Source organism: Arenibacter catalasegens (genome assembly GCF_002909235.1).
GTDB classification, from domain to species: domain Bacteria; phylum Bacteroidota; class Bacteroidia; order Flavobacteriales; family Flavobacteriaceae; genus Arenibacter; species Arenibacter catalasegens.
This window is the reverse complement of sequence record NZ_PHQQ01000024.1, coordinates 57,672-105,575: the sequence shown is the minus strand read 5'-3', so window position 1 is coordinate 105,575 and position 47,904 is coordinate 57,672. Positions and strand designations below refer to the sequence as shown.

At 38.4% G+C, this 47,904-nt stretch carries 44 protein-coding genes; 29 read left to right on the top strand and 15 right to left on the bottom strand.

Annotation, left to right across the window (positions count from 1 at the left end; genetic code table 11):
* Positions 1 to 246: 246 nt before the first annotated feature.
* Together CWD90_RS17475 and CWD90_RS17470 are read left to right on the top strand one after the other, a co-directional pair.
* Positions 247 to 915: a uracil-DNA glycosylase gene (locus tag CWD90_RS17475; protein ID WP_103477349.1), complete on the top strand. Its 669-nt coding sequence runs from the start codon at positions 247 to 249 to the stop codon at positions 913 to 915.
* 216 nt (positions 916 to 1,131) lie between these two features.
* Positions 1,132 to 1,548 (top strand): response regulator, encoded by a 417-nt coding sequence (locus CWD90_RS17470; RefSeq protein ID WP_103477348.1) that lies wholly within the window; start codon positions 1,132 to 1,134, stop codon positions 1,546 to 1,548.
* Positions 1,549 to 1,593: 45 nt separating this feature from the next.
* Here the strand turns inward: CWD90_RS17470 and CWD90_RS17465 are convergent, their stop codons facing one another.
* The 6 genes from CWD90_RS17465 to CWD90_RS17440 all read right to left on the bottom strand — a co-directional run bounded on the left by CWD90_RS17465 (position 1,594) and on the right by CWD90_RS17440 (position 6,516).
* Positions 1,594 to 2,442 carry a substrate-binding domain-containing protein gene (locus CWD90_RS17465; RefSeq protein WP_103477347.1) on the bottom strand — a complete coding sequence of 283 codons (849 nt, stop codon included), beginning with the start codon at positions 2,440 to 2,442 and terminating at the stop codon, positions 1,594 to 1,596.
* 131 nt (positions 2,443 to 2,573) lie between these two features.
* Positions 2,574 to 3,443: a nucleoside phosphorylase gene (locus CWD90_RS17460; RefSeq protein ID WP_103477346.1), complete on the bottom strand. Its 870-nt coding sequence runs from the start codon at positions 3,441 to 3,443 to the stop codon at positions 2,574 to 2,576.
* Between the two features lies 1 nt (position 3,444).
* Positions 3,445 to 4,377 (bottom strand): DUF1835 domain-containing protein, encoded by a 933-nt coding sequence (locus CWD90_RS17455; RefSeq protein WP_103477345.1) that lies wholly within the window; start codon positions 4,375 to 4,377, stop codon positions 3,445 to 3,447.
* Between the two features lie 73 nt (positions 4,378 to 4,450).
* Positions 4,451 to 4,780: a translation initiation factor gene (locus CWD90_RS17450; protein ID WP_103477344.1), complete on the bottom strand. Its 330-nt coding sequence runs from the start codon at positions 4,778 to 4,780 to the stop codon at positions 4,451 to 4,453.
* Positions 4,781 to 4,892: 112 nt separating this feature from the next.
* Complete coding sequence (locus CWD90_RS17445) at positions 4,893 to 5,498, bottom strand: DinB family protein (protein WP_103477343.1); 606 nt, start codon at positions 5,496 to 5,498, stop codon at positions 4,893 to 4,895.
* A gap of 70 nt (positions 5,499 to 5,568) precedes the next feature.
* A complete protein-coding gene (locus tag CWD90_RS17440) occupies positions 5,569 to 6,516 on the bottom strand; it encodes an isopenicillin N synthase family dioxygenase (protein ID WP_103477361.1) in 948 nt (315 codons plus the stop codon).
* Positions 6,517 to 6,644: 128 nt separating this feature from the next.
* Here CWD90_RS17440 and CWD90_RS17435 point away from each other — a divergent pair, with 128 nt between their 5' ends.
* The 14 genes from CWD90_RS17435 (at position 6,645) to CWD90_RS17370 (ending at position 20,256) form a co-directional block, all read left to right on the top strand.
* On the top strand, positions 6,645 to 8,621 hold the full coding sequence (locus CWD90_RS17435) for an alpha-ketoacid dehydrogenase subunit alpha/beta (RefSeq protein WP_103477342.1): 1,977 nt from the start codon (positions 6,645 to 6,647) through the stop codon (positions 8,619 to 8,621).
* 35 nt (positions 8,622 to 8,656) lie between these two features.
* A complete protein-coding gene (locus CWD90_RS17430; protein ID WP_103477360.1) occupies positions 8,657 to 9,748 on the top strand; it encodes a sensor histidine kinase in 1,092 nt (363 codons plus the stop codon).
* A gap of 4 nt (positions 9,749 to 9,752) precedes the next feature.
* Entirely contained in the window at positions 9,753 to 11,087 is a 1,335-nt protein-coding gene (locus CWD90_RS17425) for a sigma-54-dependent transcriptional regulator (RefSeq protein WP_103477341.1), read from the top strand.
* 360 nt (positions 11,088 to 11,447) lie between these two features.
* On the top strand, positions 11,448 to 12,731 hold the full coding sequence (locus CWD90_RS17420; protein ID WP_103477340.1) for a Glu/Leu/Phe/Val family dehydrogenase: 1,284 nt from the start codon (positions 11,448 to 11,450) through the stop codon (positions 12,729 to 12,731).
* A gap of 22 nt (positions 12,732 to 12,753) precedes the next feature.
* Positions 12,754 to 13,173 carry a GreA/GreB family elongation factor gene (locus tag CWD90_RS17415; RefSeq protein WP_103477339.1) on the top strand — a complete coding sequence of 140 codons (420 nt, stop codon included), beginning with the start codon at positions 12,754 to 12,756 and terminating at the stop codon, positions 13,171 to 13,173.
* Between the two features lie 2 nt (positions 13,174 to 13,175).
* The gene (locus CWD90_RS17410) at positions 13,176 to 13,553 is read left to right on the top strand and encodes a hypothetical protein (protein ID WP_103477338.1); all 378 of its coding nucleotides are present in this window, start codon (positions 13,176 to 13,178) and stop codon (positions 13,551 to 13,553) included.
* Between the two features lie 350 nt (positions 13,554 to 13,903).
* Complete coding sequence (locus CWD90_RS17405; protein WP_103477359.1) at positions 13,904 to 14,398, top strand: lipocalin family protein; 495 nt, start codon at positions 13,904 to 13,906, stop codon at positions 14,396 to 14,398.
* 129 nt (positions 14,399 to 14,527) lie between these two features.
* A complete protein-coding gene (locus CWD90_RS17400) occupies positions 14,528 to 15,223 on the top strand; it encodes an OmpA family protein (RefSeq protein WP_103477337.1) in 696 nt (231 codons plus the stop codon).
* A 72-nt stretch (positions 15,224 to 15,295) separates the two neighbouring features.
* The gene (locus tag CWD90_RS17395; protein ID WP_103477336.1) at positions 15,296 to 16,420 is read left to right on the top strand and encodes an NAD(P)/FAD-dependent oxidoreductase; all 1,125 of its coding nucleotides are present in this window, start codon (positions 15,296 to 15,298) and stop codon (positions 16,418 to 16,420) included.
* Positions 16,417 to 17,121 carry a methyltransferase domain-containing protein gene (locus CWD90_RS17390; RefSeq protein ID WP_239986553.1) on the top strand — a complete coding sequence of 235 codons (705 nt, stop codon included), beginning with the start codon at positions 16,417 to 16,419 and terminating at the stop codon, positions 17,119 to 17,121. Before CWD90_RS17395 ends, CWD90_RS17390 begins: the two co-directional genes overlap by 4 nt.
* Before the next feature lie 13 nt (positions 17,122 to 17,134).
* Positions 17,135 to 18,190 (top strand): type III polyketide synthase, encoded by a 1,056-nt coding sequence (locus CWD90_RS17385; protein ID WP_103477334.1) that lies wholly within the window; start codon positions 17,135 to 17,137, stop codon positions 18,188 to 18,190.
* Positions 18,191 to 18,271: 81 nt separating this feature from the next.
* Entirely contained in the window at positions 18,272 to 18,712 is a 441-nt protein-coding gene (locus tag CWD90_RS17380; protein WP_103477333.1) for a 3-hydroxyacyl-ACP dehydratase FabZ family protein, read from the top strand.
* 6 nt (positions 18,713 to 18,718) lie between these two features.
* Entirely contained in the window at positions 18,719 to 19,996 is a 1,278-nt protein-coding gene (locus CWD90_RS17375; protein ID WP_103477332.1) for a beta-ketoacyl-[acyl-carrier-protein] synthase family protein, read from the top strand.
* Between the two features lie 2 nt (positions 19,997 to 19,998).
* Positions 19,999 to 20,256, top strand: coding sequence for an acyl carrier protein (locus CWD90_RS17370; RefSeq protein ID WP_103477331.1), 258 nt, complete (start codon positions 19,999 to 20,001; stop codon positions 20,254 to 20,256).
* A gap of 123 nt (positions 20,257 to 20,379) precedes the next feature.
* Here CWD90_RS17370 and CWD90_RS17365 read toward each other — a convergent pair whose 3' ends face one another.
* Positions 20,380 to 21,333, bottom strand: a complete 954-nt coding sequence (locus CWD90_RS17365) for a TerC family protein (protein WP_103477330.1) — start codon at positions 21,331 to 21,333, stop codon at positions 20,380 to 20,382.
* A 232-nt stretch (positions 21,334 to 21,565) separates the two neighbouring features.
* Between CWD90_RS17365 and CWD90_RS17360 the strand changes: the two genes are divergently transcribed.
* On the top strand, positions 21,566 to 21,913 hold the full coding sequence (locus CWD90_RS17360) for a hypothetical protein (RefSeq protein WP_103477329.1): 348 nt from the start codon (positions 21,566 to 21,568) through the stop codon (positions 21,911 to 21,913).
* Between the two features lie 101 nt (positions 21,914 to 22,014).
* Here CWD90_RS17360 and CWD90_RS17355 read toward each other — a convergent pair whose 3' ends face one another.
* Both CWD90_RS17355 and CWD90_RS17350 read right to left on the bottom strand, forming a co-directional pair.
* Positions 22,015 to 22,317, bottom strand: coding sequence for an HPF/RaiA family ribosome-associated protein (locus CWD90_RS17355; RefSeq protein WP_103477328.1), 303 nt, complete (start codon positions 22,315 to 22,317; stop codon positions 22,015 to 22,017).
* Positions 22,318 to 22,424: 107 nt separating this feature from the next.
* Positions 22,425 to 23,975: a M20/M25/M40 family metallo-hydrolase gene (locus CWD90_RS17350; protein WP_103477327.1), complete on the bottom strand. Its 1,551-nt coding sequence runs from the start codon at positions 23,973 to 23,975 to the stop codon at positions 22,425 to 22,427.
* A gap of 171 nt (positions 23,976 to 24,146) precedes the next feature.
* Here CWD90_RS17350 and CWD90_RS17345 point away from each other — a divergent pair, with 171 nt between their 5' ends.
* From CWD90_RS17345 to CWD90_RS17330, 4 genes are all read left to right on the top strand, one after another.
* Positions 24,147 to 25,505 (top strand): DEAD/DEAH box helicase, encoded by a 1,359-nt coding sequence (locus CWD90_RS17345; protein WP_103477358.1) that lies wholly within the window; start codon positions 24,147 to 24,149, stop codon positions 25,503 to 25,505.
* Positions 25,506 to 25,558: 53 nt separating this feature from the next.
* Entirely contained in the window at positions 25,559 to 25,771 is a 213-nt protein-coding gene (locus CWD90_RS17340) for a VF530 family protein (protein WP_103477326.1), read from the top strand.
* A 200-nt stretch (positions 25,772 to 25,971) separates the two neighbouring features.
* Complete coding sequence (gene lpxD / locus CWD90_RS17335; RefSeq protein ID WP_103477325.1) at positions 25,972 to 26,964, top strand: UDP-3-O-(3-hydroxymyristoyl)glucosamine N-acyltransferase; 993 nt, start codon at positions 25,972 to 25,974, stop codon at positions 26,962 to 26,964.
* 182 nt (positions 26,965 to 27,146) lie between these two features.
* Positions 27,147 to 28,706 (top strand): DEAD/DEAH box helicase, encoded by a 1,560-nt coding sequence (locus tag CWD90_RS17330; protein ID WP_103477324.1) that lies wholly within the window; start codon positions 27,147 to 27,149, stop codon positions 28,704 to 28,706.
* 163 nt (positions 28,707 to 28,869) lie between these two features.
* Here CWD90_RS17330 and CWD90_RS17325 read toward each other — a convergent pair whose 3' ends face one another.
* The 4 genes from CWD90_RS17325 to CWD90_RS17310 form a co-directional block, all read right to left on the bottom strand.
* On the bottom strand, positions 28,870 to 30,342 hold the full coding sequence (locus CWD90_RS17325) for a c-type cytochrome (protein WP_103477323.1): 1,473 nt from the start codon (positions 30,340 to 30,342) through the stop codon (positions 28,870 to 28,872).
* 235 nt (positions 30,343 to 30,577) lie between these two features.
* The gene (locus CWD90_RS17320; protein ID WP_317045733.1) at positions 30,578 to 31,072 is read right to left on the bottom strand and encodes a TMEM175 family protein; all 495 of its coding nucleotides are present in this window, start codon (positions 31,070 to 31,072) and stop codon (positions 30,578 to 30,580) included.
* A gap of 21 nt (positions 31,073 to 31,093) precedes the next feature.
* The gene (locus CWD90_RS17315; RefSeq protein WP_103477322.1) at positions 31,094 to 31,963 is read right to left on the bottom strand and encodes a pirin family protein; all 870 of its coding nucleotides are present in this window, start codon (positions 31,961 to 31,963) and stop codon (positions 31,094 to 31,096) included.
* A 65-nt stretch (positions 31,964 to 32,028) separates the two neighbouring features.
* On the bottom strand, positions 32,029 to 32,742 hold the full coding sequence (locus tag CWD90_RS17310; protein ID WP_103477321.1) for a pirin family protein: 714 nt from the start codon (positions 32,740 to 32,742) through the stop codon (positions 32,029 to 32,031).
* A 392-nt stretch (positions 32,743 to 33,134) separates the two neighbouring features.
* On the opposite strand from CWD90_RS17310, the gene CWD90_RS17305 reads away from it, so the two are divergent.
* The 4 genes from CWD90_RS17305 (at position 33,135) to CWD90_RS17290 (ending at position 38,121) form a co-directional block, all read left to right on the top strand.
* Complete coding sequence (locus CWD90_RS17305; RefSeq protein ID WP_103477320.1) at positions 33,135 to 33,695, top strand: LemA family protein; 561 nt, start codon at positions 33,135 to 33,137, stop codon at positions 33,693 to 33,695.
* Complete coding sequence (locus tag CWD90_RS17300) at positions 33,695 to 35,389, top strand: DUF2207 domain-containing protein (RefSeq protein ID WP_103477319.1); 1,695 nt, start codon at positions 33,695 to 33,697, stop codon at positions 35,387 to 35,389. Before CWD90_RS17305 ends, CWD90_RS17300 begins: the two co-directional genes overlap by 1 nt.
* 222 nt (positions 35,390 to 35,611) lie before the next feature.
* Positions 35,612 to 36,550 carry an EamA family transporter gene (locus tag CWD90_RS17295; protein ID WP_103477318.1) on the top strand — a complete coding sequence of 313 codons (939 nt, stop codon included), beginning with the start codon at positions 35,612 to 35,614 and terminating at the stop codon, positions 36,548 to 36,550.
* 1,151 nt (positions 36,551 to 37,701) lie between these two features.
* On the top strand, positions 37,702 to 38,121 hold the full coding sequence (locus CWD90_RS17290) for an OsmC family protein (RefSeq protein ID WP_103477317.1): 420 nt from the start codon (positions 37,702 to 37,704) through the stop codon (positions 38,119 to 38,121).
* Between the two features lie 102 nt (positions 38,122 to 38,223).
* On the opposite strand, the gene CWD90_RS17285 is transcribed toward CWD90_RS17290, so the two are convergent.
* A complete protein-coding gene (locus CWD90_RS17285; protein ID WP_103477316.1) occupies positions 38,224 to 41,082 on the bottom strand; it encodes a TonB-dependent receptor in 2,859 nt (952 codons plus the stop codon).
* A 487-nt stretch (positions 41,083 to 41,569) separates the two neighbouring features.
* Between CWD90_RS17285 and CWD90_RS17280 the strand changes: the two genes are divergently transcribed.
* The 3 genes from CWD90_RS17280 (at position 41,570) to CWD90_RS17270 (ending at position 44,308) form a co-directional block, all read left to right on the top strand.
* Positions 41,570 to 42,025 (top strand): cold-shock protein, encoded by a 456-nt coding sequence (locus CWD90_RS17280; RefSeq protein WP_103477315.1) that lies wholly within the window; start codon positions 41,570 to 41,572, stop codon positions 42,023 to 42,025.
* A 412-nt stretch (positions 42,026 to 42,437) separates the two neighbouring features.
* Positions 42,438 to 43,721, top strand: a complete 1,284-nt coding sequence (locus CWD90_RS17275; RefSeq protein WP_103477314.1) for a serine hydrolase domain-containing protein — start codon at positions 42,438 to 42,440, stop codon at positions 43,719 to 43,721.
* 158 nt (positions 43,722 to 43,879) lie between these two features.
* A complete protein-coding gene (locus CWD90_RS17270; RefSeq protein ID WP_103477313.1) occupies positions 43,880 to 44,308 on the top strand; it encodes an FKBP-type peptidyl-prolyl cis-trans isomerase in 429 nt (142 codons plus the stop codon).
* A 162-nt stretch (positions 44,309 to 44,470) separates the two neighbouring features.
* On the opposite strand, the gene CWD90_RS17265 is transcribed toward CWD90_RS17270, so the two are convergent.
* On the bottom strand, positions 44,471 to 46,759 hold the full coding sequence (locus CWD90_RS17265) for a type IA DNA topoisomerase (RefSeq protein WP_103477312.1): 2,289 nt from the start codon (positions 46,757 to 46,759) through the stop codon (positions 44,471 to 44,473).
* Between the two features lie 252 nt (positions 46,760 to 47,011).
* Between CWD90_RS17265 and CWD90_RS17260 the strand changes: the two genes are divergently transcribed.
* Positions 47,012 to 47,707, top strand: a complete 696-nt coding sequence (locus tag CWD90_RS17260) for a 3-keto-disaccharide hydrolase (RefSeq protein ID WP_103477311.1) — start codon at positions 47,012 to 47,014, stop codon at positions 47,705 to 47,707.
* Positions 47,708 to 47,904 lie beyond the last annotated feature (197 nt).

Here is a 47,904-nt window from a genome sequence, read left to right as displayed (position 1 = left end):
CCTTTAACGCCTCAATGGCCACTTTGGCCTTGAACGATGCACTGAATTTTCTTCTTGATCTCTTCATATTTGACAGGGTTAAATTACAACTTAACTTGCTGTCCTAAAATTGGGGAGTATTATAATAGATGAAAATTGTCTATAATTTAGCCTATTTTTGATATTATTCCTTATGAAAACTTACTAAATGAGGCCTGATGCATGGAAACATGTAATGAACGATAATCCTTTAAATTATTATAGAACGTGATATTTAACTTGCATGATAGTTGGGACACTCTTATGTTGACAGAATTTGATAAGCCTTATTTTAAATCCCTTATCAATTTTGTTGAACAGGAGTATAGGGAGAATACCTGTTACCCACTGGAGCGCGATATTTTTGCAGCATTTGATCATTGTCACCTAATCGATACCAAAGTTATCATTATAGGTCAGGATCCATATCATGGACCTGGACAGGCCAATGGACTTTGTTTTTCTGTAAATGATGGTGTGGCACACCCGCCTTCCCTGGCTAATATTTTTAAGGAGATCGATATGGATTTGGGAACCTCGTACCCTAAAAGCGGGAATTTAGAGCGTTGGGCGAATCAAGGAGTTTTATTGCTCAATGCAACCCTGACGGTTAGGGAGCATGAAGCGGCTAGTCACCAAAACCAAGGATGGGAGATTTTTACAGATACCTTGATCCATAACCTATCAGAAGCCATGGAGGGCCTTATATTTTTGTTATGGGGCGGTTTTGCCAAAAAGAAAGCAAAATTGATCGATGCCCAAAAGCATCATATTTTAACTTCTGGACATCCATCACCTTTGAGTGCCAATAGGGGATATTGGTTTGGTAACAAGCATTTTAGTAAAACGAACAAAATATTAACGGATAAAGGAGAACTGCCAATTAACTGGAAATAGGCGTTTTATGGGTTATTTGTTTTTAAATATGGTATTTAGTGAACTAACACTACTTAAAACACCAGTATTTCAAAAATGATGTAACAAATGAATAATTATATGATTTTTTTATCCAAAACAGGTAATGAAGTATGAACTAAATCTATATTTGTACTTTTTGTTAAATATTTTTACAAAATTTACAAAAGCACTTTTGATTTAAACATTTAAAAATTAATGAATTCTACTAGATTAAAATGGGTATTATTGGTTGATGACGACGGAACAACCAATATGCTAAATAAACTTTTTTTAAAAAAGCTTATTCCGGATTTAGAAATAGATACTGTTACGGACGGACATAGAGCCTTGGATTTCATTGAGAAAAATATTAATGATATAGACGAAGGTAGTTTCCTGTTGATTCTAGATATCGAAATGCCAGTAATGAATGGATGGCAATTTTTGGAGGCCTTTAATATTCTATTTAGAGAGGAAGAAAAGGAAAAGATTGTTGTAGCTGTATTAACCGCTAATGGAAGTGAAGAGGTGACGTATAAAGCATTGTCCAATTCCCGAGTTAAAGAGTGCCTTCATAAGCCATTGTCCGATATAAACTTTAGAAGTATAATTCAATCTTATTTTTACGACTAGAAGTTAGTCATGGAGTAAAGCCTGAAAAGCTGCAGCAACCAAAATTCACGAGTAAATAATCGCTGTACTAGGAATAATCTTATCAATAAGTTTTAGGTCTTTTAAGGTGTGTTGTACCAATTGCAGGTCTTGCTTGTCCATATTTTGTTGTCCCCATTCCGTTAAGGATAACCAATGTTGAATATCTTCCAACTGCTGCTGGTAGGTATTGGCCAAAGTACGATCTATACTAGGTATTCGTTTAAAATCAGAGGTATACACATTAATGATCTCTAGAATATGTGCCAAGGCTCCAGAATTTTCGGATATGAACTTATCGGTGGCAGCAATCACAAAACAGGGCCACGGAGTTGGACAATCGGTAATTCTTCTAAATATTCCTTGGTCCACCAACGGTTTTGTGGTAAATCTTTCCCACATAAAATAATCGGCCTTACCTTCTGTTAAAGAGGCTACCGCGCCATCTAGGTTATTGACCACATCAAATTTCAAATCTTTGGTGTCCCAGTCTTCTTTTTGTGCATTAACATAAGCCATTAAATGGCTGCCACTGCCATACCTACTTATGGCCGCTGTTTTACTTTTTAAATCTTCCAGTGTATTGTAGTCACTTTTTTCGGCAACATGGATGCCCCATAGAAGTGGTGTAGCTATGTATTTTTGAACTATTTTTGAGGGATTGCCCTCTGTAATACTCTTCACGATCCCTTCCGTCAGGATAATGGCCAAATCGGTTTCATTGTCCTGTAATAATTGTGCCATTTTACCGGTTCCTTCTGGGATATCCTTCCATTGCAAGTTAATTCCCCTAGCTTCAAAAGCTCCTTCTTCGATAGCCAACTGCCATGGAAAATTAAAGTGTTCGGGAACACCAATAATATTTACATTTTTCAAATCACTGTTCTTTTAAATGGTTTGTTAATCTAATATTAATTTTAATGAGCAATAGTTGACTTCATCCATATTTGAAATTGAAAGGTGTAAAACACTGACAAACAATAATGTAATAGAAATGGACTATTACATTATCCAGCTATCTTTTTCAAGGCAAAATTAATTAATTCGGAGATGGCCAGATCTGGTTTTAAAGAAAACTTACCGTTGGGCCTATTTGCAAGTATACAGTTTAAGGAAACGGCCCTATGGCCCAGTAATTTTGACAAACCGTATATCCCTGAGGTTTCCATTTCCAAATTCGTGATCCGTTTATTCTCAAAATAAAAACTGGCTAATTTAGTATTCATTTCATCATCTTCCAATTTTAGGCGTAATCTACGGCCTTGTGGTCCATAGAAACCAACATTCGTAGCCGTAAACCCGAGTTGGATTTTGTCCGATAAAAATTTTTCGGCCAAGGAGCTATCATAGGTAACAACATAGGGAGTTGACTTATCCTTAAGCCAATTCATGTGCGCTATAAATGCTTGCTGTATCTGTGGGTGCTGAATATGGGTGCTGTCGTAAAAATGCAATAGACTGTCTAGACCAATAGCATATTCGCTCAATAGAAATGAATCTACAGGTATATCGGGCTGAATGGCACCAGAAGTACCAATTCGGATAATATCCAATTGCCTTCTCTCCTTTTTTATGGTCCTGGTGTTAAAATCTATGTTTGCTAAGGCATCCAACTCATTTAGAACAATATCTATATTGTCGGTGCCTATGCCGGTAGATGTGACGGTAATACGCTTATTGTTTAGCCATCCCGTATGGGAAAGGAATTCGCGCTTGCCTTTTCTTATATCGATCTTATCAAAATATTGGGAAACACGCGCAACCCTGTCTGGGTCACCAACGGTAATTACAGTATCTGCTAGGTCTTGCGGTAATAAGTTAAGGTGGTATACGCTTTTGTCTGCGTTAAGGATTAGCTCTGATGAACCAAATTTCATTTTATAATTTTAATATGCGGTCCGTCTCAGAGTTATACAGAAAATTATATTTTAAGGCACCGCCCAGATAAGCATCATTTTCTTGTATACAGGAATAATAGCTAGTTTTTCCTTCTAGTATTTCCATACCCTTCTTTGACAATTTAACAGGATTGAAATTGGTGAAAAGTGGTTTTAGTTTAGTTATCACCCGGTCGTATTGGGTATCGCCAAAACCATAACGGCCTTGATTTGTTAAAACGGTATTCAGTAATGCTACCTTGGATTTAGGTTTGGTACTACGGGCTAGACGTAAAACATTATTCTCTACTTCATTAAGGCCATTTCTAATGCTTGGGAATCGCAATAAATGGGCTTCGATAGCCCCTGAAAGGTGAGAGAATTGAAAACTGGAAAAGTCTTTTAAATTCTCCAATCTAATTGGGTTGTCGCTGCAATACAATTGCCAAACATAGTCGGCATATTCTATATCGTCCTGAGTTAAAAGGGTACGATTGGTAAATAATTTGCGTAATTGTTCGTCATCCAATTCCCCAAGCCCTGACAGATTTTCAAAATTTTCATCCTCGTCACAGGATACCAGGGAAATTTCGGCATATGGCCTGTGGGTTTTTAGCCAACTGATTACGGCCAACATATTTATTTGATCAAAAAGATCATAATCGAACCAAAGGACTATGCGGTCTTCCTGTTTGTGATTACACAAAGTTCTATATTCCTTTAAAGTTTTATCAATAAACCAAGACTTCGATACCTTATAATTTTTGTTTAAAAATTCAAACCTAGTTTTCCAAAAGGATTCGCTCCCAACATTGGTTTCGGTCTTACCTTCGCATAGCATTTCGCGCCAGGTAATAATATCCCCGTCCAACTTCAAGGATTTTAATTTTTCGGTGAACATGTCACCGTTTGTAATGTGTAATTGGGAACTCATTGTAGTGGTGGTTTAGGTTGTGGCTAATAAATGTAGTGTTTTATCTGATATTCAAAAAATAATTAACAAAAATCTAACCTCCAACGCGTTTTACCTTAAAACCTTTCTCTTGTAATATTTTCATTATTTTATCCCTATAATCGCCTTGTATGATTATAGAATCGTCCTTAAAGCTTCCGCCAACGCTGAGCTTGGTTTTAAGTTCTTTAGCTAATTGTTTAAAATCCTTATCGGCGCCTGTATAGCCCTCCAAGATGGTAATAGGTTTTCCTTTCCTTTTCTCATACTTACAAATAATAGGGTCCTCCTGCAACCAAATGTCCTTTTTAATACTCTTTTTTTGGTCATCTTCAGATGGCTTATGTTCGGGAAATAGATTTTTTAACTGATCTTGTAAGTCCATTTTTTTATTCTAATAATTGTGCTAAAATAGTATTTCAAGGCAAAAATAAAAACCCATTCTTCACAAAGTACCATTTTGTTGGAATGGGTTGTAGTACAGTAGTTGCCCAAAGTTATTCCATTGGAAAATCCTCATCGTCCATTACCTCTTCCATTTGTTTTATATGCCTTTCCGTGTGGCCGGACATAAATAGTAGTATTTGATACGCATCAACAGTTCCAAACGGAAGCTGTTGATAACGGTTTCGCAGATCGTCCTGGGTACTTTTTACGAAATCTATATGTTCCTTTCTTTTGGATTTGAATTCTGCGACTGTTTCTTCATAACTACCGTATTTACCTGATGGTTCAAAAGCCTCTCCCGTTTTGACTTTATTACTACGATCTTCGATCATGGCAATTAATTGTTCATCGGAGACTTTAACTTCTCCACGTTTGGAGGGGTCCGCTTTATTGGCCAAAGTGCCTTGAAGCATACCAAAGATCATATTTTCGGAGATTGCGATATGTTCTGCACATTCCGCGATGGACCATGAGTCATCAGTTATTTTGTAGTTGAGCTGTGCCTCACTTAGACCTTCCAAGGTATTTAAAAAATGATCGTGGGATTCCGTCATTTCTTTAACAGCGAATTCTCTTTCAGCATCTGTCAGGGTTGATGTAACTACACCAAATGCTAAAACAGTTAATAATACAAATGGTAAAATTAATTTTTTCATAGTGTCCATGTTTAAATTGTTAATACTAAAGGTTGTTTACTTCCATAGACACTAATAAAGCTTATGTTTACTATGTAATTAGGCCTAGGTCGATCAGTCTTTCATGTAAAAAGTCCCCAGCATTAATGTCTTCAAATTGTTTTGGGTGGTCATCATCCACGCAATTCTCCAGACAATCTAAAGGCATTTCGCTAATGGGGTGCATGAAAAAGGGCACGGAGTACCTGGAGGTGCCCCATAACTCCTTGGGAGGATTAACTACTTGGTGAATGGTAGATTTTAATTTGTTATTGGTTAATCGGGAGAGCATATCGCCTACATTGATCATCAATTGATCAGGTTGGGCTATGGCATCTATCCATTCCCCTTTGTGATTTTTTACCTGAAGCCCCTTGCCGTGAGCTCCCATTAAAAGGGTAATTAGGTTGATATCCCCATGGGCGGCTGCTCTTACGGCATTTTTTGGTTCGTCTTTAATAGGTGGGTAGTGTATGGGCCTTAAAATGGAATTGCCATTTTTAATGAATTCATCAAAATAAGTTTCCTCTAGGTCTAAGTGTAGGGCAAGTGCACGCAGCACATACTTTGCCGTTTTTTCCAACATTTCATAGGTTTTCTTACCAGTCTCATCAAAATGTTTCAATTCCTTGACCTCAACGTTGGGGGGATATACTTTTTCCAGTTTAGGATTATCTTTCACATATTGACCAAAATGCCAAAATTCCTTTAAATCGCCTTCCTTTCTTCCTTTCGCGTGTTCTTTTCCAAAAGAGGTGTATCCCCGTTGCCCTCCAATGCCCGGAATTTCATATTTATCTTTCACTTCCTGGGGAAGGCTAAAAAAATTCTTTATCTCGGTATATAGGTCCTCCACCAATTTTTCGGACAAAAAATGACCGCTTAAGGCAACGAAACCAATATCTTCAAAGGCATTGCCTATTTGTTTTATAAATTCCTCTTTCCTTTTTTTATCGCCGGATATAAAATCTTCAAGATTTACACTGGGTATCGCACTCATCACCATTATATTTAATTCCATCAAAGTTAATAAATATATAGGCAATCTTCTCAAAAAAATATTCGGCTTTGTTTTTCCGTTTTGTTACATTTATAAATTATTAGCGATAAAAAGTATAAAAACATAACATGCAATATAAAGGCGATAGTGTTGATAAGACCATGCAATTAAAGCTTTATCAACGAATGTTAAAACCTCGATTGATCGAGGAAAAAATGCTGATTCTCTTGCGTCAAGGGAAAATCACAAAGTGGTTTAGCGGGATAGGACAGGAGGCTATTTCAGTAGGAGTTGCAAGTGCTTTGATCTCAGACGAATATATACTGCCCATGCACCGTAATTTAGGGGTCTTTACCACGAGGAACATACCTTTACATAGACTTTTTTCCCAATGGCAAGGAAAGGCGAACGGCTTTACAAATGGTAGGGACAGAAGTTTTCATTTTGGGACCCAAGAATATAAAATAGTGGGAATGATTTCCCATTTAGGCCCCCAATTGGGAGTGGCAGACGGGATCGCTCTCGCAGATGTTTTAAAAAACCGAAAAAGGGTGACGGCAGTTTTTACAGGTGAAGGTGGTACTAGTGAGGGCGATTTTCATGAGTCTTTAAATCTTGCGGCCGTATGGGAATTGCCCGTATTGTTTTGTATTGAGAATAATGGGTATGGTCTTTCTACGCCAACAAATGAACAATACCGCTGTGAGAATTTGGCGGATAAGGGGATAGGATACGGAATGGAATCGCATATCCTGGACGGTAACAATATCTTGGAGGTTTTTTACAGGGTTGATGAGATATGTAAAAGTATGCGCAAAAATCCAAGGCCTGTTTTGTTGGAATTCAAAACCTTCAGGATGCGAGGCCATGAAGAGGCCAGCGGAACCAAGTACGTGCCGGAGGAATTATTGAATGCATGGCAGGAAAAGGATCCGATCGTAAATTTCGAAAACTTTCTTTTGGATGAAAAGATACTTTCACCTGATCTGATAGAAACCTTTAAAAATGAAATATATGCCGAAATCGACTACGATCTTAAGAAGGCTTTCGCCGAACCGGAAATAGAAGTAAATAAAACCAAAGAGTTAAACGATGTTTATAAATCTTTTGATTATAAAGCATATAACCACGGTCCCAAAACTAAAAATATTAGACTGATAGATGCCATATCCCAAGGGCTGAAACAAGCTATGGAAAGACATGAAAACCTTGTTTTAATGGGGCAGGATATTGCAGATTATGGTGGCGTTTTTAAAATCACCGAAGGTTTTGTTGATACCTTCGGGAAGGGGCGAATTAGAAACACCCCAATTTGTGAATCCGCTGTGGTTTCGGCAGCCATGGGGCTCTCCATAAACGGAGTGAAATCGGTAATGGAAATGCAATTTGCCGATTTTGTGAGTACTGGATTTAACCCTATTGTAAACTACTTGGCCAAGGTGCATTACCGTTGGGGAGAAAATGCCGATGTGGTCATAAGGATGCCTTGTGGTGCCGGAGTGGGGGCAGGACCATTTCACTCCCAAACCAACGAGGCTTGGTTTACGAAGACCCCAGGTTTAAAAGTGGTATACCCAGCTTTTCCTTATGATGCTAAAGGGCTTTTGGCCACTGCCATAAACGACCCCAATCCAGTATTATTTTTTGAACATAAAGGGCTTTACAGGAGTATTTACCAAGAAGTGCCAGAGGATTATTACACTTTGCCTTTTGGTAAAGCGGCCCTCTTGAGGGAAGGATCGGATGTTACCATAGTTAGCTATGGCTTGGGTGTGCATTGGGCCTTGGAAACTTTAAAAGAAAATCTGGATATAAAGGCGGACTTGTTGGACCTTAGGACCTTGCAGCCCATGGATATGGAGGCAATTTATATCTCTGTAAAAAAGACAGGGAAACTCATTATCTTACAGGAAGATAGTCTGTTTGGGGGAGTGGCTAGTGATATATCCGCATTGGTAATGGAAAACTGTTTTAAATTTTTGGATGCCCCCGTAAAAAGGGTTGCTAGTTTAGAGACTCCTATTCCCTTTGCCAAAAATTTGGAAAATAATTATTTGCCCAAGGAACGTTTTGCTCATGAGTTAATTGAATTGCTAGCCTATTAAAATTTTCTAGGATATATAAGATGGTTAAAATGCATATGATTACAGCAGAAGAAAAACTCAAGGAGCGCATAAAGGAGCTTACCTGTTTATATGAGGTAACTTCAATAATTGTGAATTGTGACTACGATCAAATTGAAGATGCCATGAAGGGTATTTTACATTGTTTACAGAAAGCTTGGCGTTATAGTGATGAGGCCCATGTAAAGTTTGTTTCGGACCAGTACCATATAGCCACGACAGATTTTCCGATAGATGGCGTTTATCTGGAATCCAATGTGCAAGTGTTTAATAGGAAGGTTGGTGAAATCCACGTGGCCTATCCCAAGGCAAAATATAATTTATCCGATTTCTTGGAAGAAGAAAATAAATTACTGAAAAATGTTTGTTTGGAAGTCGGTAATCTTTTGGAGAGAAAGCAAATAAAGGACAATGAAATAATTATAAAACGCAAAATGGAAAGAGCGGACCGCCTAGGTATTCTGGGAGAAATTACCGCTGGTATTGCACATGAGCTAAATACTCCATTGGCCAATATACTTGGATTTTCAGAATTGTTAAAAACTAGGATTTCGGAGGATACTGAAGCCAATAAGGACCTTGATAAAATTATAAATAGTGCCATCTTTTCCAGGGAAGTGGTTAAAAAGTTAATGTTCTTTGCTTGTGAGATGCCTCAGCAAATGACCTTGGTAAATATAAACCCCATCATTGCCAATGCCATTAATTTAATGGAACCCAGTTTTAACAAAAAGAGAATTGTTCTCGAACTCCATTTTAATGCCGAACCCATTTTTCTAAGAGTAGATACCATCCAATTGACCCAGGTTATTTTTAATTTGGTACTTAATGCCATATATTTCTCACCAGTTAAAGGGAGGATACTAATTAAAGTACAGGAGATTAAGGATAACGTAGAAATAATAATATCGGATGAAGGACCAGGTATCGACCCCAAAAACAGGGATAAGATCTTTGAGCCCTTTTACAGTACCAAGCCTGTTGGGGAAGGGTCTGGATTGGGCTTAAGTGTTGTACATGGAATAGTTAAAAGTCATAAAGGGGTTATAAGCTATAGTTCCAACAAGGCTAAAGGGACTATATTTACCATTGTTTTTCCGAAAATTTAATATTATGGGTTTTAATAAAGAAAATGTACTGATCGTAGATGATGATGTAAACATATTGGAGCTTATTCATAGACACTTACAATCGTTTAATTACCACACCTATAAAGCAGTTTCAGTTAAGGAGGCCTTGGCAATTCTAAAAGATTCCAAAATTGATTTGGTGATTACAGATCTGAAGATGCCCGATGTAGACGGCTTACAATTGGTAAAATACGTGTCCGAACATTATCCAAAGCTTCCAAAATTGGTAGTAACGGGTTATCCATCGGTTGATGATGCCTTGAGTGTTATAAAATCAGGGGCGTTGGATTATTTGGTAAAACCTTTTACCAAGGAAGAATTGAGGCAGGCAGTCATAAAATCATTCTCGGGCAAATCTGTAGATAAGGATGGGGCTAAAAATAATTTAAACTCCAGAAAGCTAAATGCTGGAGATTATGGCGGTTTAATAGGGGAGTCGGAAGCGATAAAAAAGGTAACCGATATTATAGATAGGGTAAAAGACAACAAAGCCACAGTTCTCATTCAAGGGGAAAGTGGGACAGGTAAAGAGTTGGTAGCCCGATCAGTACACTATACAGGTAAATTTTCCAGAGCCCCTTTTATTGCAGTGAATTGCGGGGCGATTCCAGAAAGCCTTTTGGAAGCGGAGCTTTTTGGATACGCCAAAGGTGCTTTTACAGGTGCTAACGAAAACCGAAACGGGTTTTTTCAAGCAGCAGACAAAGGCACCCTTTTTTTAGATGAAATAGGGAATGCCTCCCTTGCGGTCCAATCCAAATTGTTAAGGGCGCTACAGGAAAAAGAGGTGTTAAAAGTAGGTTCCCAGAAAGTAGAGAAAATAGATATCCGGGTCGTTGCGGCAACTAATAGTGATTTGTATTCCCAGGTACAAAAAAAAATGTTCAGGGAAGACCTTTATTATAGGTTGACCGTTGTGGAAATAAATGTTCCTTCGCTCAGGGAGCGCAAAGAGGACATACCTTTATTGGTTGAAAAGTTTCTACTAAAATATGGTGTTGAGTATAAGGATAGGTTGGTGACCATTGCTCCCGAAGCCTTAGCGCTATTGTCACGTTACCCTTGGCCTGGTAATATCAGGGAGTTGGAAAACGTAATTCAAAGAGCGGTAATTATGTGCAATAAAAGAATCGAAATAGACGATTTACCGGATAATTTGAAGTACAAAATAGATTTTCCCGAAGACAATCTCCTTCCATTAAGGGAAGTTGAGAAAAAATATATCTTAAAGGTGTTGGAAGCAACGGGACAAAATAAATCACAAGCGGCAGAAATTCTGCAGATCGACCGCAAAACGCTTCGTCAAAAAATTCAATAATTCCTTATTGAATGCTGGGGAAAATATACCCATCTGGGGAAATTATCCCACAATTTCATTTCAATAATTTTTATTGACAACTAGTCAATATGTTGTTTTACAGGTGTTTGTGCATTTGTGGAATACTTTCTGCTGTTTTTGGCATTCAACTTGCTTTTAACGTATTTCTAAATTCCACCGCTATGCGAGATGATACTAGTTTATGTCCGAGTTGTGAGTATTTCAAAACTTGTGTACTCACTAAAAACAAGACCCGTATTTGGCAGTGCAACGAATATGAATCCGCGGATTCAGGAGTAATGTCTAACGGAGGTCAATTGATTTTAAAAAGTGAAGTTAGATTATGCTAAATAGAATTTGATGATTACGAAGGCAAAAAAAGAGTCGAAACAAGGTATGTTGGAAAACGTGATGCGTCAATTCAATCATGCCGCCGATATTATTAATTTAAACAGTAATATCAGAAAAATATTAAGTATAACCAATAATGAACTGCTAATACATTTCCCTGTTAAAATGGATAATGGCGATGTGGAAGTTTTTACAGGATACCGAGTACAGCAGAATAATGCTCTAGGACCATATAAAGGTGGACTTCGTTATCATCCAACAGTGGATATAGATGCTGCTAAGGCCCTAGCTATGTGGATGACATGGAAAACATCTTTGGCAGGTTTGCCCTATGGTGGAGCAAAGGGAGGAATACAGATAGACCCTTCTAAATATTCCAATTCGGAATTGGAAAGGATTACAAGAAGATTTACATATGCACTGGGCGATAATATTGGTCCAGAGCACGATATTCCCGCACCGGATGTAAATACCAATTCACAGACTATGGCCTGGATTGTGGACACTTATATGTCCACAAAATCTCCTGCCGAAAGGTCTAAAAATCAGCATGTGGTAACGGGAAAACCGTTGGGATCTGGAGGATCGGAAGGCAGGGATAGGGCAACAGGATATGGTGTTTTTCTAACTATAAAACTGTGGGCCGAAAAGAAAAAAGTGGACCTAAAGAATAGAAGGTTCATAGTACAAGGTTTTGGTAATGTTGGATATTGGACCGCCCATTTTTTAGAAATCGAAGGAGCCAAATTGGTAGGTGTTCAGGACGCGTATGGCAGTATTACCAATAGTAATGGCATTGAAGTGTCCCAATTGTTCCAATATATGCAAACTAACAAAGGGAGTATCGTGGGATATAGCTCAGCGGAAGCAGTTGATAAAAACCAATTTTTCGAATTGGACTGTGATATCTGTATACCAGCTGCCCTGGGCAATCAAATTACTGCCGAAAATGCTAGTAAAATCAAGGCATTTTTAATAGCAGAGGGAGCTAACGGCCCCACAGATGTAGAAGGTGAAGCGATTTTGCTTAAGAACGGTGTTGGAATAATACCGGACATCCTCTGTAATTCAGGAGGTGTCATAGGTAGTTATTTTGAATGGTTGCAGAATAGAAATGGGGAGCTGTGGCAATTAGAAGAAGTTTTGTTCAAGTTGGAAAAGAAAATGAAGGAAGTCTTTGAAAAGGTCTATGAAATGGCCGAAAAAAGAGACGGGGATATGCGGACAGCAGCCTATATCATCGCTATAGAACGGATAGAAAAGGCCTATGTTCAAAGAGGGATATTTCCATAAATAATAAAAAAAATACAATATTATGAAGTACGGAAATTTAGTATTGGAAGAGAAGGAATTCGTCCTTCTAAAACGTTTGGTAAATGTATCTGGATTTTATACGGACAATACATACAAGAATTCGATTAATAAATTAACAGAAGAATTAACGTCGGCAGTTATTTATAATGAGGAGGAGATGCCCAAGGATGTAATAAGATTTAATTCCATGGTTACCATCCAAGCGGTAAACGGATGGTCTAAGCAATTCCAATTGGTAATTCCATCGCAAGGTGATTTTAAAAACAGTAAAATATCTATTTTAACGCCTATGGGTGCTGCGGTTATTGGTTATGCGAAAGGAGATGATATTGTTTGGGAGTTTAGAAACGGGGAACAAACCCTGAAAGTTGCAGAAGTATTGCAACAACATAGCACAATTAACTCCGATATCTTATTGTAATTATGGAGGTATTTTATGAGCATGATTCGGATGATAAATTAATTGCCAAAAAAGATGCTCTAGAGCTAAATAATTGGATCGATCATCTTGTTGGTAATGGTGAGGAATTGGTTAGTTTAATAACTATAGCCCAGAAGTTGGTCAATAGTGGAGATATGGTAGACGGGCTAAAAGATTCGGTTATGGAAAACAAATTGCTTTTAGGTGTTTTTTATAGATATAAGAACTCCATGATTAATCTGTATGAATGTGAGGATATGGAGTGTGACATTTATTATTTAAACAAGCACGAAGAGTACCGTAATTTATATGCATCCATTTTGCGGTCGATTCACAAGTTAAAAGAAGAACTGTACACTATGATATTAGTGGCATTATAAAGTTGGTTGTTAACAGTCTGTTTGTTGGTTTTAATATTAGAGTTTGGCTGTTAATGCACAAGGGAAAGCAATGCTTTCCCTTGTTTTTTTTGAGGTAACCTTAATTGGTCGGAGAGAACCAATTGTATTGGTTACCTTTTTTTTTTGGACTATGCTCACTTCGGTAAAGTCAATAAAATATCCTTTGGAGCAATCTATTTGCTCCCAGTTACATTAGTTTTGAACAAATTATATTAGGAAAGAAGACTGTCCTTTAATGCTTTAGTATTTTTATTAATAATATTAGCGGCGAGCACATACTTTTTTTCCACTTTCAACGTATATATGTTCAAATAATAAATATGAAAATTATGCATTTAAAAAAGGTTATATTTTTACTGGTACTTACAGTAGGTTTTGTTACTTCATGTTCCGTCTCCAAAGTGGCAAGGCAGGATAGAAAGGTGGTGACTGGCAACTGGATATTAAATAATGTTTCCTACCAAGGAGGTCAGGGAAAATTTGAATCCGTACTTTTTAATGACGCTAATGCCTCATGTTTCGAGGGAAGTACCTGGTTTTTTAGAAATAACAATAGTACAGGTAGCTATATGTTGGGAAATGCTGCCAATTGTGATGGTGCCGAACGCTTTATTCGTTGGTCTGTAGTTGATAGAGAGGGAATGACAAGTCAATTGCAATTTAAATTTATAGACGAAAAATATAAAGATATATCCGGAGGTCTTGGGTATAGGTTGGACATTGAAGTACTCAACGATCAACAAATGAGATTGACTTCAAAAGTTTCTGTAGAAGGAAAGCCATTGACCGTGGTATATGATTTCTCAAAAAACGATATAAATTAAAGGGTAAGGATTCCTAAACCATATTCAAATATGGGGACAAACTAGTATTGGCATAGTTTCTGTATAAATAGAGGTAGGAAATTCTATAAATAATTAGGACTAATATTAAATAATAAATATTAAAATCAGATGAAAAAAATAATTGTAAGTGGTTTGTCCATAATGATGATATTAGTTGCATTTAGTAGCTGTCAGGCAGTAAAAAACACTAATAAGAAGCAACGAGGTGCTGCAGTAGGTGCTGCTGGTGGAGCAGTAGTTGGAGGTGTATTGGGAAACAATATAGGTAAGGGCGGTAATACTGCCTTAGGTGCTATTATTGGTGCAGTAGTAGGCGGCGTTGCCGGTGGTTATATAGGCGATAGAATGGACCGTCAGGCAGAACGTATTGAAGAAGAGATTCCAGGTGCGGAAGTGACTAGGGTAGGTGAGGGAATAAACGTAACCTTTAATGAAGATGCTGGGGTATATTTCGATACCAATAAATCCGATGTTAAAGGAACCTCTGCAACAACCTTGGATCGCATGGTTGGTATTTTAAAGGAATATCCTGATACTAATATATTAGTTGAAGGTCATACCGATAGTGCTGGTCCAGACGATTATAATTTAAACTTATCAAAGCAACGTGCGCAATCTGTGACAAATTACCTAACTGTAAACGGTATCTCTAGAAATAGATTAACTACCGCTTGGTATGGTGAAGCACAGCCTAAAGCGGATAACGGCACCGCCGCTGGAAAAGCTAAAAACCGTAGAGTAGAACTTGTTATTGTAGCCAATGAGGCCTTACAAAAAGAAGCGCTTATAAAAGCCAAGCAATAAAATAGCTCGAACTTAAAATAAAACCCGACGATATCCGTCGGGTTTTTTGTTTATTTTCTGTACCTTTTCTTAATGGATGATTTTGATGTCGTAATTGTGGGAGGTGGTCTGGCAGGTTTAACGGCGGGCATACATTTGATAATAAAAAACTACAAGGTGGCTATTTTTGAATCCAAACAATACCCCCATCATAAGGTTTGTGGGGAGTATGTTTCCAACGAAATATTGCCATATATGGAGTTTTTAGGGGTTTCGTTACCTCAAACTTCCCAGCTTAATGAAATGTTATTTAGTACGGTAAATGGCAGAACATTAAGAGCCAAATTGCCTTTAGGGGGCTTTGGTCTTAGCAGGTATACTTTTGATCATATTCTATATAAAAAGGCTATGGCCTTGGGGGTATCTATTATTCCCGAAAATGTAACCTCTGTTGACTTCAATGGGAGCCATTTTAGGGTCTCCACAGATTCGGACAAAGAGTATTCTGGAAAATTTGTGATAGGAGCTTATGGGAAAAGAGGGATGCTGGACAAGGATTTACAGCGCGACTTTATTCAGAAAAAGTCACCTTGGCTGGGGATAAAAGCCCATTATAAACTGGACTCATTTCCTGTTAATCTAGTGGCCGTTCATAATTTTAGGGGTGGTTACGGTGGTCTGTCCAAAACCGAGAGCGGATCTGTAAATTTTTGTTACCTAGTTTCTTATGAAAGTTTTAGGAGGGAGAAGGATGTAAACAGTTTCAATCAAAATGTTATAGCTCAGAACCCTTATTTACATAAATTTCTAAATAAAGCCGAATTGCTATTTGATCAACCAATAGCTATAGGTCAGATTTCATTTCATAAGAAAAAACCAGTGGAAAAAAATATCATAATGTGTGGAGATACGGCAGGTTTAATACATCCTTTATGTGGAAATGGTATGGCTATGGCTATTCATAGCGCTAAAATGGCCTCAGAAATAATTCATAATTATTTTAGTAATGATAGTGTAGACCGGCATAAATTGGAAATGGATTATGAAAGGCAGTGGAGGCAAATGTTTTCTAGGAGACTTTGGATGGGAAGGAAGCTTCAGAGTGCATTGTTGAACGACAAAATATCAAATATAGCTATGGGCATACTAGCCAATTCTCCATATATGGTGAATAGACTTATTAAAACAACCCATGGACCAACGATTCAATGTCCATGAATTTCACGAGTCGTAGTAGGGAGATCGAGCTAATGGATGATGCCAATTTGGAGCCCTTGCTTTTACAAAAAATCTATGATGACATAAATATGGTCAATAATGTTTTGCAAGGTTTTGCCCTTTCCTTGGGAGCCATAAAAAGGATCATAAAAGAAAATCCTCAGAATTCCTATACTATTTTGGATATGGGTTGTGGCGACGGGGCCATGTTGAGAAAAGTTGCTGCCTATTTCGAGAGTGGATCTTTTGAGTTGAAATTAATTGGGATCGATTTAAATACTAAATCAATTCAGATCGCTAAGGAAAATTCTAAGGAATTTCCTAATATAAGATACTTGGAAGAAGATATTCTAGAATTGGAAGCCGACGACCTCCAATGCGATATTCTTCTTTGTACCTTGACGATGCATCATTTTGATTCAGAAGTAATACCAACTTTTATGAATCAGTTTGTAAGATTGAGCCGATTGGGAGTTATTATAAATGATTTGCAAAGAAGTAAAGTGTCATATTACCTTTTTCAGTTCTTTAGCTCTATTTTTATGAAAACACAGATTGCGAAACATGATGGCTTGGTTTCCATAAAAAGTGCATTTAAGAGAAAGGAATTAGTAGATTTTTCCAGCAAACTTCCAAATTTAGAACATGATATAAATTGGAAATGGGCGTTTCGGTATCTATGGATAATACGTATTAGGTAAAAAAATAAATCATATGAGTGAAACCAGGATAGTTGCTGTCACTAAAGCATTGCCGGCATACAGTAGAAACACCAAGGATATTTTACCTTTTGTGAATGAATGGATGAAGGGTCAGGATACACGGTTTCAGCGAAAAGTCCTTAAAATTTTTGAAGGGGCAGCAGTAGACAAACGTTACAGTATTATGGCTCCCGAGGAGGTTTTTGGTGTCACTTCTTTTGAGGATAAGAATAATGTGTATATCCGCGAAGTGAAGAAACTGGGAAGGACCGTTTTGAAAGATGCCTTGGCCAAGAGTAATTGGAAGCCAGACAGTCTGGACTATATAATAACAGTAAGTTGTACCGGAATCATGATACCTTCCTTGGATGCATACCTCATAAATGATTTAGATCTAAGGAAAGATATAGTTCGTTTACCTGTTACAGAGATGGGCTGTGCAGCAGGAGTTTCAGGTCTTATTTATGCCAGTAATTTTCTAAAATCCAATCCAGGGAAAAGAGCTGCCATCGTTGCTGTTGAAAGTCCCACCGCCACCTTTCAGCTCAATGATTATTCTATGGCGAATGTGATAAGTGCAGCAATTTTTGGTGATGGTGCGGCATGCGTATTGGTTTCTTCGGAAAAAGAGGCATTGGGCCCTAAGATCGTCGGTGAGGAAATGTATCATTTTACCGATGCCACTAAATTGATGGGTTTCGATCTTACCAATTCGGGCCTAAAAATGATTTTGGACCCCATGGTCCCACAGATGATTTCTGAACATTTTCCAGCTATAATTCATCCCTTTTTGAAGCGTTGTGGTAGTTCTATTGAAAAAGTAGACCATTTAATCTTTCACCCTGGAGGAAAGAAAATTGTAGAGACAGTGGAAGGCCTATTTGGCGAATTGGGTAAGAATTTAGATGATACCCGTGAAACGCTTCGCTTGTACGGCAATATGAGCAGCGCAACCGTACTTTATGTTTTGGAGCGCTTTATGGATAGAGATATTTCGAAAGGGGAGCAAGGGTTAGTGTTGAGTTTTGGCCCTGGGTTTTCTGCCCAACGGATATTGCTCGAATGGTAATTACACCTTGCCCGGTAGATTTTAAGTACTTAGGAAATTGGTAATTAGATTAAAGTATTAGTTTATATAAATGAACATTATATGTTAATTATTAATGAAATAATTAAAAATTTACCATATGAAAAGCCCTTTCTTTTTGTCGATAATCTGCAATCAGTTACCGAGAACTCAATTGAGGGCAGCTATACTTTTAAGAAGGATGAATTTTTTTATGAAGGACACTTTAAAAAGCAAGCCATTACACCAGGAGTGATTCTGACCGAATGTTGTGCACAGATCGGCTTGGTATGTTTAGGCATTTATTTACTGAAAGGGGAAAAAGAAATTACTGGTGATTTTCAAGTGGCCCTAAGTAGTTCCGAGATGCAATTTTTATTGCCGGTTTATCCTTTAGAGACCGTAACGGTAAAATCGAGAAAGGTTTACTATAGATTTAATAAATTGAAATGTGAGGTTAAAATGTACAATCAACATGCTCAACTGGTATGTTCGGGCATATTGTCCGGCATGTTAAAAAAATAGGAATATATGAACAAGCGGGTAGTGATAACTGGACTTGGTGTATGTGCGCCCAATGGCGTAGGACTATCCCATTTTTATGATTCACTTCTTCATGGTGCCAGTGGGATTACATTTCATCAGGAGTTGGCCGACTTAGGCTTCGGGTGTCAAATTGCCGGGAAACCGGAAATATTGGAAATTTTAAAAGAATCCTATTTCACAGCTTTACAACTTAAAGGCCTAAACTCAAGTGGTGTAGTTTATGGGGTTATAGCGGGAACAGATGCTTGGATGGATGCTGGCTTAGACAAGGCAGGGGAGAAAGAACCAGATTGGGATAGTGGCATTATGTTTGGCACTGGAATTTTAGGAATAGACAAGCTCAGGGAGTCTATATATTTAATTGATAACAATAACTCTCGACGTTTGGGGAGTAATTCTGTAATGCAGACTATGGCTAGCGGTATAAGTGCTTATTTAGGTGGCATTTTGGGGTGTGGCAACCAAGTGACTACCAATTCGTCGGCATGTGCGACGGGTACAGAGGGCGTTGTTATGGGGCTGGAACGTATTAGGTCTGGAAAGGCAAAGAGGATGTTGGTGGGAAGTTGTAGCGACAGCGGCCCGTATGTTTGGGGAGGTTTTGACGCCATGCGGATACTTCCTGCGAACTATAATGTTAATCCCGAAGAGGCAAGCAGGCCAATGAGTGCAAGTGCATCGGGCTTTGTACCTGGAAGTGGGGCAGGAGCTATGGTGTTGGAATCATTGAGCAGTGCTCTGGATAGGGGAGCCAAGATATATGCAGAAGTATTGGGAGGTTCCGTGAATAGTGGCGGACAACGTGGTTCAGGGAGTATGTCGGCACCGAATAGTGTGGCGGTCCAACGCTGTATTTTGGATGCCTTGTCCGATGCTGGAGTTGAAAGGAATGCGGTTGATGTCATTAATGGCCATTTAACGGCGACTTCAAAAGACGCTGAAGAAATTAGAAACTGGAGTGAAGCCTTAGGGCGCTCAGGCCTGGATTTCCCGTACATAAATTCTACCAAGGGAATAGTAGGTCATTGTCTTGCCGCAGCTGGAAGTATAGAATGCGTAGCAACTTTGTTGCAATACCGCGGAGGGGTGATCTTTGGTAATCGAAATTGTCCAGACATACACCCTGATATCTTGGAATTGGTAGATGCATCGCGAATTCCACTAAAAACTATTTCTTATCGACCAAAAATAATTGCAAAAGCAAGTTTTGGATTTGGAGATGTAAATGCCTGCGTTATCTTTAAGGAATATAAAACGATGTAATTATGGATGATAATGACCAACGTTTGGCAAGACTGAAGGGGATTGTTAAAACCTATCTTCCTGAAGATGTTTCAATAGATTCAGTAGGGGTGGAAAGTAATTTTGTTACGGAACTGAACATCAATTCGGCTCATTTGGTAGATATTGTCCTAGACTTAGAGGATGCATTTGGTATCCGATTGGAGAATGAGGATATGGACCAAATGCAGACAGTAAAGGATGCCCTAAACATTATAGACCAAAAATTGCTCACTAAGTGAGATTTGAATGCTCCGACGCTTGCCTGCCCGTGTTCCGTTCAGGCGGGCGTCGAAATAATATAAGTGGCTTCCTTTCGTTGCCTAATGGGCTCGCCCCAAGGTAATTTACGGGATAAATAATAATTATAGTTTATCCGCAGTCTTTTCATCTTGGATAAGGATAGAGGCAACTATACCTCCTATTAATGATACCGATATTACAGTTAGGGAAATCCACTCAGGGATTTCAATATGATGCGAGAATAGCATTTTTAATCCAACAAAGGCCAGAATAACTACTAAGCTATAATTTATATACCTGAACTTTTCCAGCATTCTGGAAATTAAAAAATACATAGACCTTAATCCAAGTATGGCCAAAATATTGGAACTAAAAACTATAAATGGGTCTGCTGTAATGGCTAAAATTGCAGGAATGCTATCCAATGCAAAAAGGATATCGGTTAATTCTATGATTACAAGCGCTACAAAAAGAGGCGTGGCAGCCGTAACCCCCATACGCTTCACAAAAAAATCATGACCATTTATGGTGGCTGTAATGGGGTAAATCTTTTTTAACCTCTTGAAAACGAAAGAGTTTTTTGGGTCAAATTTAGTATCGTCCGACCGAAGCATTTTAAAGGCGGTATACAATAGGAAAACTCCAAAAACATAAATTATCCATTCAAATTTCGTAATCAGGGCAACGCCGAACACGATCATTAAGGCCCTAAATACTATGGCGCCTAAAATGCCCCAGAATAATACCCTATGTTGGTATATGGGCGGAATCTTAAAGGCGCTAAATATTACTGCAATAACAAAGACATTATCTACACTAAGTGAAAGTTCTATAAGGTACCCGGTTATGTATTTTAAAACGGCATTATTGGCTGTTAATCCCGTGGGGTTATCTATAAGGCCAGTGGAGAATAACCAGTAGATTACGCCACTAAAACTGAAAGCAACTGTGACCCAAATAGCGGTCCATATACTGGCTTCCTTGGTTTTAATAACATGTTCATGTTTGTGGAAAACACCTAAATCCAGTGCTAAAAAAATAATGATCAATGCAATAAACGATCCCCAAATTAACATAGTCAGAATGATTTTAAGGCACAAATGTAAGTATCATTTTTTAATTACTAACAGTTGCTAAACCAATCTTTTTTACCCAGAGATAAGCGATTATAGAGAGCTGAAAATCAAATATTTGTGTAAAAAATCGTCAGGATGGTCAAAAACACGATATACGGTATAAATTATCTGCATTTGGGCTAAAGAATGGGGTGAAATTGTTATAAATTACAGGAGACACTATTTGTAAATCATGAAAAAAGGAATTTATAGCGCTGTATTAGTGCTCCTAATGGGATTTTTCCTAATGGAGGGGCATGCCCAATCCGCAGAAAAAGATAGCGACGGGCAGAAGTTAAAAGTGGAAAAATGGACCATATTGGAGGAGTATGAACCAGACATGATATTATCGGCCCAAGACAGGATCAATTTAAAGAAGAAACGCATAGTTGAAGTTAGAAGAAGAAAGGGTATTTTGGATACCTTGGATATTTCCGACCGTAAACGAAAGAAACTGTTGAAAGACTTATATAAAAGCCCGTTTTCAGATCGCTTGATGAAAACGCTAGCAGATGCTAAATTTGAAGATGAGGTGGATTAACCAATTTTGAATTCTTTATTGACGAAGAGCTAAAAATAAAATGCCCTAGAAAAGAAAAAAATCCTTTCTAGGGCATTTTATTTTATGTACTAGCAAGTGTTTTAATAGGTTTTCATCTTGCCTTTTCTTTTTTCCAATTGTCTTTCAAGTTCTTCAACAGAGGCGGCAATTCCCATTTCAAATTTACCATTGTTAGACTCTGCAAATAGTCTAGGTCCGGGAGCACTGAGTCTAATATTACAAATTAATCCAGTATTTGGCGTAGAGGTGTTCTCTTTTTTGAAGAAAACGTCGGCACGCAGTATAAAATCATATTTGTCTTCTAGTTTTTCTAACTTTTTTGTAGCCAATTCCTCTAAACGGGCACTTGCTTTTACATCATCATATTCAAAATTGATAGTCATATTTTAGGGTTTTTAAGTTAACAAATCCAGGTTGAATTAGGTTTCATTTCCGGAAATTAAGTTAGGCTTTATTTTTAACAAACCAAAGGGAAATCTATGGTAAATTCTTACAATCCCCCCTTTCTGTTCGGGGAACGTTGGGTGGGCCAAGTACCTTGTTCCCCAGTTTTTTTGCTAAGGGGCAATACCCTTCTTTCCCTAGAGGCCATATCCGGGTCTTCACTAGCCATATAAGTCAAAATGGCGGTAAGTATTACATTGTTTTTAACATCGTCGAATACAATTTTATCATAAGTATCCCTATTGGTGTGCCAGGTATAATTCCAATATGACCAATTTAGGGAGCTAAGTCCAAACGCAGGTGCTCCAGCTGCGGTAAAGGATGCATTATCAGATCCGCCACCGGCAGGCATTCCTGGAAATGAGGTTTCTATGTGCTGTGTTACTTCATCCGGGACGGCAGAAAGCCATTTTGAGATGTAATCATAGGAGTTGAGAAATCCACCTCCAGAAATTTGTACAACTCTACCAGTACCGTTATCCTGGTTAAAAACAGCTTGTATATTGCCGACTATTTCCGGGTGATCTTCTACATAGGCTCTAGAGCCATTCAATCCTTGCTCTTCGCTTCCCCAGTGCCCTACCAAGATCGTCCTTTTGGGATTTGGATATAATTTTTTAAGTACGCGCATGGTCTCCATCATAACTAATGTTCCGGTCCCGTTGTCCGTGGCTCCCTTACCACCATCCCAAGAATCAAAATGTGCGGATAGAATTACATATTCATTTGGCTTTTCGGAACCTTTTATCTCTGCAATGGTATTAAAAGTAGGTACGGTACCCAGTTCTTTGGATTCGGCTACAATTTTAATTTTAGGTCGATCCCCGTATTCAACCAATCTATATAACAGGGTGTAGTCTTCCAATTCCAGATCAATGGTGGGAATCCTCTCAGTATTAGCACCAAAGATTTTATTGGCGCCAAAGCCTTTGGACCAATAAGAGGTTACTATTCCAGAGGCTCCTGCTTTTTCCAATGCCAATGGCAGGGATTGTCGGTTGAACCCTATACGTTGCATATTTTGTGACCACTCATCTTCTTGTAAATCCCTCTCTTTCTTCATTTTTGCAAAGGACTCGGGCGTTGCAAATTCTTCCCAGTTGTAATCAGGTCTACCAGTGGGTTCCTTCATAGAGATCATAACCAACTTTCCGTTTACACTTGGCAACCACTTGTTGAACTCATTGGAATCTGCGACAGTGGGCAATACAACCAATTCTGCCGTAACACCTTTTTTGCCAGTGCCGGGGCTCCATGCCAGTTGGGTGCCCTTTAAGGTCTGGACCCTAGGGGATAGCATGTCTATATGTGTAATACCGCGTTCCCAGCCACGCCATTCCCCCCATTGTTCGTTATGGGCAGAGATATCCCAATTAGCGTATTTTGTTAGTGCCCAGTCATGTGCCTTTTGCATCTGCGGGGTGCCAACCAATCTGGGGCCAATGACATCCAGTAATTCGTGAGCCAAGGTTTCCAACTGCGAATTTTTGTTGACTTCCTCTGCAATATCGCTTACGAGCTGCCCATTAAACTGGGCAAATAAAACCTGCGAAAAACAAACGAAACTTAGGATTAATAGCAAGCTTACTTTTTTCATTTTTAAGAATTTAGGTTATTCCAAGGGTTCAAATTAATAATTATCCCAAAGTTAAACCCCCCAATTAGGTTTTAATTAAGAATCTATTTTATTCCCTGATTGTAGTCAACAAAGGAGGCAACGGCAATTATGAAGATTATAAACTTTATCTTTGTCCCAAAAATAAAGGGAATGAGCACTTTTGCCGATTTGAATATAACAAAACAACTACATTATGCCATTGAGGATTTGGGATTTACAACCCCAACTCCTATTCAGCAGGAAGCCTTTTCGGTAATCATGTCAGGCAAGGATATTGTGGGAATTGCGCAAACGGGTACAGGTAAAACTTTCGCCTATATGCTGCCTCTCTTACAGGAGTTGAAATTTTCCAATCAGGTGAACCCTAGGATATTGGTATTGGTGCCCACCAGGGAGTTGGTCTTGCAGGTTGTAGCCAATATAGAAGCTTATTCGAAATATATGAGCGTAAGGGTCTGCGGTATTTATGGTGGGGCAAATATAAATACGCAGCGGCAAGCAGTTGCCCAAGGTTGTGATATTTTAGTGGCCACCCCCGGCAGATTATACGACCTTACCTTGGATAGGACACTGAAACTTAGGGATATTAAGAAATTGGTAATCGATGAAGTAGATGTAATGCTGGATCTTGGTTTCCGTTTTCAGATTACCAATATTTTTGAATTAATGCCCCAAAGAAGGCAGAATGTTATGTTTTCAGCAACGATGACAGAGGAAGTAGCCCAATTGATAGAGGACTTTTTTATTGTTCCGGAAAAAATTTCAATAGCCGTTAGTGGAACGCCATTGGAAAATATTGAACAAGTTGCTTATGCCGTTGAAAATTTTTACACCAAAGTAAATCTATTGGCCTATTTACTTAAGGATAAAACCATCTTTAGAAAAGTTTTGGTCTTTGTTTCCAATAAAAGAAGCGCCGATAGGTTGTTTGAGGCGTTGAAAGAAGGTTATGGAGATGAGGCGGCAATAATTCACTCCAATAAAACACAGAATTATAGAATTAGATCGATCAAACAGTTTGATGAAGGTAAAAACAGGATATTGATTTCTACTGATGTAATGTCGAGGGGCTTGGACCTGGACGAAATATCCCATGTAATCAATTTTGATACTCCCACTTTCCCTGAGAATTATATGCATCGTATAGGTAGGACCGGAAGGGCTGAGAAAAAAGGGAATTCCATTTTAATGTATACGGAGAAAGAGGAGGAGTATAAAGATGCAATTGAAAAATTGATGGATTTTGATATTCCTTTGTTAACTTTCCCTACGGCAGTACAAATCTCCGAGGAACTGGCCCCAGAGGAACGGCCTAAAAATTTGGAACCCAACAATCCTGGTAGTGCCGCTGAAAAGGACGCTCGTGGCGCTGCCTTTCATGAGAAAGCGGAAAAGAATAAAAAGATCAACCAAGGGGGGTCCTATAAAAGGGAAATTGCAAAAAAATATAAAAAACCATTAACAAGAGGAGATAAAGCGTTTTCAAAAAAAAATAAAAAACGAAAATAGTTATTAATTGAAAACAAGACATATATAACACTTTAATTAATGTTTTACATTAAATGAATAACAATAATAATCCTTTGCACGGCATTACATTAGCTGTCATATTGGAGTCACTTGTAGCCCAATATGGCTGGGAGGAAATGGGTGATAGAATTAATATCCGCTGTTTTAATCATGACCCCTCCATTAAATCCAGTTTAAAATTTTTAAGACGGACTCCTTGGGCACGGGAAAAGGTGGAGCAGTTATACTTGAGGTCCATAAAGTAATAGTTAGTAAATAGGCTAGCTTGGTTGTGAAGGGGTTTCATAAAAAATGGAGGATGTTCTTTTGAGTTTCTTTTCAATTCTTATTTTTAGGATTTCTTAGTTTATATTTAACGATGTAGTTTGATATTTAACGCTATATTTAAAAAAATCACTGAGAATTAAATCAACTTTTGATAATTAATCAATAAATTAAATTTTAGATGAAGTCATTCACTGTTGCAGAAATCAACGAACTCTTAAATGGGGAACTTATAGGGGGGTATGAGAAGGTTATAATTGGGGCAGAGCAAATGGATAGGGCCCAAGACCAGCAAATTACCTTTATAGCAAGTAATAAATATGCCAGGCAATGGGATTCCTGCAATGCTAGTGCCGCGATTGTGAGCGATTCTGTAAAAATAGTGCCGGGGGAGGGCAAGGCTTTCATTAAGGTAGCCAATGCAGATTTGGCCATGGCCAAATTACTGGAGGCATTTCAGCCCGAGCCACCTGTAATGCTAGAGGAGGTGCATCCTATGGCCACAGTCCACGATACCGCTGTTTTGGGTAAGGGCTGTAAAATTGGAGCAGGTTGCTATGTAGGTAAAGATGTAGTTTTGGGAGATGGTGTTATCCTTTACCCCAATGTTGCTGTATTTGATGAGACGGTCATAGGTAATCATACCATAGTTTGGTCAGGTACCGTAATCAGGGAACGGAGTATTATTGGCAATCATTGTATTTTTCATATTAATGTTAGTATTGGTGCCGACGGATTTGGTTATAGGCCCAGTGAAGATGGCAGGGGCTTGGTAAAAATACCGCAAATTGGAAATGTAGTTATTGGAAACCATGTTGAAATTGGGGCCAATTCCTGTGTTGACCGAGGAAAATTTAGCTCTACCATAATAGGAGATGGCTGTAAAATTGACAATTTGGTCCAAATAGCCCATAATTGTATAATGGGAAGATCCTGTATTATGGCCGGGCACAGTGGTTTGGCCGGTTCGGTAACCCTAGGGGATGGAGTAATAATAGGGGGCAGTGCCTCAATTAAGGATCATACAACGATTAATTCTGGTGCCGTTGTTGGCGCTGGTTCCGGTGTGATGAGCGACGTACTACCCGGTAAAACTGTATTGGGTTATCCTGCCACAGATTCCAGGGAAATGCTCAAACAGTGGGTGGCGCTTAGAAAATTGGTCAAGAACTAGAGAATTACCATGTTAATAAGTGAGCGTAATTATTAATGGCAATTATTAAAAATACATCTCTCACGACTTGTAGGAATTGACACCTTAGGATGATATTTGAAAAAAATAATCCTTAATTTTCCAGATTTATTCGTTAAACATCCGTGAAAGGACTTAGTTTTGCAGTCCTATAAAATGAGATTATGTCGGAGACTTTGATTGCAAATGCTATTGTAGAGAGAAAAACTGATAAGGAGCTGTACAGCTATCAAAAAGGAGCTATAGATCAAATTTTCGATAAATTTGAAACCGCACCGGACGATTTTCATCTTTTGTACCAATTGCCTACAGGTGGAGGTAAAACCGTTATTTTTTCTGAAATAGTAAGGCAGTATTTAAAGCACCATAACAAGAAGGTGCTAATCATGACACACCGTATAGAGCTTTGCAAGCAAACTTCGACCATGTTGACCAGCTTTGGGGTAACAAATAAGGTGGTAGACAGCAAAGCCAATTTGGATGACCAAGAAGAATTTAGCTGTTTCGTAGCAATGGTGGAAACCTTGAACAATAGGCTGCAGGACGATAAATTGGATATTTCCGATGTAGGATTGGTAATCATTGATGAGGCACACTACAACTCTTTCACTAAGCTATTTAAGTTTTTCGAGAATTCCTTTGTTTTGGGGGTTACGGCAACACCTTTAAGTTCCAATAAGGATTTGCCGATGAAGGACAATTATGATGAATTAATTGTTGGTGAAACTATTGTGTCTCTTATTGAGAATGAATTTTTGGCCAGGGCCGAATTTTACTCCTATAACATGGGCTTAACCTCTTTGGAAGTGGGTTCCAATGGGGATTATACCGTAAAATCCTCTGAGGATCTCTACAACAATAGCCTGATGCTGACGAAGTTATTGGAGGCCTATGAAAAACATTCCAAGGGAAAGAAAACCTTAATTTTCAACAATGGTATTAACACCTCCCTCCATGTATACGAAACGTTCAGGGCGGCAGGTTACCCTATTGCCCATCTGGATAATACCGCTACCAAGAAACAACGTAAGGCCATTCTAAAGTGGTTTAACGTGACGCCTAATGCCATTTTAACATCAGTAAGTATATTGACCACGGGTTTTGATGAACCTACCATAGATACCATTATATTGAACCGGGCTACTAAATCCTTAACGCTTTATTATCAGATGATAGGTCGTGGTTCACGGATATTGAACAATAAATCCACATTTTCCGTAATCGACTTAGGGAACAATTTCCATCGCTTTGGGCCATGGGGAGCTGATCTGGATTGGCAGACCATTTTTAAATCTCCTAATTTTTACGCTGACAGGCTTTTAAATGATGAGGATCTGGAAAGCAATTTTAAATGGGAAATGCCGGAGGAGTTACGTGAAGAATTTGCTAAATCCGAGGAGGTATATTTCGATATAAAGGAGACTTATGTAGATTCCATTAAAAGTGGAGAGTCTTCAAAAGTGGTTTTGGAGAGGTCCATTGCTCAACACGCAAAAATCTGTGTAGAAAACAGTGAAGATGTATATGACGCCCTTGCGCTTTCTAAAATGTTGGGACCGGATATAGACGATAGGATCCAGCGCTACGCTAAATGCATTAGCAAAAGTACTTTTAATTTTCTCAAGTGGCTTACGGACGACTATCACAAAAAATTAAGTACGCATCTGCGTCAGAATTTTGATACTATTTTCGAAGAAATCCACGGTAGGCCCCCAGAGGAATAATTCCGTCAGATGTTACTTTTCTTGATGAAACCTTAGGTTGAAAAAGGATATTGGGGTGCTTTTTTTAAAGCAATAAGCTACACAAAATCGTCAAAGGGAAGCATGTTGAAGGCAAAATAATCTTTTAATCCATTAGTTTAACTGAGTGTTGTAATATCTTGATTTACAAGGTTTTTAAATACTCAATTAGTGCAGTTCTTTCAGGACTGGTCATCTGATCTCCAAAGGTATGACCAGTATTGCTATATCCTTTCAGTGTAGTGTCGTAAGTGTTTTTGTCCACTTTGGTTTGTTCTACGGTATAGTTCCATCCAACTTTTATTTGGTCATAATCGGAATTCAGGAAAGTCCTGCTCCATCTCGTAGGTCGGTCTTCACTATTTAAAACGTCTTCTAAAGTGGGGGTGGAGCCATTATGGAAGTAGGGGGCCGTGGCCCAGACACCATCCAAGGGAGGAGCTATATAGCCCCCTTCCGCTTTTATCTGTAATTTATTAGATGTGGTGCCAAACCAACCAGAATTGAACCAATCCATAAAATAATCGTTTATAGGAGAGGAGGTAGTGTAATGATTGGATAGTTCAGGGTCTGTCCCTACAGATTTTAAGGTCACCAGTAAATTCGGGTAAGTAGGGTCGTCACCATATGTACCGTGGCAAGTAGCACAAGTATTTTCGAATAACTGTTTTCCTTGTTGGGCCAAATCAGTATCTATGTCAAATGGGTATTCCGGGGCTTCCAAGCTTTGAATATAGGCCAGGACATCTACCATTTTACTGTCTATTTCTGCAGCTTTTGAAGCGTCACCTAGTGTTAAGAGACTTGATCCTATAAATGATTTGCAAAAATCAAATCGACCAATTGCATGATAAAACATAGCGTTTTTCTTTTTCAGCAACCACCACGCGGGTACATCAGTGGGAATAACGGCGTCCAAAACTTCTACAAATGGGGTGTCTTGCCAAACCAAAGTATTTTTGTCGCGGTGACTCATTAATACTTGGGTAATTTTATCTGCTGGATTGGATCCACGGGTTTCTGTAATGGTTTTAGGGCCAATGGCAACGATGCTTTTTCTAAACTGATCATAAGCCAGCCATTCTGCACTTTCTTCACCGCCGTAAAGAGCTCTAATGCCAGAATTTAATAGGGATATATTACTGGCCCTATTCACGGTAAAATCCGCATCATGACTTCCTAATCCAATTATAAAATTATTGTTAATGGTAGAGGCGTGGCAAGCCATACAGTTGGGAGCAACCACCCTTGCGCCATTGGGAGCTGTTATTGCGGTATAATCGTAAGGGATATTGGCATTGTCGCCACTTCTATTAAGGCGGTTGTCAGGATTCTCGCTTGTTCCCAGCAAAAATGCATCGTATGGGATGCCCGAACTCATATAATCCCCAGAAATTAAATATTCGTATCCCGCCGAAGCGTTCCCAGTTCTTTGGGGATTATTGGGTAGGGGACTACTTTCTATAATAGGCTCCTCAACCTCAGGTTCTTCCTCCGGCTGGTCAGTCGGCTTTTCATTGACCACGATATCTATTAGATCTTCTTTGCTCTCTTTGGAGCACGAAAAGACAAAGGAAAGGAGAATAATAGCTGCAATCAGAAAATTATTTTTTTTCAAAGCGATAAATTTTTGTCAAAAAGAGCATCTTATATTTAGCGATAAATTAGGACAAAAATGCAGACTTACTGGTTATACTCGATAAACCACCTTCCAACTCGCTAAAAGGTGGATAGCGTTGGATAGGTTGTTAAGGTGGGCAAAGGTATATTTACTTTTTCTCGGCCAAACCTTCCAATTTTTTGTTAGGTATCACCCAAATAATGGCAACCATAATAAATCCGGCAATGGCCAGTCAAGTATTTATGTAGGCTAGGGGAATGGAGGCAATATAAATTAACATGGAAATATTTTCTTTTAAACCGCGTTTTGTGACCAACTTTAAGGGGTAGTTTTCATCGTGATACTTTATAAGGTAAATTTCCAAAATTCTATAGGCTATTGCACACATCAAGAGCACAACGCCGTAGAGCGCAATTGTGAGGGCTGCGTGATAATTTTCTCCAACCCAACTGGTAGCAAAGGGAATCAATGAAAGCCAAAAAAGTAGGTGGAGATTGGCCCATAGTATGGGGCCATTAACTTTTTCAGTGACCTGCATTAAATGGTGATGGTTATTCCAGTAAATCCCTAAGTAAATAAAACTTAAAACATAACTCATAAAGATGGGGAAAATGGACCACAATCCGTCTAGGGTAGTTTCCTCGGGCGCTTTCATTTCCAATACCATAATGGTGATTATAATGGCCAAAACCCCATCACTAAATGCTTCTAATCTTCCTGTTTTCATAATAAATTGTGTTCGGTTGGTTTAAGATGGAAGGGGAACAAAATCCAGTTCGCCTGGAATTTTGGGAAACTTTTGAAGTTTCCAATTATTGCTTGCTCTTTCTATGATACCCTTGTCAGAGGAGACAAAATTCCAATAGATATGTCTTTCCTCAGGGAAAGGTTCTCCGCCAAAAATGTAGATGGTGGAATTAGCAGAAAGTTCAAATTCGCAAAGTGTGCTATTATTCGCAATTAAAATCTGTTTGGGCCCATAAGTATTTCCGTCACTGGTAATGCTTCCTTCCAAGATATAGAGGCCACTTTCTCCATATAATTCCGGGCCTATGTTTATTTTTTTATTTTCTGAACTCTTTAGTTCCAAAAAGTACAGCTTGCTGTGTACAGGAACAGGGGAAATTTTGCCTAATAACTCACCTGCAATCAGAGTAGCAGTAGCCCCTTGATATTGCCATTTGGGAATTTTATTCTCGGTTATGTGGGTAAATTCAGGTTCCGTTTGCTCCAATTTTTTGGGAAGCCCTACCCATATCTGAAGTCCATGTAGCGACTTCTTAATTCCCCTCAAGTGTTCGGGAGTGCGTTCCGAATGAACTACGCCCTTGCCGGCAGTCATCCAATTAACCCCGCCCGGTTTAATTTCCACCTCATTGCCCAAACTATCCCTGTGCATCATAGCTCCTTCAAAAAGATAAGTGAGTGTAGAAAGCCCAATATGAGGATGTGGCGGAACGTCTAAATTTTCATTTTCGTCCAATTGGACGGGTCCCATATGATCTATAAAGACAGAGGGGCCTACCATGCACTTTTGTCTAAATGGCAATAATCGGCCCACCATCAAATTACCTATGTTGGCTGCTCTTTCGGGAATAACAAGGTTGATATTGGACATAGCGTATTTCGTAAATAATGAAAGTATTAAAAATAGAAAAATTGCAGCAATTATTTAGGGTGAAATTAGAATTCCATTGGGACTTCCATCAACAGGACTTTACTAGTTTCTGTTGAAATAAGGGTAATTTCGTTGGTTTCCGAAATCCCTATGGCATCACGCCGTTTCAATTGTTGTTCGTTAATGGTTATTCCACCTTCCAATACAAATAGAAACAATCCATTGCTGTTCTTATTTAAAGTATAGGTTGAGCTGATTCCAGTTTCAAAATCACCCAAGGAAAACCAAGCATCCTGATGTATCCATACCCCCTGATCCGTTTTATTTGGAGAAAGAATTTGGTAAAAGGAATTTTTTGTAGCCAGATCATGGGTAGAAATCTGATCGTATCTAGGTGTAACATTTTGGGTTTTTGGAATTACCCAAATCTGCAAAAACTTCACTTCTTCATTTTTGTTCTTGTTGTACTCGCTATGGAAAACACCCGTTCCTGCACTCATTGCCTGCACATCACCTTCTTTAATAACAGTGGAATTTCCCATACTGTCCTTATGTTCCAAATCTCCTTGTAACGGAATGGAGATAATTTCCATGTTCTTATGGGGATGTTGTCCAAAACCTTGACCACCAGAGACAGTATCGTCATTTAAAACTCTAAGGACACCAAAATTCATCTTTTCTGGATTGTGATAATTGGCAAAACTAAAACTGTGATATGAATTTAGCCATCCGTGATTGGCATGTCCTCTGCTATCCGAGGTATATAGAATTGTTTTCATGATTTATCTTTTTCTATTTGTTTCTTCAAAATTAAGGAGGTTCTACATTATATGCATTGATGTATGATAACTAATGACCATTATATAAAGATAAGTTCAATTTGGATTATTTCGAGTTAGCCGGATAGGGTGTGAAACAATCATATAGCTTGTAATCTTCGCACATGGTTTGGGCTTATAAACTATTGGTTCGCCTTGTTTACGCTGCACTTTTTTTGTTGAATAGAATAGGGGAATGCCTTAATTATGGAATTGTGGGAAAAGATAGGTAAATAGACCTTCAATTAAGTAACCTAGATCTGAACTATATTTTGTTAAATAGCCTGCGGCCCGAATAAGAAAATATAGTAACTTAGTGGAGGTCATATTTTATCAACCAAAAACACTGAACCATGATTACGCTAATTATTTTTTTAGGAATTGTAGCTCTGCTAGCCCTGTTCTTAGTAAATGTTTTTAATCACTTTGCCAGACTTAGAAATCTAGTCAAGGATGCCTGGAGCAATATTGATGTAGCATTAAAAAGACGGTACGACCTAATACCCAATTTAGTAGAAACCGTAAAGGGTTATGCAAAACACGAAAAATCTACCTTGGAATCTGTTATTAATGCACGCAACGCGGCAATGGCCGTCCCTTCGGGAGATATTAATGCCCAAATAAAGGCAGAAAACCAACTGCAACAGAGCTTAAGGAGCATATTTGCTTTAGGAGAAGCTTATCCGGACCTGAAGGCCAACGCCAGTTATTTGGATCTTCAACAAAAATTAAATGAGATCGAGGAAAACCTGGAACGGGCCAGGAGGTATTATAATGGTTCTGTTAGAGAAAACAACACCTATGGGGAAAGTGTTCCGGGAGTGCTGGTTGCCAGTTTGTTCAAATATCAACATTTCGATTATTTTGAAACTGAGGAAGCTAGTAGGGCCAATGTAAAAGTAGATTTCTCTTAATGAAAAACATATATTTCTTTTTATTTTTTCTCTTTGCCATTGGTAGGGGCGAGGCCCAGGATTTTACGGTTAAAAATTACACAGTGGATATTACCCTTCATCAAGAAGGTTATTTTGATGTGGTGGAAAACTATGATCTTAACTTTGAAATTCCCAAACATGGTATTTATAGGAACATTCAAACAGAATATGACCTTGTAGATTCGGTGGGTACGAATTCTAAACGCAAGATTAAAGTTAGCAATATAAAGGTTCCCAATTACAAATTTGATGCTCCGTTCGACTTTGTGCAAAAGTTACAGGACAATGTACAGATAAAAATTGGCGACAAGGATAAGACCTTAGTTGGTCCCCAGCACTATGAGATAAAATACCGCGTTCACAATGCCTTTCTCTTTGAGGATAACCAAATTCGTTTCTATTGGAACATAAAGCCAGAGGATTGGCAGGCCGATTTTCACCAAGTAAGTTTTACCATACATGTTCCGGAAAATGTATATCCAGGCAAAGAAAATAGTTTTGTTTATTCGGGAGAGCGAGGCACAGACACAAAGAGTACCGATATACAATTATATTACACGACCAACGAATTTTCAGGTACAAGTAAGTCAGGCTTTGTATCCAATCCAGGACAGAGCGTTACGGTTTTGATGAACCTTCCTCTAGGATCAGTCCTAGAAGAGAAACCTTTTTGGCCTTTTTGGGACCGGTTCGGTTGGGTGTTCTTGATAGGGATAATGTTTTTTGCATTTTTTAGGGTATGGTGGAATTTTGGAAGGGATGAACGTATCATTGCCACCACTAGTTATTTCCCGCCAGACAATATAGATCCGGCCATGGTTGGCTTTTTAATCAATGATAAGGACGATAATTCGGATTTAATCTCACTAATACCACATTGGGGTTCCAAAGGGCTTATAAGATTAGAGGAAATTCCCAAAAAGGGTCTTTTTGGATCTAAGGACACCAAAATCATCCGTCTACAGTCATTACCATTGGATTCTCCATCCTATGAATTGGAGATATTTAAGGGATTGTTTGGCGACAATAACAATGTAGTCGGGACAGAAGTACTGGTAAGTAGTCTAAAAGATAACTTTTACACAAAGATGATAAAGGCCCGAAGCCAATTAAAAGAAATGGCTCAGCCCTATTACGAAGCGGAGTCCAAAAAAATCCAGGGCATTATGTATTTTGCATTGGTAGCTCTGGCGATTGGACTCACAGTGTTAGGGCTTTTCTTCTGGGGTCCTTTGGCCGCTGTGGCAATTCTAATTTCCTGTATTCTTCTCATTTTTATTAATCGTTTTATGGTAAAAAAGAATGCAAAGGGTAATGAATTATTGTCAGAGTTAAATGGATTTAAAAGATTTATTAAAGTGGCAGAGGAGAATAGGCTCAAAACGCTTTTAAAAGATGATCCACATTATTTTGAAAATACCCTTGGATATGCCTTGGCCTTTGGTTTGTTTGACCAATGGGCCAAAAAATTTAGGGATTTAAATATACCTCCACCACATTGGTATAGCACTGCTTCCAACAGCTCCTTAACTATGAATCAGTTTTCCAAATCGTTTTCCAGTTCTATGGCCAGCACCAAGTCCAATATGGTAAGCTCACCGTCCAGCAGTAGCAGTTCAGGGGGCGGTTCATCCGGTGGCGGTTTTGGCGGTGGCGGTGGTGGAAGTTGGTAACCAGAAAGTTCGTCGCAAAATTGAATTAAAAACTATTATTGAGACTTATTATTATCTTAAGGTGATTCTTGTATAAATTGGAGGTAAATGTCTTGTTTACTGAACAATACACTTAGGGATAATGAAATATTTTTATTTTTAATCGATAAATGTAGGGGGGCAGAAGAGCTTAATAAATAAAAGATATACTTACTTTTGTGCTTCATTGGAAAAGCTTTTTTTATGTCCAAATCCCGGAATACCCTACTTATTGTACTTTCTTTTTTTGCCATATATGTTATTTGGGGTTCCACCTATCTATTAAATAAGATTTCGGTGCAAGAATTGCCACCTTTTATGTTGGCTTCCATACGTTTCTCGGTCGCGGGTATTTTGATATTTGCGCTATGTAAAATAATGGGAATTCCATTGACCATTACGAAAAGGCAATTATTAAATTCCAGTATTGCGGGGTTTTTGTTCCTAGCCTTTGGAAATGGTTTTGTGGTATGGGCCCTAAAGTACGTGGATAGTGGTTTTGCAGCTTTGGAAATAGCTTCACAACCTCTAGTTATTTTATTGTTGATGCGGATACTTGAGGGGAAAAAGATTCAGACCATGTCCTTTGTGGGTGTAATAGTTGGGATCGTGGGCATCTATTTATTGGTAAGCCAAAATCAGGTAATAAGCAAGGAGAATTCGATTCTTGGAATGGTAATGATTTTTTTATGTATGATAAGTTGGGCATATGCAAGTCTGTTTGTGGCCAAGGCGGATCTTCCTAAGAACTATTTTGTAAATACGGGCTTTCAAATGTTAGCTGCGGGAATCATACTAATGATCGGGAGTTTGCTTATCGGGGAAACCTGGACCTCGCCAACTACTTGGAGCAGTCGGGTACAATATTCCATGTTATTGCTGATTATATTTGGTAGCATAGTTGCCTTTACGGCCTTTAATTATTTACTAAAAGTTGTTTCCCCTGAAAAGGTAGCTACATCTACATATGTAAATCCTATTATAGCGCTTTTATTAGGTTGGTTCTTTTTGGGCGAAGAGATAACCACTCAATCCATTATTGCCGCTGTTGTTCTTCTAACAGGGGTCTATTTTATTAATACTAGAAAAAAATTGGTTTTGTTCTCCAGGTTTTCAAGTAGGTATTCGCCTAAAGAGGAATAGCAGCAATTGTGTATTGCAAATCACATCAGGGCGTTTAGTGGAGCGCGAAAAATATCCATGATGATCGAATATTAAAAAAGCAGTTGATTCCAAAATCTACTGCTTTTAAAATTTGAGCCATGTCCTCTAAAATCGAAATTATTAGTTTAAATAAATTCTACGCTCCGCCCAACGGTTTTTCTTGATACTCCGAAAATTTACCATCAAAATACTTTCCCCTGTTAACTGAAAATTAGTTGATTCTGAATGTGATTTATGAATATATGATTTCATTATTTCTGTTTTTTAGGTTTTATATATTACCTGAAACGTCTTTTGGTGTTCCAGATATTACTTTTTGAATTTTCTAATGTTTGCTTTACGTAATGTTTGTTGATAGTTTCCATGATGTTGTTTTTTTAATTGATTTTAATATTATGATAATTGGTAGGGGAGAGTAGGTTAATTGTATCGTCTTTTACTATTCCAAATTCTACTTTTGGAAGATTCCAATGTTTGTTTTACAAGGTGTTTGTTGATCGTCTCCATGATATTATTTTTATATGATTAATTGATTTACTATTAGTAGACGATACATGAATAAATTTGTTACAGTACTATGTATAAAATAGTACCGTTTTAAGCAATATTTAACATATGAATGAAATATTATTATGTTTATTTTGATGTAAGTACCTTGTAATCAATTATTTAATTATTATTAGCTATTACAGTATTTTTTGGAGTAAATGGGTTTTAGTAGCGTACGGATTTTATAAAGGACCTATTATTTATATGTTCTCAACAAGATTTGAAGTATATAAGTTAAATGTATGTACCAAGGTTTACATGCGTTGAGGTATTTGCCGGATTAATTCAAATCTTTAGATATTTAATCGGAATTATGAGAATTTTAAGGGAATGTTATTGGCTATTTAATATCTTAGAGGAACGAGGAAGATCAATTTTCAGGTTCGCTCTTTCCCGTGCTTTTAAGTGCTATTCCAATCTTCGTTCAAGAAACATATAAAGATGGGTTCAAGGCTTATGATTTGGAGACTTCATGGGTATATTGTAGGTAGGCGATGGGAAAACTTAAAAGTTCATGTTTAGGAAAACAATCATATTTAATTAAATTAATAATCGATTATTCTAACCTTAAATAGATATATATGAAATTTAGTAGAAATGCAAGTGCAAATTGGAAAGGGAGTGGCAAGGATGGTAAAGGTACACTAAGTACGGAAAGTACCATACTGAAGGACACTCAATACTCCTTTAAATCGAGATTCGAAGATGGCAAAGGTACCAACCCAGAAGAATTGGTTGGAGCGGCCCACGCCGGGTGCTTTACTATGCAACTAAGTTTTTTATTGGGTGAGGCCGGTTTTACGCCGACTAACTTGGATACCGTTGCTAAGGTGAACTTTGAGGACGGTAGTATTACACAAATAACTTTGAGTCTAAGCGGTCAGGTACCGGGCATTAAGGAAGAGCAGTTTAGGGAAATAGCCAAAAAAGCAAAGGAAATTTGCCCTATTTCTAAATTATTAAAGACGGATATAGTATTGGAGGTAAAGTTAACGGTATAGGACCTAAAAGTTGTTTGCCTACATTTTGGCTAACAACAATATAGGAAAAGCCACCGAATAGGTGGCTTTTCTTATTTATGTGAATACTTTTTTAAATTAGACCTATTTGAGTGTAAAACTCACCCTTGCAAAAAGAAATCTACCTCCAATTCCAAATTGCTGGGCTCTACGGGACCAATCGAAACGACCGTCGCTACGATTTCCAAATTCATCCTCTGCTCTGTCTGGATAGATGTCGAACAGGTTATTGGCTCCCAAAGTCAATGTTAAGACATCCGTGGCTTTATAGCCTACCGAAAGATCGGTTACCAGTTTGTTACTAAATACCTGCTGATTGGCCAATGTAGTAGTTGCTTCGGTAACTTCTCCAAAATATACATTTCTTAGAAAAATGATAAATTTATCAGAAGTTAGACTATTGGAAAGATTTATTTTGGTTCTAGGTACAGCCTCCTCCAAATAGACCCTACTATCTTCAGGAAAGTAAGTGTTTACCAATCCAGCATTCCTAAGAACGTCTGATGCATTTATATCTCCTACTTTTTTAGTTTTAGAGAAAGTACCTGCTAGGTCCGACTTCAGTCTCCAATTGGAGCCCAAGTCTGTTTTGTGGGTTACGACAACGTCCAAACCTTTGGATTCGGTATCAATAGCATTGGCAAAAAATGAGGCGGCCGTGGCATTGGCCTGTCTTAGTAGATTATCTAATTCGGTACCAGTACCGGGTCCAGAAAACTGACCGGTATATACTACACGGTCGTTAATTTTCACAAGATAGCCATCCACTGTCACAGTAATATTTGCGTCCGGTATTTTGGCAGTAAGCCCCAAACTTACACTTGAGGATGTTTCTTCCTTTAATTGGGGAATACCCAAAAGTTTGGCAGCCCTACTATCATTGGCAAAAGTACCTACTTCTTGTGGATTACCTTCGTTATCAAAAATAGTGGAGGTGGAATTAAAGTTGATTTGGTGCAGGGAAGGAGCTCTAAATCCAGTGTTTAATGCCCCACGGATATTTATATTATCGGTTGCCTTAAACCTTCCAGCCAATTTAAAGTTGATGGTACCACCAAAATCGCTATAATTTTCATATCGAGTTGCAAAACTCGCTAAAAATGCTTCCGAAAAATCGGCCTCTACATCGAAATATCCAGCTACACTGCTCCGCCCTCTTGACAATTCATTGGAAGGGGAGAATCCAGGGAAAACTTGGGAGCCTCCAGGTCGGGCACTTCCGAAGAAATCTCTTGAAGGTTGTTGAGTGGCCACTGTAATTAATTGTCCAGTATTAGTATATTGACCATATGATGCTGGTTCTCCTGCAACAATATCGTAGTTCTCTACTCTATACTCCGCACCAAACGCAATGTTTAACCCAGACATCACATCGTCAAAGAATTGAGTAATGTCCAAATTGGAGGTGTTTTGAAGAAAGGAAAATCCACCGGCATCGAAAAAGGTAGGAGACGCATTTTGCATGGAGGCATTAAATGTATTGCCAATGGTATACAAAAAGGAGTTTTTTCCATAAGTATTGCTCAGATCTACGCTCCAATCCCCAACCAAGCCTTTGATTCCCACAGACAAGGATTGATCTTTAATATCGGAATTAATTTCAGGTAGAAACCCATTAATGTATGCAGGAGTATAGGTTCTGCTTTGGTTTGGTAACCTGTAGAATCCAGCCGAATTACCAGTCCTGGAGCTTAACCCTGCAAAGGAATATAGGGTTGTACCAATATCATCCATTGGTAACGAGAAATTCATGAACAAACGGCCCCCGCGCAAAGCAGATTGTCCTACCCTCATATTGTAATCGCTTCTTTGCTGCCCTCTAGCCGCCAGCTCTGAAGTGGTTGCATCCGCGCCAAGAATTGTTCCTAAATCTTCTTTAGTGGTTGCTCCATTACGGTTAATTCCCGCTTGGTCGGTATACTGGATTACATCGGCTACGTCATCATCCAATAATTTAGAGATGTCGTATTCATCTTCACTTGCCACTCTTTCTACGGTATTGTACAAATTAAATATAGAACCTTCCCATTCGTTCATTCGGCTATACTCTTGACGAACGTCAAAATCTCCAGAGAAGTTTATAAATCCACCGTTATCGCCCAATGGGATTCCATAACTGGCGGAAAGATTAGTGGTTTCTCCATCCACACCACCTGTTTGGTCATTGGCGTTTTTGGTGAAATTGGCACCTGTTGTGACCGTTGTAGTAAGTTCGTTTACGCTTTTATTCAAGATAATGTTGATTACCCCGGCGATGGCATCGGAACCATATTGTGCAGCGGCACCATCCCTTAAGACTTCAATACGTTGAATGGCAGCAGCAGGAATGGCGTTTAAATCTGTTCCCACACTTCCCCTACCAAAAGTACCGTTTACGTTGATCAAGGAGGAGGTATGTCTTCTTTTTCCATTAATTAAGACCAATACCTGATCAGGACCCAATCCTCTTAAGGACGCTGGGTCAATATGATCTGTTCCATCTGATATGGTCTGGGTGTTTGAAGTAAAGGAGGGCGCCACATAATTCAATATCTGGTTTAAATTTACCTGAGGAGCCACGCTGTTTAGTTCTTTCATGTCTATGACATCTACTGGAACGGTACTTTCGGTGGCAGTTCTATTAGGATTACGCGAACCAACGATAATTACTTCAGACAATGCTACTCCAGATGTGAGTCGAATAGCCATGTCTGTACTGTTGACCGTTACTTGTATGGTCTCGAATCCAATATAGGAAACTACTAAAACATCGCCCATGGAGGCCTCAATGGTGAAATTGCCATCAAAATCCGTGGTTGTACCTGTTGTGGTCCCTTTAATTACGATGGATGCACCGGGCAATGGCGCTCCATCTTCATCCAAGACTGATCCTGTTACTTGGGCGTTGGTAAAACCAACCATCCCAAAAAGGAAAATCAAAGCAATAAAGTAATACTTTTTCATATGTGAGTTTTTTGAGTTTATATGCATATAAGTTAAGAAATTTTAAGTCGAGTTGTAAGAAAAATTGCCAAAATGTATGCTAATCACCTAATATATAGCAAAATAGAAAGTAGATCAATAGCAGATATGGGCAAAGTACTAAGTTAGAGAAGGGACTAAGAGTTAAGGAACAGGGAACTGGTAAGGTGAATTATAGGGCGAACCAAAGCGCCTGACTAAATTTCTTATATGTAATCTCAAAATCCTGGAAATCATGGCCAAATTTATAGGACTGTAATAAAAAATTGGGGGACTATATTAAAATAATTGAAATACTAGCCTTATATTTGCGGAAGTTTAAAGAGTTGCGCATTGACCTGTAATTACCATTGCTGCTACTAAATCTTTGGGTAGATAAAAATAGATTCATTTTTCTTTTTCAAACACTCGTTTAGTATTTCAACCGCTGCTCAAACGAGATTTACAATTTATAACTTTAAAAAAAACAATGGCAAAATCGCAACAAACTTATAGTAAAAGTGAAAAAGAAAAGAAGCGCCTGAAAAAGCGTGAGGAAAAGCAAAAGAAAAAAGAAGCTCGCAAGTTGGAGTCCAAGGAAAATGGACCGGGAATTCAATTCGCCTATGTTGATCATGACGGGAATTTAACGGATACTCCGCCAGATCCATCCAAAAAAATAAAAGTCGATGCCTCTACTATAGAAATTGGCGTTCCTAAAAGGGATGATAGTGATGTTGAGGAATTTGACCCTGTTAGAAATGGGAAAGTGTCCTTTTTTGATACTTCAAAAGGATTTGGATTTATTATCGATACCGAAAATCAAGAAAAATATTTTACCCACGTTAGTGGGCTGATAGATGAAATTGCAGAAAATGATAAGGTTTCCTTTGAACTTGAAAAAGGTTTGAAAGGTATGAATGCGGTTCGTGTGAAGAAAATCTAGTGTCTATGTCAGTTCCTAAAATGGAATTGTGCACATATAATATATAGGGGGTAGTGTAAATAAATATGGCATTGTATGGATTTATGTACTACCCTTTTTTTTGTTTGTATTTGGGCAGATGGGCCTAGTTACCATATACTCCAAACCAATCCTTTAATTCTCTTATTTCGATGTTATTTTAGATGGGTTTGAATTCCATCAATCTTCCAAGTTATCAATATAACAACTCTGTTTGCAAAGTTTATTTAATTCCATATAAGGAAATTTAGATTTTATCCTTCCTGCTTTAATATTGAAATATTAACAAAGGAGTTTAAGAATGATCGAAAACCATTTACTATTTTGTAAATCCGAAAAAAGCAATAACTTTTAGCATTCTTAAAAGAAAATACTCATCAAATTTTAAAGTACAATGACAAAATTATTTAAAGTTTACCTTTTGATATTTGGTTGTCTGTTATGGACATCCCTTACACAGGCGCAAGATTTGCCAACAGCACTACCAGAGGAAGTAGGGATGTCTTCTGAACGATTAGAGCGCTTATCAGCCACCTTAGAACAATATGTTAAAGATGGTAAAATGGCAGGAAATGTGGCCCTCATAGCAAGAAGGGGTAAGGTAATTTATCAGCATGCTTTTGGTGACAGCGATTTGGAAACGGGGAAAAAGATGACCAATGACGCTATATTTAGGATAGCTTCCCAAACAAAGGCCATAGTAAGTGTGGCTGTTATGCTATTACAGGAAGAAGGAAAACTCTTAATAGCTGATCCAATTGGTAAATATTTGCCTGAATGGCAGCAAACTACAGTTGCCAAAATACGTGATGATGGTGGGTATGATGTGGTAAAAGCGAATAGGTCCATTACTATAAGGGATTTGTTGACCCATACGGCTGGAATCGGTTATGGCCATGGCCCTGCAAAAAAAGAATGGGAGGAGGCCGGTATACAGAATTGGTATTTTGCCGATAGGAACGAACCAATTGATGAAACCGTTGCCCGTATGGCAAAATTGCCTATGGATGCGGAACCCGGAGAAAAGTTTGTATATGGTTACAACACCGATATCTTAGGGGTAATTGTTGAAAAAGCCTCTGGTAAATCATTGGACACTTTTATAAAGGAAAGAATCTTAGACCCTATTGGAATGGTGGATACACATTTCTATTTGCCAAAGAATAAAACAGCAAGATTAGCTACTTCCTATATGGCCTATGAAGGAAAACCTCTTGAAAGATCTCCAGACCCTGGCTTGGGAATGGGGCAAGGCCATTATGTTAAGGGACCTCGAAAAAGCTTTTCTGGCGGGGCAGGTCTACTTTCTACGGCTATGGACTATGCCCGATTTTTACAGATGATGTTAAATGGAGGTGAGTTTAACGGACATAGGATACTATCCCCAAAAACCGTAGAATTAATGATAGCAGACCATGTAGACGTACGGGACATTCCATATAGCAGTAGAAAAGGTTCTGGTTTTGGACTTGGTTTCTCCATAACCAAAAATGTGGGCGAAAGGGGAGAACCTGGCTCCGTTGGTACTTTTGAGTGGGGAGGAGCTTATGGGTCTACTTATTGGGCAGACCCAGTAGAAGAATTGATCGTAGTATATTTTAAACAGCTTATACCAAGCAACGGAATTGATGATCATTCTAAATTAAGGAGTTTGGTTTACCAAGCTATTTTGGAATAAAGTACCCCTGTTATTGTTGAAATCGCGTGGTTTTCAAGGGAAAGTGTTAAGATATTGTGAATTTTGGAGGTTTTTAGACAATCTATTCTTTTAAAAAATCTATATCCCATAGGTTTGCACTCTAAGAGATAGATTAAAAATCTGAGAAACTGAATTCTATGAGTAAAGCTAAAGTTAACGACACAGTAAAAGTACATTACACTGGAAAATTAAAAACCGGAGAAATTTTTGATAGTTCTTTGGAAAGAGAACCTCTTGAAGTTACTTTGGGACAAGGGCAACTTATCCCAGGTTTCGAGAAGGAATTGGTGGATATGGAAATTAATGAAAAGAAAACCATCAACGTAGTCAAAGATGATGCTTACGGCGATGTAAGGGAAGATTTGTTTCATGAAATAAAGAAAGCGGAACTCCCTGAGGATATAAAACCGGAGATAGGCATGATGCTTGTTGCAAAGAATCCGGACGGAACGGAGAATCAATTGCGTATTAGCGATATTAAGGAAGAAAGTATTATTATTGATTCCAATCATGTTTTGGCTGGACAAGACTTAACTTTTGAGTTGGAATTAGTAGCTATTTTATAAAATTAGAACAGTAGGGCAATTTCACTACTATGTAATGGATAACCCTTGAGAGATAAAAAGACCGTCCACAATGGACGGTCTTTCGTTTTATATGCTAATTAGATTCAAACTATGTACCACGGGTATGGCCCTTAGAAAAGGATGTTATTAAAGTCTTCCCTGTTAGTGATTACCATTCAAAATTGAAAGAACAAGAGCTTTTGTCAATGGCTTATCGGCAGCTTTGGCTTTTACTTCCTCGAAAGTAAACCTGAAACTACATCCGGTGCCGTGATTGCTGCAGCCGTATGATGTTTTACCTTTTAAAATCATCCCATTTTTACATTTTGGACAAGCTGGGGTATCGGTATTCAGTTTTTTCTTGGGCTCTAAAATTAGCCCGAACTGTTCGTTAAACCGGATGAGACCTTCTATATCATTGATTCCATCGTGAGTAAACCCCTTTAAATTTACGGTACAGCCTTTTTGAAGTAATCGCATTAATTGTTTTTCAGAAATTTTTTTATCATGAACAACAAACGGCAGTAAAAAATCACAGCCTTTAGTATACGCACTACAGCCATAGGCCGACTTCCCTTTTAAAAGTTTCCCTTTTTTACATTTCGGGCAGGTTTCACCAGTAATGCCACTCGAATTTATTTTGGGTTTTTCGGCTTCTTTATCGTTGTTGACAGTGGTATGGGAGATATTGGCACGTTTTGTTTCACTTCTAACTTCGTAAACTAATTCGTCTACCATTTTTTTCATATTGTTGATGAACAATCCAGCACTAAAATTTCCCTTTTCAATGTCTTTTAATTGCTTTTCCCATAAACCTGTTAATTCCGCAGATTTTAGCAAGTCGTTTTGAATAGTATTGATCAATTGGATGCCAGTTTGGGTTGGCAGCACCTGCTTCTTATTTCTAATAATATACTTGCGCCTGAATAGGGTTTCTATAATATTGGCACGGGTAGATGGTCTTCCAATGCCGTTTTCTTTCATAAGTTCCCGCATTTCTTCATCATCAACTTGTTTGCCGGCGGTTTCCATAGCCCTTAGCAGGGTAGCTTCTGTAAATTGTTTAGGAGGCTTGGTCTGCTTTTCCAAAAAGGAGGGCTCGTGGGGGCCTTTTTCACCTTTCACAAAGTTCGGTAGGATACCAGACAATTTTTTTTCCACGGAATCGGCAGTCTCAAATATAACACGCCAACCTTTCTTGAGTATCTCCTTGCCCGTAGTTTTAAAGGGAATACTGGCCGCCTTGCCAATCACTGTTGTGTTGGAAACTTCACAATCATCATAAAAAGCGGCGATAAATCGCCTAGCTACAATATCGTAAACTTGTTGTTGTGCTGGCGCCAATTTTATTTCAACGCCTGTTGGGATAATAGCGTGGTGGTCCGTTACTTTCTTATCATTAAAGACCTTTGTAGATTTCTTGATTTTTTTTGACAATAAGACGGCGGTCAGTGCCTCGTACTCACTTAGATTCCGGAGTATTCCGGCTACCTTAGGATATACATCATTAGGCAAGAAGGTAGTGTCTACCCTAGGATAGGTGACCACCTTTTGTTCATATAATTTTTGGACGATCTTAAGCGTTTCATCGGCTGTAAATCCAAATTTTGTATTGCAATAGACCTGTAAACCGGTTAGATCAAATAACTTGGGAGCGTATTCCTTACCTTTCTTTTTGGAATTGGAGACAATCTCAAAATCGTGTTCTTTTACTTCCTTGGCCAAAACTTCACCCTCCTCCATTTTTAAAAATCTGCCTTCTTCATAATTAAAGACGGTATCCCGGTATAGGGTTTGCAATTCCCAATAGGGTAGGGGTTTAAAGTTTTCTATTTCCAAGTGCCTATTTACCACCATGGCCAAGGTGGGGGTCTGTACCCGCCCAACGGACAACATCTGTTTATAGCCACCGTGTTTAACAGTATAGAGCCGTGTGGCGTTCATTCCTAAAAGCCAATCGCCTATGGCACGTGAAAAGCCCGCATAATAGAGATTATCATAATCATGGGAAGACTTTAACTTCGTAAATCCTTCTTTTATGGCTTCGGTAGTCAAGGAAGAAATCCACAAACGCTTTACTTCTCCAGTGTAATTGGCCTGATGCATAACCCAGCGCTGTATAAGCTCTCCTTCTTGGCCGGCATCCCCACAGTTGATAACCAGTTCTGCCTTATCAAAAAGGCCTTTTATTATGTTGAACTGTTTTTGGATACCTGCATTATCTACCACCTTTGTTTTAAATTTTTCCGGCAGCATCGGTAGATTATTCAAGTCCCAACTTTTCCAATAAGGCTTATAGTCATTAGGTTCAAATAAGGTGCAGAGATGTCCAAAGGTAAAAGTCACGGCATAACCATTTCCTTCAAAATACCCGTCATGCTTAATGTTAGCTCCTAATACTTGAGCAATTTCTCTAGCAACGCTGGGTTTTTCCGCAATACAGACTTTCACTTTAAAAGGGGTTTTAAAAGGCTTGCAAATTACTTAATTTAAACTGTCTTATTCCTAGAAAAGGGAATTTTGTAATTTATTGATATTTGAAAAGAAAGATTCGAATGGGTCTGGAACAGGATACTATTTTCTCCCTTACAAAGATCCATTAAAAAAATTTAATAAGTGCAATATCAAAGGAAATCGATATATTTATAAGGAATGAAATTGGAAACTTTCAATAAAGGCTACATTAAATTATAAAATTATAGGATGAAAAGCACAATCGTTATTATAGCTACTTTTTTTATCTTAATGTCTTGTGCTACCCCATTCTCAAAAAGTCTTTTTAATGGAAAGGATTTGGAGGGTTGGCACGTAGATGTGCCCGAAATGGACAACAATCCCACTGCTATAAACCCCTTTATTGTGAGGGATGGTATGTTGGTGAGCTTGGGAGAGCCACAAGGTCATCTTATAACAGACGCCATTTATCAGGACTTTAGATTGATAGTAGAGTATCGTTTTGCCGGAAAGCCCGGAAATTGTGGTGTATTGGTATTTGCCTCTACACCGAGATCGTTATATGATATGTTTCCCAAATCTATTGAGGTTCAGATGATGCATGAGAATGCAGGGGATTTTTGGTGTATTGTTCAGGATATCACCACAGATAATATGGTGGAAAGACGGGGGCCAAAAGAAGATTGGGGAATAACCGAAGGTAAATTGCGTAGGGTAAAAAACCTTACAGATGGATCTGAAAAACCTTTGGGCGAATGGAATTCCATGACCGTTGAGTGCCTCCAAAATGAAATTAAAGTATGGGTTAATGGCGATTTGGTAAACCATGGTTATAATGCCACGGCGAGTAGTGGAAATATTGCCTTACAGGCCGAGGGTTCGGAAGTTGAATTCAGAAAAGTACTTCTTACCCCGATTTCTGAGATAAGTGTAACTGCACCCTAATGGTATACCGGAATGGCCAAAGACCTCAAACTTTCCCTGGCGCTTGGCAAGGTAAATTTATGCGTTGTTCTTTTTTGGATTAGATGCTTTTCGTAACAGATCAAAATCAATTTTGAGGTGAAAATAGTTTATACCCTATTTAGGGAATTTAGGCCTTTTCAAATTGGTTATACCAATATGGAGGGCTTGAAGGTCTT

Excerpts from the sequence above, each read along its gene's own strand:
- CWD90_RS17295 (WP_103477318.1), top strand. The coding sequence starts at position 35,612 with ATGTCCAAATCCCGGAATACCCTACTTATTGTACTTTCTTTTTTTGCC.
- CWD90_RS17355 (WP_103477328.1), bottom strand. The coding sequence starts at position 22,317 with ATGACTATCAATTTTGAATATGATGATGTAAAAGCAAGTGCCCGTTTA.
- CWD90_RS17390 (WP_239986553.1), top strand. The coding sequence starts at position 16,417 with ATGAATTTCACGAGTCGTAGTAGGGAGATCGAGCTAATGGATGATGCC.
- CWD90_RS17345 (WP_103477358.1), top strand. The coding sequence starts at position 24,147 with ATGAGCACTTTTGCCGATTTGAATATAACAAAACAACTACATTATGCC.
- CWD90_RS17405 (WP_103477359.1), top strand. The coding sequence starts at position 13,904 with ATGCATTTAAAAAAGGTTATATTTTTACTGGTACTTACAGTAGGTTTT.
- CWD90_RS17410 (WP_103477338.1), top strand. The coding sequence starts at position 13,176 with ATGGAGGTATTTTATGAGCATGATTCGGATGATAAATTAATTGCCAAA.
- CWD90_RS17460 (WP_103477346.1), bottom strand. The coding sequence starts at position 3,443 with ATGAAATTTGGTTCATCAGAGCTAATCCTTAACGCAGACAAAAGCGTA.
- CWD90_RS17425 (WP_103477341.1), top strand. The coding sequence starts at position 9,753 with ATGGGTTTTAATAAAGAAAATGTACTGATCGTAGATGATGATGTAAAC.
- CWD90_RS17455 (WP_103477345.1), bottom strand. The coding sequence starts at position 4,377 with ATGAGTTCCCAATTACACATTACAAACGGTGACATGTTCACCGAAAAA.
- CWD90_RS17470 (WP_103477348.1), top strand. The coding sequence starts at position 1,132 with ATGAATTCTACTAGATTAAAATGGGTATTATTGGTTGATGACGACGGA.
- CWD90_RS17420 (WP_103477340.1), top strand. The coding sequence starts at position 11,448 with ATGATTACGAAGGCAAAAAAAGAGTCGAAACAAGGTATGTTGGAAAAC.
- lpxD (WP_103477325.1), top strand. The coding sequence starts at position 25,972 with ATGAAGTCATTCACTGTTGCAGAAATCAACGAACTCTTAAATGGGGAA.
- CWD90_RS17415 (WP_103477339.1), top strand. The coding sequence starts at position 12,754 with ATGAAGTACGGAAATTTAGTATTGGAAGAGAAGGAATTCGTCCTTCTA.
- CWD90_RS17445 (WP_103477343.1), bottom strand. The coding sequence starts at position 5,498 with ATGAAAAAATTAATTTTACCATTTGTATTATTAACTGTTTTAGCATTT.
- CWD90_RS17430 (WP_103477360.1), top strand. The coding sequence starts at position 8,657 with ATGATTACAGCAGAAGAAAAACTCAAGGAGCGCATAAAGGAGCTTACC.
- CWD90_RS17340 (WP_103477326.1), top strand. The coding sequence starts at position 25,559 with ATGAATAACAATAATAATCCTTTGCACGGCATTACATTAGCTGTCATA.
- CWD90_RS17385 (WP_103477334.1), top strand. The coding sequence starts at position 17,135 with ATGAGTGAAACCAGGATAGTTGCTGTCACTAAAGCATTGCCGGCATAC.
- CWD90_RS17290 (WP_103477317.1), top strand. The coding sequence starts at position 37,702 with ATGAAATTTAGTAGAAATGCAAGTGCAAATTGGAAAGGGAGTGGCAAG.
- CWD90_RS17320 (WP_317045733.1), bottom strand. The coding sequence starts at position 31,072 with ATGAAAACAGGAAGATTAGAAGCATTTAGTGATGGGGTTTTGGCCATT.
- CWD90_RS17275 (WP_103477314.1), top strand. The coding sequence starts at position 42,438 with ATGACAAAATTATTTAAAGTTTACCTTTTGATATTTGGTTGTCTGTTA.
- CWD90_RS17400 (WP_103477337.1), top strand. The coding sequence starts at position 14,528 with ATGAAAAAAATAATTGTAAGTGGTTTGTCCATAATGATGATATTAGTT.
- CWD90_RS17330 (WP_103477324.1), top strand. The coding sequence starts at position 27,147 with ATGTCGGAGACTTTGATTGCAAATGCTATTGTAGAGAGAAAAACTGAT.
- CWD90_RS17300 (WP_103477319.1), top strand. The coding sequence starts at position 33,695 with ATGAAAAACATATATTTCTTTTTATTTTTTCTCTTTGCCATTGGTAGG.
- CWD90_RS17260 (WP_103477311.1), top strand. The coding sequence starts at position 47,012 with ATGAAAAGCACAATCGTTATTATAGCTACTTTTTTTATCTTAATGTCT.
- CWD90_RS17285 (WP_103477316.1), bottom strand. The coding sequence starts at position 41,082 with ATGAAAAAGTATTACTTTATTGCTTTGATTTTCCTTTTTGGGATGGTT.
- CWD90_RS17365 (WP_103477330.1), bottom strand. The coding sequence starts at position 21,333 with ATGTTAATTTGGGGATCGTTTATTGCATTGATCATTATTTTTTTAGCA.
- CWD90_RS17270 (WP_103477313.1), top strand. The coding sequence starts at position 43,880 with ATGAGTAAAGCTAAAGTTAACGACACAGTAAAAGTACATTACACTGGA.
- CWD90_RS17395 (WP_103477336.1), top strand. The coding sequence starts at position 15,296 with ATGGATGATTTTGATGTCGTAATTGTGGGAGGTGGTCTGGCAGGTTTA.
- CWD90_RS17350 (WP_103477327.1), bottom strand. The coding sequence starts at position 23,975 with ATGAAAAAAGTAAGCTTGCTATTAATCCTAAGTTTCGTTTGTTTTTCG.
- CWD90_RS17370 (WP_103477331.1), top strand. The coding sequence starts at position 19,999 with ATGGATGATAATGACCAACGTTTGGCAAGACTGAAGGGGATTGTTAAA.
- CWD90_RS17310 (WP_103477321.1), bottom strand. The coding sequence starts at position 32,742 with ATGAAAACAATTCTATATACCTCGGATAGCAGAGGACATGCCAATCAC.
- CWD90_RS17315 (WP_103477322.1), bottom strand. The coding sequence starts at position 31,963 with ATGTCCAATATCAACCTTGTTATTCCCGAAAGAGCAGCCAACATAGGT.
- CWD90_RS17450 (WP_103477344.1), bottom strand. The coding sequence starts at position 4,780 with ATGGACTTACAAGATCAGTTAAAAAATCTATTTCCCGAACATAAGCCA.
- CWD90_RS17360 (WP_103477329.1), top strand. The coding sequence starts at position 21,566 with ATGAAAAAAGGAATTTATAGCGCTGTATTAGTGCTCCTAATGGGATTT.
- CWD90_RS17280 (WP_103477315.1), top strand. The coding sequence starts at position 41,570 with ATGGCAAAATCGCAACAAACTTATAGTAAAAGTGAAAAAGAAAAGAAG.
- CWD90_RS17375 (WP_103477332.1), top strand. The coding sequence starts at position 18,719 with ATGAACAAGCGGGTAGTGATAACTGGACTTGGTGTATGTGCGCCCAAT.
- CWD90_RS17435 (WP_103477342.1), top strand. The coding sequence starts at position 6,645 with ATGCAATATAAAGGCGATAGTGTTGATAAGACCATGCAATTAAAGCTT.
- CWD90_RS17380 (WP_103477333.1), top strand. The coding sequence starts at position 18,272 with ATGTTAATTATTAATGAAATAATTAAAAATTTACCATATGAAAAGCCC.
- CWD90_RS17440 (WP_103477361.1), bottom strand. The coding sequence starts at position 6,516 with ATGAGTGCGATACCCAGTGTAAATCTTGAAGATTTTATATCCGGCGAT.
- CWD90_RS17305 (WP_103477320.1), top strand. The coding sequence starts at position 33,135 with ATGATTACGCTAATTATTTTTTTAGGAATTGTAGCTCTGCTAGCCCTG.